The following is a 56,063-nucleotide window of genomic DNA, read 5'->3' as shown; positions in this document are numbered from 1 at the left end:
GTCAGCGCGACCGGCAACAGGTCCCATCTGGCCAGTCCGAGGCCGCCGAGAGACCAGAACAGGACGGAATGCGCGGCACGCTGATCGCCCGCGAACACCAGATAGTTGGTGAAGGCCATGAACAGGAAGGAAACGGACAGCCCGGCCAGGACCAGTCGTGCCGGACCCTGGTCGCCCATGCGCGCAACGAGCATCAGCACGATCACCGAGGCCGCCATGCCGCCGGTGAAGGCGGCGGTCGGCAAGGTCCAGATCCCGAAGAGATCGCCGGTGACGGTGATCACGAAGACCGCGCCCGCGGCGGCGCCCGACGACAGGCCGAAGAGAAACGGATCGGCGAGGTCGTTGCGGGTCGCGGTCTGGAGCAGGCAGCCGACAATGCCCAGGCCCGCCCCCACCATCAGCGCCAGAAGCGCGCGCGGCAGGCGCAGGTCGAGGATGATGCGGGCGCCGGCGTCCGGATCCGCACTGCCCAGAAGCGTCGTCACAACCTTGCCGAACGGCAGCTGTGTGGATCCGGTCGCGATGGCCGTGACCAGAAGCCCGAGGAGCAGCAGCGTGAGCGCGCCGATGGAGAGGGCGAAGCGCACGGTGCTAGAACGCGTCGGGGTGCAGGGCGCGGGCGAGCTTGTCGATCGCCGCAACATTGGCCGGCCCGGGCGTCAGCTCCTCATAGCGAAGCTTGAGGTAGCGGGCGTTTTTCACCGCGGTTGTGTGCTGCATGACCGGATGGGTTTCGAGGAAGCGGAAGAGCCCGTCGCCTCCCGCGCCGTTTTGATAGTCGAGCAGTATCAGAAATTCCGGATCCGCTGCGGCGACGGTTTCCCACGATGTCGTGCCCCAGCTCGTTTCCATGTCGCCGGTGATATTGGAGCCGCCCGCGCTGGAGATCATCGCGGTGGGCATTGCGTATTTTCCGGCGGTAAAGGGCTTGTCCTCTCCGGAATCGTAGAGAAAGACGCGCGGGCGCGCAGTGTCGCCGATGCGTTCGGCCATCGCGGACATATCCGCCTTCCAGCCGTCCACGAGTGCCCGTGCCGCGTCCTCACGGTCGAAGATGCGCCCCAGCCGGATCATGTCGTCGTAGAGAAGGTCGAGGCTGGCCGCCGGACGGTCCTTGTGGAGGTGGACGCAGCTTTCGGTCAGGATCAGCGTCTTGATGCCGTGGGGGGAAAGCGTATCGGGCGTGACCTCGCCGCCCGGTTTCATGCCGTAGTACCAGCCGGCGAAGAACAGATCCGGGTCCGCTGCGACCAGGTTTTCCAGTGTCGGGTACTTGGGGGCAATTTCCGGTATCTCGCCGCGTTTGCGTTCGAACGCCGAGCTTGTCTTGTACCAGCCGCTGATGCCGCTGACCCCGACCATGCGATCCTGGAGTCCGAGCGCAAAGGCCATCTCGCTCATGTTGATGTCCTGGACCACCATGCGCTGCGGTACGCTCTCGAAGGTCAGCGGCGTTCCGCAGTTGTCGACGGTCACGGGGTCGGCGACGGCACTTGCGGCGGTGGCGAGAATGGCGGCGAGAGAAATCAGATAGGGCTTCACAGGACTAGAATCCTTTGACGGTAGGGAGGAAAGGGGCGTTCCCAAGCGAAACGTCGAGAACCGACAGGTGCCGGTCCTCGCTTGGGTGGGGAAGGCGATGGAAGCCGACGTCGAAGACCCGTCGGATGCTTGAAAGACTGAGCACGTCCTGCGGATGGCCATAGGCTTCGAGGCGCCCGCCGCTGACCAGAGCGACGTGGCTGGCGAAGGCGTCGATCAGGGTCAGGTCGTGAAGGGTGGCGACCACGGTGATGCCCAGGCTTGCCACCAGTCCGAGCAGCGCGCCACGGGCATTGGGGTCGAGATGGTTGGTCGGCTCGTCGAGAACGAGCAGTTGCGGACGCTGGCAGATGGCGCGGGCAAGCTTGGCGCGTTGGCGTTCGCCGCCCGAAAGACCGCCGATGCGCCGGTGCGCCAGATCGTCCAGCCCGCACAGCGCAATCACCTCCGCCAGTGAGCGGCCCGGGCCGGTCTTGCCGAGGGGACCGGAGTGGGGGAGAAGCCCGAGGCTGACGTATTGCGAAATCGTGAGGCGCGTGTCCGGTTCTTCCAGTTGCCCGACGTAGGCGATCCTGCGCGCCCGCTCGGCCGCCGGCATGTCGCGCAAGCGCATGCCCCAAAGGTGGATGTCGCCCTCGGTCGGGTCGGAAAGGCCGGCGATCATTCGAACGAGGGTTGTCTTGCCCGCGCCATTGGGACCGACGACCGCCAGGATCTCCCCGGCATGAATGTGAAAGCTCATGCCCTGCACGAGGCTGGGCTTGCCGGGCGGTGCGAAGGCAACGCCGTCCAGCGCCACGGCGACCGGGCTGCCTGTCGTATGGGTCATTGCGCGGGGTCCTCAAGCGGCGACACGGGCGGGAGAGACGTCGGCAGGGCGGGGATGCGTGCCAGTGTCTTTCCGATGAGCCCGGCCGGACGGCTCCCCTGCGAGCTCCATCCGTCTTCCAGACCGGCGTATTGGGCCGCAAAGGCAATCAGCGGGGGGATGTCCGTGTCCGGATCGATCTCGCCGAACAGATAGGACGCCTTGCCCGATGCCTGGAAAGCGACGGTGCATGCGCGCGCGCATCCGGCCATGCACCTGACCCCGGTGACCTCGAATGGCCCGCAGTCGGCAGTCTCGAGCGCGTCTGCCAGACGCGCCAGGAGCCGGTTTCCCATGCGCTGGGCATCGTTCGGACCGCCGCCGCAGGCGGTACAGACCGTAATGCGATGCGTTTTGCCGCGCGCCTGCCGATCGGAGGGGCCGTCAGTTCGGAAATTTGGGTCGCAAGTCATGATGGCCCTGCCGCATGACGGTTTGCGAGCAGGAAAGAAGACGCCATGTCGGATTGTCGGCCGAGGGCCGCGTATCGGTCATATTGTCAAGCCTCCCGGAACGCCCCGTCCGGATAGAAGTGTTGCGTCTGGATGGCAGGTCTCCTGGCTCGCGGGTCGTCGCCGGGCCGCGCCTTCCCACCCCGCAATCGGGGCAGTGGCATATGCGGTCGGCTTTCCGCTCACAGTTGCGGGGGCAGCCACGGTCTCGGTCCCTTCTGGGTACGCCTCACCGTGTTCCCTTTTAATGCCGGCGGAATCGCTACCGCCGGCAACCATCGGTCCGAAACTCGCAGATCCCGCACCGCCGTGCAACAGGCTTGCGGGATCTCGGCTTACTGGGCGGGGGACAGGCAGGTCTTGAAGTCGTTTGCCATTCCCCGCATCAGGTCGAAATAGAGGTCGGGCGTGTCCGCCAGCGTGCTGCCGAGCGGGTCCAGGCTTCCCTTGCGCGTTGCGGTCCCCTCGATTGCCACCGCCACCAGTTTCGCGTCGAATTGCGGTTCGGAGAACACACAGACGGCCCCGGTCTCCTCGATCCTGTGCTGGATCTCCGCAATGCGTGCCGCGCTGGGCCTGGCTTCCGGCGAAATGGTGATCGCACCCGCCGACGAAAGCCCGAAACGTTTTTCGAAATACTGGTAGGCGTCGTGAAAGACGACATACCGAGCGTCCCGGACGGGAGCGAGCGTGTCCGCGATTTCCTGCGACATCAGGTCAATACGGGCGGTCAGGTCTGCGGCATTTTCCAGGTAGCGGTCGGCATTCGCCGGGTCGGCTTGCGCCAGGGTCCTGGCAATGTGCTGGGTCATGGCCTTGGCATTGTCGGGGTCGAGCCACAGATGCGGGTCTGTCGCGCCATGCGCGTGGTCGTGCCCATGATCGTGATCGTGATCCGCTTGCGCCTTTTCCGGATGTCCGTGGTCGTCGTGATCGTGGCCGTCGTGATCATGATCGTCCTCGCCCCCGTGGTCGTGCCCGTCATGCTCCCCGGCTCCGGTATCGCGGAAGGCGAGGCGGGTGATGCCGGGGGCGTTGGAAAGCGAAACCGAAACCCCGTCAGTGGCAATCGTGTCCAGCGGCTTGTCGAGGAATGTTTCCAGGTCGTGCCCGATCCAGAAAACGAATTGCGCATCCTGAAGGGCGGCGGCCTGGGACGGTTTCAGGCTGTAGGCATGAGGAGACGCAGTGCCCTTCACGATGAGGTCCGGCGTGCCGACGCCCTTCATGACACCTGCGACAAGCGCATGAACCGGCTTGATCGACGTGACCACATTCATCTCGGCGCCGATGGCCATGCCGGTCGAAAGACCGAGCAACGAGGCGGAAAGCAGCAGGGTTCGGATAGGGGACATGGAAGCTCCAACGCAGTGTCATGTTATAAGATCACATTATTGCGTTATGCTATAACGTGTGGCATAGAGTGGCGCAACACCCCGGCCGAGAAATTTTCACCGGAGGGTCCGGGCATGAGGTTTTCGTGAGTTTGACCGTCGATATGTCACTTGATCCTGACGAGGGGCGCGCTCTTGTTTCGCTTTCGAACGCGGGTGTGCGCCGCGATGGCGCCTGGCTCGTGCGGGGGGTCGACCTTGCGGTGCGGCCGGGCGAGATCGTCACGCTGATCGGGCCGAACGGCTCCGGCAAATCCACCACCGCCAAGATGGCGCTCGGCATTCTGTCGCCCGACGAGGGGAGGGCGGCTCGCCGGCCGGATGTGCGCGTTGCCTATGTGCCGCAAAAGGTGACGGTGGACTGGACACTGCCCTTGACCGTGGAGCGCTTCCTGTCCCTCACCGCGAAGGCGGATGCGCGGGACGCGGAGGCCGCGCTGGCCGCAACGGGAATTTCCCATCTGCGCTTTTCGGAGGTCCGCAATCTCTCGGGCGGCGAGTTTCAACGCGCGCTGCTTGCGCGGGCAATGTGTCGCAAGCCCGATCTGCTCGTGCTCGACGAACCGGTCCAGGGCGTCGACTACACCGGCGAGATCGCCCTCTACGAGCTGATCAAGCGCATTCGCGACGATCTGGGGTGCGGCGTGCTTCTGATCTCGCACGATCTGCATGTGGTGATGGCGGCGACCGATCACGTTATCTGCCTGAACGGCCATGTCTGCTGCCAGGGCGCACCGGTCGCGGTTGCCTCGAGCGATGAATACCGGCGCCTGTTCGGCGGACGGGCATCCGACACACTCGCCGTTTACGAGCATCATCACGACCATACCCATTTGCCGGACGGGCGGGTGCGCCACGCCGACGGCAGTGTCACCGATCATTGCCATCCGCACGCCCCGGCGCAGGAGCCCGACGCGACCACAGGCGAGGAGAACCGCCATGCTGGATGATTTCTTCGTCCGCGCGCTGGTCGCCGGCATCGGTGTCGCGGCGATCGCCGGTCCGCTTGGCTGTTTTGTCGTCTGGCGCCGGCTTGCGTATTTCGGCGACACGCTCTCCCATGCAGCCCTTCTCGGCGTCGGGCTGGCTTTGTTGCTTCAGGTCAATGTCACGCTGGCCGTCTTTGCGGTCTCCGCTGGCGTTTCGCTGGCGCTTCTGGCGCTGCAACGGCGCGCGTCGCTGTCGTCCGACGCACTGCTTGGACTTCTTTCCCATTCCGCCCTTGCCCTGGGACTGGTGGCGCTTGCCTTCATGACGTGGGTCCGTTTCGACCTGATGGGGCTTCTCTTCGGCGACATTCTTGCGGTCTCCGTCCGCGACATTGCGCTCGTCTACGGCGGCGGCGCGGTGGTTCTGGCGGTCCTCGCGTGGATCTGGCGTCCCTTGTTCGCCGCCACCGTCAATCCGGAACTGGCCGAAGCGGAGGGGCTCAATCCCGAACGCGCGAATATCGTCTTCATGCTCTTGATGGCGGTCGTGATCGCAATCGCCATGAAGATCGTCGGCGTGTTGCTGATCACCGCCATGCTGATCATTCCGGCCGCGACGGCCCGTCGCTTCTCTTCCGGTCCGGAGCAAATGGCCGTGCTCGCGGCGCTTTTCGGGATGGTCTCCGTCGTTGGCGGATTGTTCGCGTCGCTGGAATGGGACACGCCGTCGGGGCCGTCGATTGTCGTCGCGGCGCTGGCGCTGTTTCTTGCCAGTCTCAGTCCGCTGGCTTCCGCGATTACAAACGCCCTGCGTCGCAACGCAGGCCAGAAATCCGAGGTTCCGCAGCAATGAGCGTCAGTGAAGACAACCACTCCGGCTTGACGCGCAATCAGGGCCTCGTGCTCGATGCACTGTCGCGCGCCGATGCGCCGCTCAGTGCCTACACGATCCTCGACCAGTTGCGCGACGCCGGGTTTCGCGCGCCGCCCCAGGTCTATCGGGCGCTGGAAAAGCTGGTGGAGAGCGGGCGGGTGCACCGGCTGGAAAGTCTGAACGCCTTCGTCGCCTGCCAGCATCCGGGATGCGACGGGCATACCACTGTTGCCTTTACGATCTGCGAGCAATGCGGCCGCGTCGCCGAGGTCAGCGACACCGCGCTGGTTGAGCGCATTCGCGAGATCGCCGATGCCAGCGGCTTCCGTGTCTCCAAGTCGACCGTCGAGCTGCGCGGCCTGTGCGCGCAGTGCGTCCCGAGCGCCTGACGGTTCAGTCCGCCTCGGCGGATGCCAGGCTGCGGTGCCCCGGTGTTTGCACGCGGGCTTTTCGCAACGCCTCGGCGACCTCCCGCCGGTCGTCGCGGTTTGAAATCGAATGCGCCGCGTCGGTTGCGATGAGACGAAGGTGCTGATGCAGCACGCCGGCATGTTCGTCTCGCACCACCACCGCCATGCGTCCCACGGCGGCGATGAGATGCAGGAGCACCATGACGTTTCCACGTGCGGCGCGGCGCAGGGGATGCAGGGCTGTGCCGACGATATTCTTCACATTGAGAATGTCCAGCCACACCCGCGGTGTGCCGTCCGCGTCGCGGATCAGGGAGGACGGGGCGCCGCGTTGCAGGACCATCGCAAGCGACGCCGAAAGATGATCGAGCGCGCTGATGGCCGTATAGGGATCGTTGATGCCGGGCGACAGGGCGCGCAAGGCGATCTCGACATTCAGATGAACATTGAACTGAATGTCTCCATCGGGCGAGCGAACGTCTTCGATGTAGATTGCCTCCCGAATGGCCTTCTGGTCGATTGCGTCCTCGTCTCCGTGGAGAAAGGCGACCGGCGTATTCGCAAGCACGAAGAGGCCGGGACGAGCGACCATGCGTACGAACCCGTCATCCGAACCGGCGGCCGAGAGCAGAAGACGCGATTGCACGGCGGTGACATAACCCGACTTGCGGGCAAGGACGGGACGGCCGGGCGTTTCCGGAAGGGCATCGCGGTCGTTGGCCCGTTCATGCGGTTCGTCGTCAAGCAGGCGTTCGATGGCGGCGCGCAGGCGGCGCTGGGTTCGCCCGATCTCGCTGTCGACCATGACCCGCTGCGCGGTGTCGTGGACGAAGTAGACGACGGCGAAAAAGCTGATCGTCGCCAGCGCGATCGAAATGGCCACCGCGAAGCGTGGCACCTCGCTTTCTCCCACGACGTAAAGGACGATCAGCGAATAGAGGAAGGTTCCGCCCAAAAGCCCGATGGTCGTCTGGTTGACCCTGCTGTTGGTGAAGTTTTCCAGAAGGCGCGGTCCGATATTGCCTGCGGCCAGGGTGAAGACGACCAGCGTGAGCGAATAGACGAGGCTGATGACCGTCATCGTCGCGCCGGCGATGGTCCCGAGAACCGCGCGCGCGCCGCTTGCGCTGATTGCCAGGAACGGAACGAGATCGAAAACCGGCCCGAGCACATCTGTCCGGTCGAGCCAGACCGCGGCAGGTGCCAGGATCAGGCCAAGCAAGGCCAGGGATGCCGGGACAAACAGAAAACCGCGCACGGCTCTCCGCACGCGAAGGAGAAGGGAGGATTTTTCCATAAACGGCCTTTGTGTTGACCCTGATTGCATGTCATCGCTCCAGTGCGCGGCGAAGCGGTGACAGCGCGGTCCCTGGTGTCGAGGATACACGGGCAAAGCGTGGTTGCGAAACGCCATGAATGGCGGAAAACGGAGACGTCAGTGATTTCAGGGGTGATGAAACGATGTGCGGCTGCCCGCGGCGTGTGTTCGGGGCGCATGCGGCATGGATCCGCGGTGCTGGTTCGCCTCGCGGTTGTGCTGTCGCTTGGCTGGGCAGGTACAGCATCGGCGCAAGCCGCGGGCGACCCGGCGCCAAGACCGCGCGAAAAGCCGGTCGTCAACCTTCCGCTTTCGACGGCAGCCAGCGGATGCACCGCGCAACTCCTCGAGGCAGGAGCCGTTTTTCGGGCCACCCCGTCGCCCCCGGCGGGCGCGCTCGGGTGCGGGATCGACGATCCGGTGCGGCTGGACAGCGTGGCGGGAACCGTTTTCAGGCCACGGGCGGTGCTGTCCTGCGTAACCGCCCTCAAGCTTGTTCGGTTCTTGCAACGTCCGTTGACGGACGAGGTTCGCGCCACGATGAACACCGACGTAAAAACCGTCCATGTCGCCGCGTCCTACGCGTGCCGTGGCCGTAACCGGCAGGCGGGGGCAAAGCTGAGCGAGCATGGATATGGCCGGGCGGTCGACATTCGCGGGCTGACCTTCGCCGATGGCAGGCGTTGGGACGTGTCCCCGCGCCGCGACAACGACAGATCGCCGGCGGCCCGGTTGCAGCGGCGCGTGCGGGCGCTTGCCTGCGGACCGTTCACCACCGTGCTCGGCCCCGGTTCCGACGCCTATCATGACGATCATTTCCACTTCGACCTGGCGCCGCGCAATGCGGCCTATTGCCGATAGCCGCGCGGGGCTGGTCATTTTTGGCGCAGCGGCGGTCTGTCACATGGTGCAGGTAAGCGCCTACGACGAAATACGTACCCGGGGGCAAAACGCTGGATACTCAGGACGGGTGCAGATGTTGAAATGGATTTATCGGGTGCCGCTCGTCGGCTTTTTCGTGAAGAGCGCGGTCAACGGATCTTACGCCGAGCGGCTGGCCTTCGCGGTCAATATCCTTGCGCTGATTGGCATCTGTGTCGCGGTCTTCGGATACCCGGTGGTAATCGTGGCGGCCCTCGTCATGACCGCCGTCATGTTCACGATCATTGTCGGTGTGACGTCACAGGCCCTGTGGTCGCGATCGGTGGACTGAGCGGATCGCGCCTCATCGTGTGAGGGACAACGCCACGTCGTTTAACGCCTGCATGAGGATGGTCATGCTTTCGGCCGCGGCCTCCTCGTCTTGTCGGGAGATGTCCGACATCACCCGGCGGTGCAGGTCTACCGATGTGGCGAGATCCCGGTCTCTGCTGTAGCGAACCCAGAAGCGGCGGGAATGGGTCTGCAAGGGGGCAAGCACCTTCGACAAGTAGGGATTGGCGCAGGCTGTGTCGAGGATGGCGTCGAACGCCTTGTCCGCCTTGAGAAAAACCGAAACGTCGGACGTCTCGGCCGCTTTCTCCATGATGGTGGCGCACTCTGCCAGACGCGCGCGATGCGAGGCATCCGCGAAGCGCGCGGCCTTGCGGGCGAAGATCGGTTCCAGTGCGAGGCGGGGCTCCATGACCCGCAGATAGTCTTCCGGGCGAATGGCGGAGACGACGATCCCTGATCGGGGGACGATCTCCAGAAGCCCCTCCCAGGACAGGCGCTGGATCGCCTCGCGGACGGGTGTCCGCCCCAGTCCGACCTGCTCGATGATCTGCTTTTCTGTCAGCGCGCTGCCCGGTCGCAGCTCGAGGGAAACGATTCTTTCCTCGAGAAAGAGATAGGCGGCATGCGCCTGGGAGGTGTTCGACGTTTCCACTCTGTCTCTCCATAGGGCACGTTTCCGGCTTGATATATCAGAGCTTGACACTGTGCAATCAGCTGTGAATATCATTGATATATCAGAAACTGGAGGTGGCCTCATGTGGCGTGGTGTTTTCCCGGCGGTAACGACGAAGTTCACGAGCGAAGATGCGCTCGACACGAAGGAGATGGAGCGGTGTTTCGCGCTTCAGATGGAGGCCGGGGTCGACGGCTTGATCGTTTGCGGCTCGCTTGGCGAGGCGATGACGCTGGAGCCTGAGGAAAAGCTCGAGATCCTGGCCGTTGCGAAATCCGTGGCCGGGCGGGCGCCGGTCTTGATGACGATCTGCGAGAGTTCCACGCGCCGTGCCCGGGAAGCGGCAAGGGCTGCGGCGGCAGCCGGCGCGGATGGCTTCATGGTTCTGCCCGGCGTTCCCTATCGTTCGGCACCCGCCGAAACCCTCAACCACACGCTTTCCGTCACCCGTGCCGGCGGAAAGCCGGTAATGGTCTACAACAATCCGGTGGCTTACGGGGTCGATGTCACGGCGGAGATGTTTGAGGAGCTCGCCCGCGAGGAACTGATCGTGGCGATGAAGGAATCCACCGACGACATCCGGCGCGTGACAGAGGTGCTGACGCGTTTCGGTGACCGGTTCGACGTCTTTACCGGTGTCGACAACATCGCCATGGAAAGCCTTGTGATGGGCGCGCATGGCTGGGTGGCGGGTCTCGTCGTGGCATTTCCCAGAGAGACCGTGGCGATTTACAAGCTGGTCCAGGCAGGGCGCCTCGAAGAGGCGCGCGCGATCTACCGTTGGTTCCGCCCGCTTCTCGATCTCGACGTCTCCACGAACCTCGTGCAGAACATCAAGCTCGCCGAGGCTGTTGCGATTGGCTCCAACGACCGGGTTCGCGAACCGCGTCTGCCGCTGTCCGGCGCGCTGCGCGGGCATGTGACATCGGTTGTCGAGGCGGCACTGGCAGTCCGACCGGATGTTGCATCGCTCGGCATTGACGTCGGGTCCTGCTGAGATTGACGGCATCCAGGCCGGCAAGAGCGGGAGACAGGGTTTTGTAAGGCGCTGTTTTGCTTTAGAAATCCTCATGTTTCGCGCAAACGGGCGAGGGGGCATCGCTCCCCGTCCTTCTTTCATTCTGACTACGAGGCAAGCATGATCATCGGCAAGCACCTGATCGCCGGCAAATGGACCGGCGCAGACGCGACGTTTCGCTCCGCACCGGTGTCCGGTGAACCACTGGCGTTTCCGGTGGGAGGTGCCATCGAGGTCGATGCGGCGGTGACTGCGGCCGAAGAGGCGTTCTGGTCGTTCGGTTACTCCGAGCGTGAAACGCGCGCCCGGTTTCTGCGCCGGGTCGCCGATGAGATCGAGGCCCGCGGGGCGGAGATCACCGAGATGGCGACCCGTGAGACCGGACTTCCCGTGCCCAGGATCGAAGGTGAACGCGGCCGCACCACGGGACAGCTGCGCCTGTTCGCCGACCATATCGAGGCCGGCGCCTATCTCGACCGCCGCCATGATGCCGCGCTTCCCGACCGTGCACCGCTTCCGCGTCCGGAGATCCGGCTGGTCCAGCGTCCGGTCGGACCGGTCGCCGTGTTCGGTGCCTCGAATTTCCCGCTGGCCTTTTCGGTCGCCGGTGGCGACACCGCCTCCGCATTGGCCGCCGGCTGCCCGGTGGTGGTCAAGGGGCATCCGGCCCACCCCGGCACCAGTGACCTTGTCGCGCAGGCATTTGCCGCCGCAATCGAGGCGGAAGGCCTTCACCCCGGGGTGTTTTCGCTCCTGCAGGGAAACACCAACGATCTCGGCGCGGCTTTGGTTCAGCATCCGCTGATCAAGGCCGTCGGCTTCACGGGGTCGCTTGGCGGTGGACGGGCCCTTTTCGATCTATGCGCGGCCCGCAGCGAGCCGATCCCGTTTTTCGGCGAGCTCGGGGCGGTCAACCCGGTCTTCATCCTCCCGGCGGCTCTCAACGCACGCGCGGGAGAAATTGCGCGTGGTTGGGCGGCATCGCTCGCCATGGGAGCGGGGCAATTTTGCACCAATCCCGGTGTCGTGATCCTGCCGGAAGGCATGAATGCGGACGCGTTTGTTGCGGAGGCGGTGGAAAGCCTCTCCGCCGTTGCAAGCCAGGTCACGCTGACGGAGGGGATCGCGGCCGCGTTTCAGGCCGGCCGCGAGACGGTTCGCTCGGTTGCCGGTGTCGAAACCCTGTTCGAAGGCGGGTGCGGGGACCGGTCCGTCGAGCCGCAGCTGTATCGTGTCAAAGGGCATGAGCTTCTGGCGAGCGATGGCTTGCTGCATGAGGTTTTCGGGCCGCTCGGGATCGTTGTGACGGCGGCGGATGCCGACGAGATGCTGGCGATTGCCAGGTCGCTGGAGGGGCAGCTGACCTGCACGCTCCAGATGGACGCCGAGGACCGTGAGTTGGCCGCGCGGCTGATGCCGGTGCTTGAGCGCAAGGCCGGCCGGATCCTGGCAAACGGGTTTCCGACCGGTGTCGAGGTGTGCGACGCCATGGTGCATGGCGGGCCATACCCCGCCTCGACGAATTTCGGAGCGACCTCGGTCGGAACCATGGCGATCCGCCGGTTCCTGCGGCCGGTCAGCTATCAAAACCTGCCGACGGATCTGTTGCCGGCCGACGCGCTTTGACGCGAGGGGGGCTTGCCGGTGCGCGGTGGCAAGCCCCCGCCGGTGTTCCGCGACTGCCAGATAGATCGTGCTCGAGACAATGATCGCCATGCCGAGCACCGTGTTCCATGCCGGCGTTTCCGCGAATGCGGTTCATGATCACCAGCGCGGCGGCGCGGGCCGCGCCTGCAATCCCGGGAAGCCCCGCCGGTCCGAAGCAGGCGATCACCACGCCTGCGAACCTGGCCAGCGCCGCGATCCAGCGCGCGGCGCCGATGCGCTCGGCGCGGAAAGGCGTTGCCGTCCAGCGAGGTCGAGAAGATCAGCATCGGGGCAAGCGCCAGATCGAGCAGCGGGAAGCTGACATATTAGAGATACCAGACGCCAAGGCTCGTCAGGCCGCGCGCGATCTTCTGCTGCCCCGGAGGTTTCATCGCGAAGCCGCCGCGGGCGGCGGTTGGCCTGGAGCCGCGCAAGAACCGGGTCGCTCATGAACGGCCTCCGTCGACACCGAAAGTCTGACCGGTGATCCGGGAGGCCGACCGGACGCGAGATAGAGTGTTGCGGCGGCGATGTCCTCCGCCGTGCCGAGGCGTTTGGTGTGGATGGAGCCCAGCAAACGCTCCTGGCCGTCAGCGGCCTTCGCCTACCACTGGCGTTCCGTCGTTGGATTGGAGCGTATGAAGCCGGGCGCGACCGAGTCCGCGGTGATGCCCTGCGGTCCGAGTTGGAGCGAAAGCCGGCGCACGATGTCGACCAGGGCGTCTCGGGCGGCCTGCCACCTGGTCTTGTGACCCCCTCGCGTCCGATCTGGGCGCAGCGCAGCGTCAGTCCGCCATCTCGTTTGTGCGCGAGCCGGGGGGCGCCAGGGATTGGCGCACCACGATATGGGTTTCCAGGGTGGTCTGTTTGGGCGCGGAATTGTCCCGGACCTGGGCGAGCAGAGCCTCGGCGGCAAGCCCGCCCATCTTGCGGTGCGGCACATGCACCGTCGTCAGGGCCGGCGAGATGACGGTTGCCAGTTCAATGTCGTCGAAGCCGGTGATCGAGACGTCGGCGGGAACGTCGAGGCCAAGCTCGTGCGCGGCGCGTACCGCGCCGGCCGCAAGGACGTCGTTGCCGCACATGACAAGCGTCGGTCGCGGGCGGGCATGCATCAGCTCGACGAAGGCATCGCGCCCGCACTGGATGGAATACTTCGTTTCCAGGAGCGGCATGTCGCAGGGATCGAGACCTGCGGTAGCCAGCGCGTGTCGGACACCCGCCACACGGTCGCGCGCGCGGTCGTTGTTTCTCGTATATGCGGAGATGAAGGCGATCCGACGATGGCCCAGGCCGATGGCCTTGGCGGCCAGCTTGCCGGCGGCGTCTTCATTGTCGAAACCGACGCAGGAGAGGGCGGTGACGCCCGTCCCGGTCCAGGCGATGACCACCGGAATATGCCGTTCCTTCAGGAAGTCGTAGATCTCGGGGTCGCGTTGCGTGCCGATCAGCAGGATCCCGTCGGCGCCACGGGCCACCATCGTGCGGATCTGGTCCTCCTCGATTGCCGGATCGTAGGAAGAACTCGCCACCAGCATCGTGGCACCATTGGCGACCAGTACCTTCTGGAACGCTTCCAGCCCGCGCGCGAAGATCGCGTTTTCCATTGTCGGAATGACGGCGCCATATGTGTTGGTGCGCTTGGCGGCCAGCGCCCGTGCTCCGAAGTTCGGCGAGTAGCGCAATGCACGAACGGTTGCCATCACGCGCGAGCGCGTGCCTTCCGAAACCTGATCCGGAGAGTTCAGGGTCCGAGAGACGGTTGCGGTTGATACGCCGGCGGCCCTCGCGACATCTTCCAGTGTCGGCAGATCGGACTTTGGCGATTTCGGCTCCATCGGCGGCTCGGATCCCTTGTTTGCAATCAGATATACTGGGTTTTCTCAGCTTCGCAAACCGCGCGCATTGCTGCCATGTAAGGGCTTGCAATTTGCGATGTAAGCGCTTACAAATGGCAAGTCGGCGTTGGAGGACGTCGTTGGGAGGTTTCGATGTTTTTGATGTTGGCAGCGATTTCGTTCGCCCTGTTTTTTGCGAATGTCTTGTTCGCATCCGCCGGATGGGCGTCACCGCTTGGCAATCTGGGTGAGCTTGGGCTTCTCGTCGTCGCAACGGTTTGTTTCGTTGTCGCCGTGTTGAAGGCCGAAAAGCGCGCTGATCAGAAGTAACTATTCAAAATGCTGACTGGGAGGGAAGCACATGACTGCAGACGATACGATCCAATCGGACGAGCGCCGCAACTTTCTCAAGCTGACCGGCGCGGGCGCCTTTACCGCCGCGTTGGTTGCCGGGGCCGGTGGCATGCTCTGGTCGTCGGAGGCCACGGCCCAGACGGCGAAGGAAGAGCGGGAGCGCGAGGCGGCAGCCGATCACGTGATGACGATCGCCACGGCCTATGTGCTCGGGGCGTCTCGCAGCTATCCGATCCTGCAGCTCGATCTGAAGGAAAACATCCAGAACGCGACCAACGGCAAGGTCTATGTGAAGCTTGCGCCGGGCGGACAGCTGGGTGCCGGCGGCGCGCTCGTCCAGAAGGTTCAGGGCGGGACCATCCAGGCGGCGCAGCATTCGATCTCGAATTTTGCGCCCTTCGCGCCGGCCGCCGACCTGATCAACCTTCCGTATTTTTGCGGGTCCAACCAGCGGTTCGTGAACCTCGTGACCTCCAGGGCCTGGAAGGATCAGGTGCATCCGAAGGTGGAGGCCAAGGGCTTCAAGCCGCTGTTCTACGTGGTGATCGATCCGCGCGTTGTCGCCATTCGCAAGGGTGGCAATGTCGTGATGACGCCGGGCGACCTGTCGGGCGTCAAGTTCCGCGTGCCGGGCTCCGAGATGCTGCAGCAGTATTACCGGTTGGTCGGGGCAAATCCGACGCCGGTCGCCTGGGGCGAAACGCCTTCGGCCATCAAGCAGGGTGTGGCCGATGCGCTCGATCCCTCGGTCGGCGCGCTCTATGTCTTCGGCTTCAAGGATATCCTGAGCCATGTGACCTTCACGCAGGCGGTCCCCGACAGCCAGATCTATTCGTGCAACCTGGAATGGTTCAACAGCCTGCCGGTCGACGTTCAGGAAGGCATCGAGTTTGCCTCCGAGATCACCGCGCAGCAGAATCTGGCGAAGGTCCCCGCCGCCCGCAATTACGCGATGGCGGAACTTCGCAAGTCGGGTGTCGAATTCCATTCGCTGAGCGACGACCAGCTGGCGGAATGGAAAGAGGCCGGCGGCTACCAGCGCAGTGAATGGGATGGGTTCAAGGCCGATCTGGCCGGCTCCATGGACACCTTCGCCCAGTTTGACGAAGCGGCCGGCACCATGGGTCGCTATTACGTCCACGACGCCTGACGCCGTGGATGATCTGGCCGGCGCCCTCTCGGGCGCCGGCTCCAGCTCCAGACGCACATCGCCTGCGGATCATCTCCGCCAACGGCACCTTTGTGCCTGAAACCGGGTGCAGCGACCATGTTGAAAACCCTGAACAAAAACGCGGAGCGATGGGCGCTCCTCGGCTTCTACGTCATGCTCGTACTGACGATGGCCATCGAGGTCGTGCGGCGGGAGGTCTTTGCCTATTCGTCCATCTGGGGCGAGGAGATTGTGCGCTACTCGTTCATTTACCTCGCCTGGATCGGTGCAGCCGCGGCGGTTCGCGAGCGTGCCCACATCCGCATCGACGTGATCCTTCATTACCTCGGGCCGCGTGGCAAAGCCTTCATCTACATCCTCGGCGATGTCGTGATGTTCGCGGTCGCGCTCGTCGCGCTCTACTGGTCGTTCGAAACCGTCCTCGTGTCCTGGAAGTTCGGCTCCGTCACCGACGGCCTGCGGGTGTCCAAGGTCTGGTTCCTGATGGCGGTGCCAATCGGCTTTTCGCTGATGATCGTCCGGCTCATTCAGTCATTCGCCCACGATCTCAACTCGCTTCGAACCGGTGCGCCGGTCTTCGAAGGCAACAAGATGTTTGATTGAGGGCGCGCGATGCTGTGGCAACAACAACTCAACACGGTCGAGCTCGGGTGGGACTTCTACCTGCCGGTCCTGATCTTCGTCGCGATGTGCGCGCTTGCGATCCCGGTGTGGGCCGCGATTGGCGCGGCTGCAATCGCCATGCTTTATCTGTCGGGCGCGCTTCCGCTCTCCCTTTTGGGTGAATCCCTGTTCGACGGCATCGACGCCTTCGCTCTGACGGCGATCCCGCTTTTCATCCTCACCGGCGACGTGCTTGTGCGCACCGGTCTCAGTCGCAAGTTCCTCGATGTCGCCGAGGCGCTGACCTGCTGGACCAAGGGCGGTTTCGGTTCCGCGACGGTCCTGGTCTGCGGCATGTTCGCGGCGATCTCCGGCTCGGATGCCGCCGGTGCGGCGGCCGTCGGGCGCATGACGATCTCGCGCCTGGTGGAGAGCGGCTATCCGCGCCCCTACGCCTGCGCCCTGGTCGCCGCCGGCGCCTGTACGGGCATCCTGATCCCGCCGTCCATCGCCTATATCATCATCGGCCTCGTGCTCGGGATTTCGGCCTCGACGCTGTTTCTCGCCGCTGTCATTCCCGGTGTCGCGATCCTGCTCTCCATCCTGATCACCAACATCGTGATGAACCGGATCTACTCCTTCGAGGGCGGCGCGCCGATGACCTTCGGTGAGTGGGGCGCGCGTCTGGGGACCACGTTGAAGTCCGGCTGGTATGCATTCCTCGTGCCGGGGATCATCTTTTACGGGATCTTTTCCGGCCGGCTGACGCCGACCGAGGCGGGCGCCACGGCGGTAATCGTGACGATCATTCTCGGCTTCATCCTGAAGACGCTGAAGCTCTCCGACTTTCCCTCGATGCTGATCAGTTCGGCAAAGGTCAACGGCGTCATCCTGCCGATCATCGCCTTCTCGCTGCCGCTGGCGCAGGCGCTTGCCATCATGGGCGTGCCGCAGGGCTTCGTGGCGGCCGCCACCGGCGTCTCGGAAGACCCCACCGTGCTGATCGTCATGATGATCCTGATCCTGGTCGCGGCCGGCTGCGTGATGGAGACAACACCGAACATCGTGATCCTGGCGCCGATCCTGAAGCCGCTCGCCGACAACATCGGCATGAACGAGATCCAGTTCTGCATCATGATGATCACGGCTCTGGGCGTCGGCTTCATCACGCCGCCCCTTGGACTGAACCTCTTCGTCGTTTCGGGCCTCACCGGTGAATCGATCCTCAAGATCGCCGTCTACGCCGTGCCCTTCGTCCTTTGCATGCTGATCGTGGTTTTGCTGATCGCCTTCGTGCCGGCGATCTCCACGACGCTGCTTCCAGCCATTTACCAGTAGGAGCCGTTTCGGATGTCCCGCAAATACCTCAAGAAAGCCGATCTCACGCCGACCAGCGGTGCCTCCGACGTACGTGACACCGTGCAGTCCATCCTCGATGACATCGAGACCCGGGGCGAGGCGGCGGCCCGCGAGTATGCAGCGAAGTTCGACCGCTACGACGGGGCGATCAAGCTTTCGCGCGCGGAGATCGATGCAGCGGTCGCCAAGGTGCCGGAAAAGCTGAAGACGGACATCCGGTTCGCCCATGACAATGTCCGCCGTTTCGCCGAGGCCCAGAAAGCCACGCTGAAGGACATCGAGGTCGAGGTGGTGCCGGGGCTTGTCGCGGGGCAGAAGAGCATCCCGGTGCGTGCCGCCGGCTGTTACATCCCGGGCGGTCGCTACAGCCACATCGCGTCTGCGATCATGACGGTGACGACGGCCAAGGTCGCCGGTTGCGGCAGCATCACCGCCTGCTCGCCGCCGCGCCCCGATATCGGCATCGCGCCCGCGATCATCTATGCCGCCGACCTGTGCGGCGCCGACACCATTCTTGCCATGGGCGGCGTGCAGGGCGTGGCCTCCATGGCCTTCGGTCTGTTCGACCTGCCGAAGGCGGACATTCTTGTCGGTCCCGGAAACCAGTTCGTCGCGGAAGCCAAGCGCATCCTCTTCGGGCGTGTCGGCATCGACATGTTCGCGGGGCCGACCGACAGTCTCATCCTGGCCGACGGAACGGCCGATGCGGAAATCGTTGCGGCCGATCTCGTGGGCCAGGCGGAGCACGGCTACAACTCGCCGGTGTGGCTCGTGACCGACAACGAGCCGCTCGCGCACAAGGTCATGGAGATCGTCCCGCGCCTGATCGCCGATCTTCCGGAGATGAACGGCAAGAACGCGGAAGCCGCCTGGCGCGACTATGCCGAGGTGATCGTCTGCGACGACCGGGAAGAGATGGCGGCAACCTCCGACGACTATGCGCCGGAGCATCTCACGGTGCAGGCGCAGGACCTCGACTGGTGGCTGGAGCGCCTGCAGTGCTACGGATCGCTGTTCCTCGGCGAGGAGACGACGGTTGCCTTCGGCGACAAGGCCTCTGGCACCAACCACGTGCTGCCGACCTCGGGGGCTGCAAATTACACCGGCGGCCTTTCGGTTCACAAATACATGAAGATCGTGACCTGGCAGCGCGCCACCCGCGACGGCGCAAAGCCGGTCGCCGAGGCGACGGCGCGCATTTCGCGGCTTGAGGGAATGGAAGGCCACGCCCGCACCGCGGACATCCGGCTGAAGAAATACTTCCCCGACGAGACCTTCGACCTGACCTCGGGGATGTGAGAGCAGCCATGTCCGTTCCGTCTCCCTCCGCATTGTTCGAGCTGACCGGCAGAACCGCCTGCGTCACCGGAGCGAGTGCCGGACTTGGCCGGCGCGCTGCCGACGTGTTGCTCGCCGCCGGGGCAAAGGTTGTCGGTGTCGCGCGCCGGGCCGACGCTCTCGAGGGCTGGGCGCGTGATGCCGGGGACAGGGCGGCTTATGTTGTCGGCGATCTGTCGCAGCGCGATGCGGTCGCTGGGATCGCGGCGGGCGTGTCCGATGTCTTCGGCGCACCGGACATTCTGGTCAATGCGGCCGGCATCAACACCCGCGAACCGGCGGACGAGATTACCCGGGAGGGCTGGGACGTCACGCTCGACCTCAATCTGGCCGCGCCCTTTTTTCTGGCGCAGGCGTTTGTGCCGGGGATGAGGGAACGGAACTGGGGGCGTATCCTCAACTTTGCCTCGCTGCAAAGCCACCGGGCGTTTCCGGGCGGTCTGGCCTATGGCGCGACCAAGGCCGGGGTCGTGCAGATGACGCGCGCCATGGCGCAGGCCTGGTCTTCCGATGGCATCACGGCGAATGCCATCGGTCCGGGCTTCTTTCGCACCGAACTGACGGCCGCCGTCTTCGCCGATCCGGAGCGCGCCGCGCGCAATGCGGCAGCGACGTGCATCGGCCGCAATGGCGAACCGAGCGACATCGACGGGCCCGTGTTGTTCCTGTGTTCCGATGCAGGCGGATACGTCACCGGCCAGACGCTGATGGTCGACGGGGGGTTCACCGCAAAATGAAGGCACTTGTCTATACCGGCGAGAAGACGCTGGAATTCCGGGACGCCGAGCGACCGGTCCCGGCCGAGGGCGACGCGCTCGTGCGTGTCGAGAGCGTCGGTATCTGCGGCTCCGACATGCATGCCTACCTGGGTCATGACGAGCGCCGCCCCGCGCCCTTGATTCTCGGTCACGAGGCCGCGGGGACCATCGTCTCCGGCCCGGACACCGGACGGCGCGTGACCGTCAATCCGCTGGTGACCTGCATGACGTGCGATGCGTGCCGCTCGGGCCGCGAAAACCTTTGCAGCCATCGGCAGATCATTTCCATGCCGCCGCGCGAAGGCGCGTTCGCGCAATTCCTGACCATCCCCGAGCGCAATCTCGTGACGGTTCCCGATCACGTGTCTTTCGATCACGCGGCGCTTGCGGAACCGATTGCCTGCGGCTGGCACGCGGCGAGGATGGCGGCACGGACGCTGTTCAAGCCGCTTCAAGAGGCCCGCGTTCTGGTGATCGGCGGTGGCGCCATCGGGGTCGGCGCGGCGTTGTCTCTCAGGGCGCAAGGGGCGGGGGATGTCACCGTGGTGGAACCGAATGGCGCGCGCTGTGCCTGTCTCGTCGACCAGGTGAAGCTCGACGCCCGCGACCCGGCAGCCGTCGATGCGGATCGCATGTTCGACCTGATTGTCGATGCGGTGGGCTATTCGGCAACACGCGAGGAGGCGTCCCGGCGTGCGGCGCCGGGCGGCGTGATCGTTCACATCGGGCTGGGGCAGGCCAGCGACGGCCTCGATATCCGCCGCATGACGCTGCAGGAAATCACCTTCATCGGCACCTACACCTACACTGCAAACGACTTCCGCGAGACAGCGGCCGCCATTTTCGACGGTCGCCTGGGCGCGCTCGACTGGGTGCGTCAGCGCCCGCTGGAGGAGGGCGCGGCGGCATTCGCCGATCTTCTCTCCGGCTCGGTCGACGCGCCGAAGATCATCCTGAAACCACATCTGACCTGAAAGGAAAGCCGGATGGCCGAAATTCCTCAATTGCTCGTCCACCAAGCGGAGGACAACGTCGGTGTCGTCGTCGTCGAGGGGCTCAAGGCGGGCACCGACATGCTGTGCTGCGTCACGCATGACAATTCGACGTTTCGCCTGACATCGAAGGCGGATGTGCCCATCGGCCACAAGATTGCGCTGAGCGATCTGAAGTCGGGCGACACCGCGATCAAATACGGTGAGGACATCGGCAAGTTCGTCGCCGACATCGAGAAGGGCGCTCACGTCCACACCCACAATTGCAAGACCAAGCGCTGGTAAGGACGGATCCCATGGCTTCGAAATATTCAAACATCACCATCAACGCCTACCGTCGCGAGAACGGCCGCGTGGGCGTGCGCAACCATGTGGTCATTCTGCCGCTGGACGATATTTCCAACGCGGCCTGCGAGGCGGTTGCCAACAACATCAAGGGCACGCTGGCCATCCCGCATGCCTATGGGCGCCTGCAGTTCGGCGAGGATCTCGATCTGCATTTCCGCACCATCATCGGCACCGGCGCCAACCCCAATGTCGCGGCCTGCGTGGTGATCGGCATCGAGCCGGGCTGGACGCAGAAGGTCGTCGACGGCATCGCCGCCACCGGCAAACCGGTGAAGGGCTTTTCCATCGAGCAGAACGGCGATCTGAAGACGATCATGGACGCTTCGCGCACGGCCAAGGCGTTCGTGCATTTCGCCTCGGAGCTTCAGCGCGAGGAATGCGCGATCTCCGAGCTCTGGGTTTCCACCAAATGCGGCGAGAGCGACACGACGACCGGTCTCGGGTCGTGCCCGACGGTCGGCAACATGTACGACAAGCTCCTGCCCGAAGGCATCTACGGCTGCTTCGGCGAGACCTCGGAAATCACCGGCGCGGAGCACATCTGCCAGAAGCGGGCGATCAACGAGGAAGTCGGCGAGCGCTGGTACAAGATGTGGAAGGCCTATCAGGACGATGTCATCTTCGCCCATCAGACGGACGATCTCTCCGACAGCCAGCCGACCAAGGGCAACATCGAGGGCGGTCTGACGACCATCGAGGAAAAGGCGCTCGGCAATCTGGAAAAGATCGGCCGCACGTCCGAGTTCATCGACATTCTGGAACCGGCCGAGGCGCCGAAGTCCGGCAAGGGCCTCTACTTCATGGACAGTTCCTCGGCGGCGGCCGAATGCGTGACCCTGATGGCGGCGGGCGGCTACGTCGTGCACACCTTCCCGACGGGGCAGGGCAATGTGATCGGCAATCCGATCGTGCCGGTCATCAAGATCACGGCGAACCCGCGCACGGTGCGCACGATGAGCGAGCACGTCGACGTCGATGTGTCCGGGATCCTGCGCCGCGAGATGACCATCGACGAGGCGGGCGACGAGCTGATCGAGATGATCCGTCGCACCTCCAATGGGCGCGCAACAGCCGCTGAGGCACTCGGCCATCGGGAATTTTCGATGACAAAGCTCTACCGCAGCGCCTAAACCTCTGTATCGACATACAACGCTGCCCGGACCCATTGTCCGGGCAGCCGCACAGGTGCATTGTGGTTTCAGCTTCGCTTGCAAAAATAAAATCCGGATGGGGCCCCTTGTTCCCGGGTCTCCTGCTCGCCGCCACGGTCGCGACGGCCGCGAAGTTCCTTGGCGAGCATTACGGCGCGCCGGTCATGCTGTTCGCGCTGTTAATCGGCATGGCCTTCAATTTCCTGGAGAGTGACGAGCGCTTTGCCAAGGGCATCGAGTTTGCCTCCAAGGTGTTGCTTCGCGGCGGCATCGTGTTGCTCGGCATGCGCATCACGGGGGCGGATATCGCTTCGCTCGGCCTGTCCACCTTCCTGACAATCATCGGTCTGATGGCGCTCACCATCGGCTGCGGCTTCGTCTGCGGCCGGATCTTCGGCAAGGGCTGGCGCTTTTCGCTGCTGACCGGTGGGTCGGTTGCGATCTGCGGCGCCTCGGCGGCGCTCGCCATCGCCTCGATCATCCCGCACAACGACAAGACGGAACGCAACACGCTGTTCACCGTCGTGTCCGTGACCACGGTCTCGACCATCGCGATGATCATCTATCCGATCCTGTTCTCGCTGCTCGGATTGACGGACGGGCAAAGCGGGTTCCTGGTCGGCGCGACGATCCACGATGTCGCGCAGGCTGTTGGTGCCGGCTATTCCATTTCCGCCGAGGCGGGCGATGTCTCGACAATCATCAAGCTCTTGCGGGTGGCCATGCTTCCCGTGGTGCTGATCATCGTTGTCCTGGCGCTTGCCCGCTCCGGTGCCAGCGGTAGCGGAAAGGTCCGCCTGCCGCTCTTCGTCGTCGGCTTTGCGGCGTTGACCACGCTGAACAGCTTCGTCGCCATCCCCGAGGTCGTCACGTCGATCAGCGTGAATGCCTCGTCCTGGATGCTGGTGATCGCGATCTCCGCGCTTGGCGTGCGCACCAACATGAAGGACATGCTTCAACTCGGTTGGCAGCACGTCGCCGTGATCCTCGTGGAAACCCTGTTCCTGCTGACCATGGCGCTGATCGCGGTGGAGATCGGCCTCGTCGGCACCGTTGCCTTCTGAATACGGACGGCTGCCGCCAGACCGCAATTCGCAAAGATCCGGGCCGGAATTCGGTGAGGCCCTCCACCCGGACCACGCGCGTGACATGTCGCCGCAGAATGCGTCGCGGCCATCAATTGGTATTTGAAATGCCGATTTAAAGGGGTACAGATCGGGCCACCTCTTGATTGTGGAGTTGGCGATGCGACTGACAGCCTTTACGGATTTCGGATTGCGCGCGCTCATGCGCATGGCCGGTGAGCCGGGGCGGGCCTTGTCCACGGCAGAGCTCGCCGGCGAATTCGGGATTTCGCGCAATCATCTTGCAAAGGCTGTTGCCGCGCTTTCCGCCGCCGGCTTCGTCGAAACACGGCGGGGCGGGGGCGGCGGTGCGGTTCTTGCCCGCAGTGCCGCGCAAATGCGGCTCGGCGACATCGTCGCCGTGCTCGAGCAGCGCAGCGCTCTGGTCGAATGTTTCCAGGCCGATGGCGGGGCCTGTGTTGTTGCGCCCGCGTGCCGGCTGAAAGGGATCCTCGCCGGCGGTCGCCAGCGGTTCATCGAAGAGTTGAACCTCTACACCCTCGCGGACTGCCCCCTTCCGGCACCGCGGGAGGCTGTTCGATGACCTCCACGGCCGCACAGATGCGCGCCTGGCGGGGAAGCGCGCTCCTGAGTTACGGATTTCGCCCGTTTTTCCTGGGCGCGGCGGTTTGGGCCGCACTCGCCATGGGCCTCTGGCTGGCAATGCTGACCGGTCGCACCGTCCTGCCGACCGCCTTCGATCCGGTGTCATGGCATGCACATGCGTTTCTCTACGGGTATCTGGGAGCAGTCATCGCCGGTTTCATGCTCACGGCCGTGCCGAACTGGACCGGACGTTTGCCGATCGTCGGCTGGCGGCTCGCCATCCTCGCGCTGATCTGGCTTGCGGGGCGCGCGGCCGTTGCCTTTTCCGCCGGGCTTCCGCCACTTCTTGTCGCCGTCGTCGACCTGGCTTTCCCGGTCGTCTTCGCATTGGCAGTCGGGCGGGAAATTGTCGCGGGAAAGAACTGGCGCAATCTGATCGTGCTCGCCATGTTGACCGTCTTCATCGTCGGAAATGCCGTGTTCCATTGGGAGGCCGCACGCGGGGACTATGCCGCCGGCGGGGCCGGATTGCGGATCGGCCTTGGCGCCGCGCTGATGATGATCGCGGTGATCGGCGGGCGCATCGTTCCTTCATTCACGCGCAACTGGCTGGCGAAACGCAAGTCAGGACGCTTGCCGGTTCCGCCCATGCAGCGCTTCGACAAGCTGGCGCTCGGGGTGCTGCTTGTGTCGTTGCTCCTGTGGATCGCGACGCCGCTCAGCCCTTGGGCCGGAGCAGCCCTGGTCGTGGCCGGCGTGTTGCATCTTGGCCGTCTCGCGCGATGGGCCGGCGAGCGGACGTTCGCCGAACCTTTGGTGACGGTGCTGCACGTGGGCTATGCTTTCTTGCCCTTTGGCGCGCTGCTGCTGGGTTGGGCGATCCTGGTCGGGAATGAGCCGGGACGGACAGCCGCGCAACATCTGTGGATGGGCGGTGCGATCGGGCTGATGACACTGGCGGTGATGACGCGGGCAACCCTCGGCCATACCGGGCGCTCCTTGCACGCCGGAGCGGCAACGCTTGCGATCTATGCAGCTCTTGTAACGTCGGTGCTTGCACGCGTCGCGACGGTGCCCTGGCCCGGAGAGGCAATGCTTCTCTACGCGGTGTCCGCCGGCCTGTGGTTCGCGGCCTTCGCCGGTTTTGCAGCCGCCTATGGTCCCTCTCTGTTCCGGCGTCCGCCGGGCAAGGCCGGGTGAGGGACGCGCATGACCGGATGGGGCGAATTCGCGCTCGCCTTCGCGGCGTTTCTGCTCACGCATTCCGTGCCGATCCGACCGCCAATGCGGCCCGTCCTGGTTGCCTGGTTCGGCCCGCGCGGCTTCACGTTCGTTTACTCGGTGCTCTCATTGGGAGTTCTCGCATGGCTCATCGGCGCAGCCGGTCGTGCGCCTCATGTCGCCCTGTGGTTTTGGGCGCCCTGGCAGAACCGGCTGACGCTGGTGTTGATGCTGGGCGCTTGCCTGATCCTGGCTCTGTCCATCGGGCGTCCCAACCCCTTTTCCTTCGGTGGCGCCGGTGACGGGCGCTTCGATCCGGCCCGTCCCGGTATCGTGCGGCTTGTGCGCCATCCGCTGCTGCTGGCGCTTGCCCTTTGGGCTGGCGCGCATCTCGTCCCGAACGGCGATCTGGCGCATGTGCTCCTGTTCGGCGTTTTCGCGACCTTCGCCCTGATGGGCGGACGGCTGGTCGACCGGCGCAAGCAGCGGGAAATGGGCACGCGGTGGATCGAATTGCGCAAGGCCGTCGCGGCGCAGCCGGTGATGTCCAAACCGGCGTCCTGGCGGGAGCTGTGCCTGCGCATCGGCGCCGGGGTTGCGCTTTATGCGGCGCTTCTCCAGGCGCATCCGTGGCTTTTCGGCGTGAACCCGCTGTCCTAGGGTTGGCTGCCGACAATTGCCCGCTTGCGGTCAAGTCGAATGGTCGTCGATCAGCGGGCTGGGTTTTGCGAATGTCTCCAGATCGCTCTGCTCCTTGATGGTGATCCGGGTGCCGTTCACGCTGACGCCATAGGGCTGAAGCCCCTTGAACGCGCGGCTCAGATTCTCGGGCGTCATGCCGAGAAAGGACGCCAGTCTGCGCTTCTCGAAAGGCAGATCGAACCCGGCCCCTCCGTCCGCGCGTTTTTGCTGGCGCAGGATGAAGTTCGCCAGGCGCTCCAACGAGGTTCTGAGTTTCAGGTCTTTCTGCGTCTTGATGACAGACCGGTAGCATTGCGCCAGTTCGGTCACGATCGCCCGCGCGAAATCACTGTCGGCATTGAAGGCGGCGCGGACATCCTGGCTCGGGATCAGGGCGATACGGCTCTTCTCGAGCGTTCGCGCCGACATGAGATTGGGCGCATCCCTTATCGTCGCGGCGAGGATGAATGTGGAGATCGGGCGGACGGTCGCCATGCTGGTCTCGCGCCCGTTCCAGCTACAGAAAAGATCCACCGAACCGGTCAGCACGACATGCAGGAAATCGCTGGGGTCGCCCTCGGTGATCATTTCGATCTGGGGCGGAAAGGCCTGCACATAGGCCCCGCGCATGAGCGACATGAAGTTCTCATGGGCCATGTCGGAAAACAAATGGAGCTCCCGGATGTCCGGATAATCCGACTCGGGCATCTCTTTGCGCACGTGTACCCACCTCATTGCCAGTGTTCGATTGCTTGACAATTATCAAGCAATGAATTGATCCGCATTTCAACCTGCCTTGATCGCCAATCGTCCGTGACGTGACATTTTTCTATAAGTCATTTATTTATAACGACTTTTCGGGAAGAATTGATCTGGATCAACCTTTCGGGGCCGTTTGTCCCGCAGTTCTCTCTCCATGCCTGTCGCGGGTCAATGCGCGGGTACACAGGTTTGGAGAGACAGCTCATGCACACACTCGACGGCGTGTCGCGTTCGGATCAGTACCGGGCCCTGGGACTCAGCACCTTCGCCTTCACGGTCTGCTTTGCGGTCTGGACGATCTTTTCGATCATCGGCGTCCAGATCAAGCAGGACTTGGGGCTGAATGACACCCAGTTCGGTCTGCTGGTCGCAACCCCGATTCTCACCGGCTCCGTGAGCCGGATTTTCCTGGGGGTCTGGACCGAGCAGTTCGGGGGCCGGATCATGTTCCCGTTGCAGATGCTGGTGACGGCGGTCGCGGTCTGGCTGCTGACCAGCGTGCAGACCTATGAGATCTTCCTTCTCGCAGCCCTCGGGCTCGGGCTGGCCGGCGGGTCCTTCATCGTTGGCGTGGCCTATACCTCGCGCTGGTTCGACAAGGAGCACCAGGGCACCGCGCTCGGCATCTTCGGGGCCGGCAATGTGGGTGCTGCCGTGACGAATTTCGCAGCGCCGTTTCTGGTGGTCGCCCTTGGCTGGGAAGGGACCGCGCGGGTTTACGCCATCGTTCTCGCGGTTGTCGCGGTTCTCTTCTACCTGCTGGCCAAGACGGACCCGGTCCAGCAAGAGCGCCGACGCACGGGCGCCGGTCCGGTGTCTGCCGGATCGATGCTCGAGCCGCTGAAGGACATCCAGGTCTGGCGCTTCGCCACCTATTACTTCTTCGTCTTCGGCGCCTTCGTCGCGCTCGCCAGTTTCCTGCCGCGTTACTATGTCGGTGCCTACGGGATGGCGTTGACCTCCGCGGGTGTCCTTGCGGGCCTCTACTCGCTTCCCGGCTCGGTCTTTCGCGCGCTTGGCGGATGGATGTCCGACAAATGGGGCGCGCGCTTCGTGATGTATCTGACGTTCATCGGCTCGCTCGCGATCCTCTTCATCATGAGCTACCCGCAGACGAGCTACGTCGTGCAGGGCATCACCGGGCCGATCGAGTTCAGTTTCGGACTGTCGGTTGGGGTGTTCGTCGCGATGACGGTCATCCTCGGCTTCCTGATGAGCCTCGGCAAGGCGGCCGTCTACAAGCACATCCCGGTCTACTACCCGCACCACGTCGGCTCGGTCGGCGGTCTGGTGGGCATGATCGGTGGTCTCGGCGGCTTCTTTCTGCCGATCACCTTCGGCGTGCTGCTCGATCTGACCGGGGTCTGGACCGCTCCCTTCATGCTGCTCTTCGTCATCGTCGCGATCTCGACCGTGTGGATGCATGTCGCCATCCGGCGCATGGAGCGCGCCCGCCATCCGGCTCTGGCCGGTGAGACGTTCCTCTCCGACGTGCCGCAAGAACCGCATCCCGCCCCGGCCTCGCTGCCGTCCCGTTCAGCCACCCGGCCGGCGGTCTGAGTTGATAGGTCGGCGGCCGGCGAGAACAGGTTCGGCCGCCCTCGCAATCCGCGTCTGAAAGGACCGTTTTCATGCTGACTAAAAACACGAGCCTCGGCCGGCAGGGGGCGACCCTGACCGAATGGCAACCCGAGAGTGAGGCCTTCTGGAAGGACAGGGGCTATGCCATCGCGGCCCGCAATCTCTGGATTTCGATCCCCAACCTGCTGCTGGCATTCTCGGTATGGATGGTGTGGTCGGTCGTGGTCGCCAAGCTCCCGGCAATCGGCTTCGACTATTCGACCGGGCAGTTGTTCTGGCTGGCCGCGCTTCCGGGTCTTTCGGGAGCGACGCTCAGGATCTTCTACAGCTTCATGATCCCGATCTTCGGCGGCCGGAAATGGACCGCGATCTCGACGGCGACGTTGCTGCTGCCGGCGCTCGGCATCGGTTTTGCCGTACAGGACCCGGACACGCCCTATTCGGTGTTTCTCCTGCTTGCGCTGATGTGCGGCTTCGGTGGCGGCAACTTCGCCTCGTCGATGGCCAACATCGCCTATTTCTACCCGAAAAAGACCAAGGGCAACGCCCTGGCGCTGAATGCCGGTCTCGGCAACCTCGGCGTCTCGGTGATGCAGTTCGTCGTGCCGATGGTGATCACCGCCGGGGTTTTCGGCGCGCTCGGCGGCGCACCCGTCACGCTCGAGGACGGCAGCCAACTCTGGATCCAGAACGCCGGCTTCATCTGGGTGCCGTTCATCGTGCTCAGCGCCGTCGCCGCCTGGTTCGGCATGAACGACATCGCCGACGCCAAGGCCTCCTTCCGTGACCAGGCGGTGATCTTCAAGCGCTTCCACAACTGGGTGATGTGCATCCTCTACACCGGCACCTTCGGCAGCTTCATCGGCTATGCCGCAGGCTTTCCGCTGCTGATGAAGACGCAGTTTCCGGATGTGAACGTGCTGCAATACGCCTTCCTCGGGCCGCTGGTCGGGGCACTGAGCCGTGCTGCCACGGGATGGGTCTCCGACCGCTTCGGCGGCGGGCGCGTCACCTTCTGGACGTTCCTCGGCATGATCGTGGCGGTCTGGGGCGTGCTGCAGTTTCTGCCGTCCGCGGCAAGCCCTGCCGGTAACTTCTGGGGCTTCTTCGCCTGCTTCATGGCGCTGTTCTTCCTGACCGGGGTCGGCAATGCCTCCACCTTCCAGATGATCCCGACGATCATGCGCCGGGAGGTGCCGCGGCTGATGCCGGAGCTGGACGAGGCGGCGACGCTGAAACAGTCCGAACGCGAAAGCGCTGCGATCATCGCCTTCACCTCGGCCATCGCCGCCTATGGCGCCTTCTTCATTCCCAAGGCCTACGGCACGTCGATTTCCATGACGGGTGCTCCCAACGGCGCGCTCTGGGGCTTCCTGGCCTTTTACGTGGTCTGCATCGCGATCACCTGGATTTTCTACAGCCGCAAGAACGCACCGGTGCCGTGCTGACCCATCCACGCACCCGGTCGCGCGGCCCGCGCGCGACGGGGAGCCACAGGAGATGACGACATGAGCCACTTGCTCGACAGACTGAACTTCCTGACGCCCAAGACGCTTGAAACCTTCTCGAACGGTCACGGCGAGGTCACCCGCGAAAACCGCGACTGGGAGGACACCTACCGGAACCGCTGGCGGCACGACAAGATCGTGCGCTCGACCCATGGCGTGAACTGCACGGGGTCCTGTTCGTGGAAGATCTACGTGAAGTCCGGCATCGTGACCTGGGAAACCCAGCAGACGGATTATCCGCGCACGCGGCCGGACCTGCCGAACCACGAACCGCGCGGCTGCGCCCGTGGCGCGTCCTATTCCTGGTACCTCTACAGCGCGAACCGGGTGAAGAACCCTCTGGTGCGTGGCCGGCTGATGAAGGTCTGGCGTGAACTGCGCGAAAGACTGAGCCCGATCGAAGCCTGGACCAGGCTCCAGAGCGATCCGGTGTTGCGCGCCTCCTATGTCGAAACCCGCGGGAAGGGCGGGTTCGTCCGCGCGACATGGGACGAGGCGACGGAAATCGTCGCCGCCGCCAATGCCTATACCGCCAAGACCTACGGACCGGACCGGGTCTTCGGGTTTTCGCCGATCCCCGCCATGTCGATGGTCAGCTATGCGGCCGGGTCGCGGTACCTGAGCCTGCTCGGCGGCGTCTGCATGAGCTTTTATGACTGGTACTGCGACCTGCCGCCGGCAAGTCCGATGACCTGGGGCGAGCAGACGGACGTTCCCGAAAGCGCCGACTGGTACAACGCCGGCTACCTGTTGCTCTGGGGATCGAATGTGCCCCAGACGCGCACGCCGGACGCGCATTTCTATACCGAGGTTCGCTACAAGGGCACCAAATCCGCGGTCATCTGTCCCGATTACTCCGAGGCCGCGAAGTTCGGCGACGTCTGGCTGAATGCCAAGCAGGGCACGGATGCAGCTCTTGCCATGGCCTTCGGCCACGTGATCCTGCGCGAGTTCCATCTCGACCGGCAGACGGAGTATTTCGAGGACTATTGCCGCAGGTATTCCGACTTCCCGATGCTGGTCCGGCTCGACGAGACGGACGGCAGGGTGGTCCCCGGCCGCTTCCTGCGCGCCGACGACCTCGACGGCAAGCTCGGCGAAGCCAACAATCCGGAATGGAAGACCGTCGCTTACGACGAGGTGTCGCGCGGCTTCGTCGCACCGAACGGGTCCATCGGATACCGCTGGGGCGAAGATGGCGAGTGGAATCTCGAGGAACGCGCCGGCAAGGCCGACACGAAGCTGAAGATGAGCCTCGTGCTTGAGGAAGATCACGACGACGTTGTCGGGGTGGACTTTCCCTATTTCGGCGGCGAGGCCATCGGCCAGTTCCAGACCGACGCCACCCATCCCAATGTTCTCACGCGGAACATCCCGGTCAAACGCGTTCGCACGCCGGACGGCGAGATCCTGGTTGCGACCGTGTTCGACCTGTTTTGCGCCAACTACGGCCTGGATCGCGGGCTCGGCGGCGACTGGGTGACGAGCGATTTTGCCGACGAGATGCCCGGTACACCCGCCTGGGCGCAAAAGATCACGGGCGTTTCCGCCGACAAGATCATCCATGTCGCGCGTGAGTTCGCCAGAAACGCGGAAAAGACCAACGGCAAATCGATGATCATCATCGGTGCTGCGATGAACCACTGGTTCCACATGGACATGAACTATCGTGGCGTCATCAACATGCTGGTGATGTGCGGTTGCGTGGGTCAGTCCGGTGGGGGCTGGGCGCATTACGTCGGACAGGAGAAGCTTCGTCCGCAGACGGGTTGGCAGCCGCTCGCCTTCGCGCTCGACTGGAACCGTCCGCCACGGCACATGAACTCGACCAGCGCCTGGTACGCGCATTCCGACCAGTGGCGCTACGAAACGCTGGCCGCGTCCGAGATCCTCTCGCCGACCGCGCCGGCGGGCGATTGGGATGCAAGCCTGATCGACTACAACATTCGCGCCGAGCGGATGGGCTGGCTGCCGTCCGCTCCGCAGCTCAAGACCAATCCGCTGGAGGTCGCCAAGGCCGCCAAGGCGGCGGGCAAGGACATTCCCGCCTATGTCGCCGAGCAGCTCAAGTCCGGCGATCTGGAGATGTCGTGCCAGGATCCGGACGACCCGGCCAACTGGCCGCGCAACCTGTTCGTCTGGCGCTCCAACCTCCTGGGATCCTCCGGCAAGGGGCACGAGTATTTCCTCAAGCACCTGCTCGGCACCGATCACGGCGTGATGGGCAAGGATCTGGGCGAGGAGGGACGTCAGCTCCCAAGGGAAGCGAAATGGCACGAGGAAGGACCGCGCGGAAAGCTCGACCTTCTGGTGACCATCGATTTCCGCATGTCCACCACCTGCGTCTATTCCGACATCGTCCTGCCCACGGCCAGCTGGTACGAGAAGGACGACATGAACACCTCGGACATGCACCCGTTCATCCATCCGCTGCAGGCGGCGGTGGATCCGGCCTACGAGAGCAAGTCCGACTGGGAGATCTTCAAGTCCATCGCCCGCAAGGTGCAGGACGTCGCGCCGGAAATCCTCGGCAAGGAAACCGACATCGTCGCGCTTCCGATCCTGCACGACACGCCCGCCGAGATCGCGCAGGACCAGGTCAAGGACTGGAAGAAGGGTGAATGCGACCTGATCCCGGGCAAGACGGCGCCGAATTTCATTGCCGTCGAACGCGACTACACGGCGATCTACGACCGTTTCGTCGCGCTCGGTCCGCTCATGGACACGCTCGGAAACGGCGGCAAGGGCATCAGCTGGAACACCCAGAGCGAGATCGACAATCTCTCCGCCCTGAACGGGGTGCACACGAAAGGGACGGCCGCCGGCCGGCCGAAGATCGAAACGGCCATCGACGCCTGCGAGGTGATCCTCATGCTGGCGCCGGAAACCAACGGCGAGGTTGCGGTCAAGGCATGGCAGGCGCTGGAAAAGGCGACCGGACGCGGGCACACGCATCTGGCGGATGGCGAACATCACAACAAGATCCGCTTCAACGACATCGCAGCCCAGCCGCGAAAGATCATCTCGTCGCCGACCTGGTCGGGCATCGAAAGCGAGAAGGTCAGCTACAACGCCGGCTACACCAACGTGCACGAGCTCATTCCCTGGCGCACGCTGACGGGGCGTCAGCAGCTTTACCAGGACCATCTGTGGATGCGCGCGTTCGGGGAGGGCTTCATGTCCTACCGCCCGCCTGTCGACCTGAAGACGGTCGGCGCGGAGATCAACGCCGAAGCGCGCGACGGCGTTCCGCATGTGGTGCTGAACTTCATCACGCCGCATCAGAAGTGGGGGATCCACTCCACATACACCGACAACCTGTTGATGCTCACGCTTAACCGCGGCGGTCCGGTGATCTGGATTTCCGAGAACGACGCGAAGATCGCGGGGATCGTCGATAACGACTGGGTGGAACTCTACAACGTCAACGGGGCGCTGACCGCCCGGGCCGTCGTGTCCCAGCGGATCAAGGACGGCACCACGTTCATGTATCACGCCCAGGAAAAGATCGTGAACACGCCCGGGTCCGAGAAGACCGGCAAGCGCGGCGGGATCCACAATTCCGTCACGCGCACCGTGCTCAAGCCGACGCACATGATCGGCGGCTACGCCCAGCAGTCCTACGGGTTCAACTACTACGGGACCGTCGGATCGAACCGGGATGAATTCGTCATCGTCCGCAAGATGCAGAAAGTCGACTGGCTCGACGGCGAAGCGACCGCGAAGGAGGCCGCAGAATGAGAATCCGTGCGCAAATCGGTATGGTGCTGAACCTCGACAAATGCATCGGCTGCCACACCTGCTCCGTCACCTGCAAGAACGTCTGGACCAGCCGCGACGGCGTCGAATACGCCTGGTTCAACAACGTGGAAACCAAGCCCGGCACCGGCTATCCGACCGACTGGGAAAACCAGGCACGCTGGAAGGGCGGTTGGGAGCGGACGAAATCCGGCAAGCTCCAGCCCAAGCAGGGCGCCAAGTGGCGGATTCTGGCGAACATCTTCGCCAATCCGAACATGCCGGAGATCGACGACTACTACGAGCCCTTCGACTTCGATTACGACCACCTGAAATCGGCTCCGGAGATGGAGGCGTTTCCGACCGCGCGGCCCCGTTCGAAGATCACCGGCGAGCGGATCGAAAAGATCGAGAAGGGGCCGAACTGGGAGGAAATCCTGGGCGGCGAGTTCTCCAAGCGCTCGCAGGACTACAACTTCGAGGGCATCCAGAAGGAGATCTACGGGGAGTACGAGAACACCTTTATGATGTATCTCCCCCGTCTGTGCGAGCACTGCCTCAATCCGACCTGCGTTTCGTCATGTCCCTCGGGTGCGATCTACAAGCGCGAGGAAGACGGGATCGTCCTGATCGATCAGGAGAAATGCCGCGGTTGGCGCATGTGCGTCTCCGGCTGTCCCTACAAGAAGGTCTATTACAACTGGTCCACCGGCAAATCGGAGAAGTGCACGCTGTGCTATCCGCGCATCGAGAGCGGAAATCCCACGGTTTGTTCTGAAACTTGCGTCGGGCGGATCCGCTATCTCGGCGTGATGCTCTATGACGCCGACAAGATCGAGGAAGCGGCAAACGCGCCGGAGACGACGGATCTCTACGATGCCCAGCTCGGCGTCTTTCTCGACCCGAACGATCCGGCGATCATCGAGGCCGCGCGCGCCGACGGCATTCCCGAGGACTGGATCAAGGCCGCGCAGGAAAGCCCGGTCTGGAAGATGGCAATGGAGTGGAAGGTCGCCTTTCCGCTGCATCCCGAATACCGGACGCTGCCGATGGTCTGGTACGTGCCCCCGCTCAGTCCCATCCAGAATGCCGCGGAAGCGGGATCCATCGGCATGGACGGCGACATGCCGGACGTCCGCAATCTTCGCATCCCCTTGCGCTATCTCGCCAACATGCTGACGGCAGGCGACGAGGCACCGGTGGCAACCGCTCTGGAACGCATGCTTGCGATGCGCTCCTACATGCGCGCCAAGACGGTGGACGGCGTCAACGACGAGGCCGTTGCCGCACGGGTCGGCCTGACCGGCGCCATGATCGAGGACATGTACAAGATCATGGCCCTGGCCGATTACGAAGATCGTTTTGTGATCCCGACCACGCACCGCGAACAGGTCGAGGACGCCTACGACCTCAAGGGCGGATGCGGCTTCACCGACGGCAACGGTTGTTCCTCGGGCACGTCCGGCGGGTCACTGTTCGGCGGCTCCAAGAAACCCCTGAAAATGCCCAAGGAGGTGATGTGATGGATCGCACCCTGAAAGCGATATCGCTGATCCTCAGCTATCCAACACGGGCCCTGCAGCACGACATGCCGGAGGTCGGTGCCATTCTGGCGGCGGATTCACGTCTGACGGCAGCCGCCCGTCGCGCCCTGCGCCCGCTGGTGGAGGAGATAGGCAGAGGCGACATTTACGACCTCGAGGAGCGCTACGTGACGCTCTTCGATCGCTCGCGCACCCTGTCGCTCAACCTTTTCGAGCATGTGCACGGCGAGAGCCGCGACCGGGGCGGGGCAATGGTCAGCCTGCTGGAGACCTACAGGGACGGGGGCTTTGAACCGGCCACCTGTGAGCTTCCGGATCATCTGCCCGTCCTTTTGGAATTCCTGGCGACGCAGCCGTTCGCGGACACGCAAACCATCCTGGCCGATGCGGCTCACATCCTGGAGGCCCTGAATGCCCGTCTCTCGCGGCGCGAAAGCGCCTATGCCGCGGTTTTCGCTGCGCTGCTTCAACTGAGCGGCAACCGGGCGGATCGGGCCACGGTGGCCGAACTGTTGGAACAACCCGAAGTCGATCCCGACGATCTGGAAGCGCTGGACGAGGTCTGGGAGGAAAGCGAAGTGCGTTTCGGCCCCGACCCGAACGCCGGATGTCCGCAGGTGCGCGACATGCTTTCGCGCATGGATGCGCCGGTCGCAGACGCGTCGCGGCACGCAGGCGAATAGGGAGATCACGGACATGTTTGGAAATTTCGACATCGACTACTTCATCTTCGGGATCATGCCCTATGTCGCGCTGACCGTGCTGATCGTCGGCTCGATCGCGCGCTATGAACGCGATCCCTTCACCTGGAAGTCTTCGTCAAGCCAGCTCCTGCGACACAAGCAGCTGTTCTGGGGCTCGGTGCTGTTTCACGTCGGCATCATCGTCGTCTTCTTCGGTCATCTCGTCGGGCTGTTCACGCCGATCTGGGTGCTGGACGCGCTGGGCGTTCCCTATGCGCTCAAGCAATGGCTGGCGGTGCTGATCGGCGGGATCGCCGGGGTGTTCGCGCTGATCGGCGCATCGATGCTGATCCACCGCCGGGTCACCGATCCGCGTATCTGGCAAACCACCAGTTTGGCCGACATCGGCATTCTGGCCCTGATCTGGCTTCAGCTCTTCATCGGTCTGGGAACGATCTTCCTGACGCTCCAGCACATGGACGGCGCGGAGATGGTGCGCTTCATGACCTGGTCCCAGAGCGTCGTGATGCTCAACCTGAACGCCTGGGCGATGGTCGTCGACGTACACTGGCTCTACAAGACCCACATCTTCCTGGGTCTCCTGATCACCATCCTGTTTCCGTTCACGCGACTGGTTCACATCTTCTCCGGCTTCGCGGCGCCGGTTCGCTATCTGCTGGCCCGGCCGGGCTACCAGATCGTCCGCTCCCGCCGGCAGACACCATTGCCGACGCGGTCGTCCGGGCAGGCCCCCCGTTCCACACCCACGACGCCAGCGGAGTGAGACCAATGAGTGCCAATCCAAGAACGGTGTTTTCCGTCAACGGACAGACGGTTGCCGGCCAGGACACGACGCCCGCGGCCATCGAGACCACGGTCAGCGTCAATGGGCATGTGATCGACAGCCGGACCATCGCTGCGGAGGCTCAAAACCACGAGGCGCCCAGGGGCAAGCCCGGCCTGGCGTGGAAGGCTGCGGCCAATGCCGTTGTCCTGCGCACGCTTCTGCTGGAGGACGCGCGGGGCCGTGGCCTTGAACCCGACCCCGTGGAAGTCGGCCCCAACCGGTACGAGACCGAAGAGGAAGCGCTCATCCGGGCGCTTCTGGAAATCGCCGTCGAAATCGATCCGCCGACGGAAGCGGAAATCAACGCTGAATGGGCGCGCGACCCCGACCGGTTTCGCGCGCCGCCGCTCTGGGAGGTCTCGCATCTTCTTGTCGCTTGCGATCCCGCCGACAAGGCGCAGGCCGAAGCGGCCAGGGTAAGAGCGGTCGGCCTGGCGCAACGTGCGCTTGACGATCCGGCCGGGTTTTCGCGCCTGGCGTCGGAACACAGCGACTGCGGATCCAAGTCGTCCGGGGGGGCGCTGGGCCAGCTTGGACCCGGCGATACCGTCCCGGAGTTCGAAGCCGTCCTGCGCCGCCTTGCAGAGGGCGAAATCACGCCCGACCCGGTCCCGACCCGCCATGGATGGCACCTCATCCGGATGGATGCGGCGGCGCCCGGCGCCGTCCTGCCGTTCGAGGCGGTACGCGACAAGATCGCAGCGGCGATGGAAAAGGCCGCCTGGGCCCGTGAAGCGCGATCGTTCGTCAACCGTCTGGTCGCCTCCGCGGAAATCATCGGCGCCGACATGCGATCGGTCTAGTCGGGAAGGGGAAACCCATGCGCAGCGATGCAGACCAGGGACGGCGGGGCGATTGCCTGCGACCAACCGATCCGAGCCTGCTGAGCGATCCGCTGACCTTCTTTCACGAGGATCACCTGCGCGAACGGGAAATCTGCGCCATGCTCGAAAGGATCGCCACCGCGGAAACGCCGAAGACGTGTGCGGTGACCCATGTTCTCGGGTTCTTGAGGGAAGAACTTCCTCTTCATCTGGAAGACGAGGAGCAGGATCTGTTTCCCCTGCTCAGGCGCCGATGCGAACCGTCGGATGAGATCGGGAAGGCCATTGACCGGCTCGCGGGCGACCACCGGCTGAGCGATGCGCAGACGCCGCCCGTCGTGGCCGCGCTCGCGCGGCTGGAGCGCGGAGGGGAAAGCCTGTCCGCGGACGAGCGCGAGCGTTTGGTCATCTATGTCGGTCATGCCAGGAGCCACCTGATTTTCGAAAACGCGATCATTCTTCCGTTTGCCCGCTTGCGCCTGACCGAAAGCGATCTGCAAACCCTGACCCTGCGGATGAGGCAGCGCCGCGGACTTGGCCGATAGACGGAGACGAAACATGCTGGCTGATCTGCTGGAGCGAAACATCGCGTGGTCACAGGCCCGCAGCTCCGAGGACCCGGGATACTTCCTGCGGCTTGCCTCGCAGCAAACGCCTGAATTCTTCTGGATCGGCTGCTCCGACAGCCGGGTGCCGGCAAATGTCGTTGCCGGTCTCGATCCGGGCGAGGTTTTCGTTCATCGCAACGTGGCGAATGTGGTTCATTCCTCGGACATGAACCTCCTGTCGGCGCTCGAGTTCGCGGTCGATGCGCTGAAGGTGCGTGAGATTATCGTCTGCGGTCACTACGGATGCGGCGGCGTGAAAGCCGCGACGGAAGACATGCCGCACGGATTGGCCGACCACTGGCTGGAGCCGATACGACGGCTTGCACGGGCCTATGCGCTGGATCTGGCCAAATGCGCGGACACGGACGAACGGCGCGACAAGCTGGCGGAACTGAATGTGATCGAGGGCGTTCGCCGCGTCGCGGAAACGCCCATCGTTCAAAAGGCCTGGACCCGTCGGGCGGAGTTGCGCGTGCACGGCCTGATCTACGGGCTCAAGAACGGGCGACTGCGCAATCTCGATTGCTCGGTCGGCCCCGGGCACTTCCTGAAGGAGGCGGTGAGATGACGGTCCTGCTGAAGAGTATTCCGGCCGGTTGCGGATGCGATGCGCCGGAACATGCCAAGACACTTGTCAGCATCGATGAAGCGCTGCGCCGGATCTGTGAGACGGCGTCTCCCGTGAAGGAGACGGAGCGCCTTGCGCTTGGCGGTGCCATTGGACGCATTCTGGCCGAGCCTGTGTACAGCCGTGGCGCCATGCCGCCGTTCGACAATGCGGCGATGGATGGCTATGCGATCGATGCCGGCGCCTTGAGCGGCGACGGGCCCTGGGTGTTGTCCGTTTGCTCGAGACTGGCGGCCGGGCAACCGGTCGAGACGCCCCTTGCAAACGGGGGCGCGGCCCGGATCTTCACCGGCGCTCCGGTTCCCGAAGGCGCGGACACGGTCGTGATGCAGGAACACGTTCGCCGGCTCGCGGACACGATCCATCTCGAGCGCAGGCCGGAGGCGGGCGCAAACATCCGCCGCGCCGGTAGCGAGATGACCGCAGGCGAGACCGTGCTCGATGCCGGGCGCACTCTCGGCCCCCGCGAGATCGCCGCCTGCGCGGCTGCCGGCGCCTCCGAAGTCCGGGTGCGCCGGCGCGTGCGCGTCGCGCTGCTCGTGACGGGGGATGAAGTGCGCCAGGCGGGGGCGGCTCGCGCGGCCGCGCAGATTTGGGATACCAACACGCCGATGCTGTGCGGCGAACTCGCCGGGGCAGCCGTCGCCCTCATTGTCGTGGAGAAGGCTATCGACAGTCGCGCAGGCCTCCGGGACAGGTTGGCGGAGAGTGCCCGCGGCGCGGATCTCGTGATTACCACCGGCGGACTTTCGGTCGGTGAGGAAGACCACGTCAGATCGGCGCTTGGCGATCTTGATGCGGATATCCGTTTTGCCGGCGTCGCGATCAAGCCGGGAAAGCCGGTCGCCTTCGCTCGTCTGGGGTCGGCGGTCTGGCTTGGCCTGCCGGGAAATCCGCTCGCTGCCTTTGTCACCTGGCACCTGTTCGGCACCGCCGTGCTGCGTCGGCTGCACGGTCAATCGATCTCCTCCTTGCCAAGGCGCAATGTCGTCACCGCCCACGGCATCCGCCGCAAGACCGGGCGGTGCGAGGTGCGCCCGGTCACCATCGTCGGTTTCGACGCTTTGGGCCGCGAGGTCGTGACCTTTCAAAACGCGACACATTCCGAGCGGGTCGGCCGGTTACCGGACGCCCACGGCCTGATGTTCCTGCCGGCCGAGACGGACAGTCTGCCGGAGGGTGCACTGGTCGAATTCCAGCAGTTTCCCGGACACTGAGGAGAAACCATCATGAAGATCGCCTATACGATGGCGCCCGGACGCGGCGATACCGATCTGCTGCTTTTCGATCTTTCGCGTCGCCTTCTGGAAAAGGGCATTCGCGCAACGGGGGTGGTGCAGATCAACGCGGAGCGCGACGATGCCGGGCCGTGCGACATGGATGTGCAGGTCCTGCCCGAAGGACCGGTCATCCGGATTTCGCAAAGCCTGGGCCGGGAGGCCAGGGGATGCCGGCTGGATCCCGCCGCCCTGGAACGCGCTGTGGGGCTTGTCGAAGCGCGGCTCGCCTCCGGTGCTGATTGTCTGATCGTCAACAAGTTCGGCAAGCACGAAGCGGAGGGACGCGGGTTTCGAACCGCCATTGCCGAGGCCCTGTCGGCGGACATGCCGGTTCTGGTCGGGCTCAACGCCCTCAATGCGGAGGCGTTCCACCAGTTCTCCGGGGGGCCGGCCACGGAGTTGCCGGCAAATGTGGAAGATCTCGTCCACTGGATGTTTTCGGTGACCGCGGCGACGTCGACGGCGGCGTGAATGTGAGGCCCGAAGAGGGGGGCGACATGCCTCAAGACATCCCCGACGACGGCCGCACCCTGTCTATGCGACGACACTTTTAGTTCATGTGATCTTGAAATTCTGGTCATATGAGCTTATTTTGTCGTCTATCAAGCAGGGATGTGTCCGATGGAAAATCTCGTGATGGAGCGGGCCGCTCCCGAGCGGCAGGCGGTGGCGCTCAAGGCTTTCGCGCGGATTGCCGACGCCTGGTCGTTGACCTTGCGCGAGGCCGCTGCATTGGCCGACATGTCCGACTCGACCTGGAAGCGTGCGAAGAAACCCGGCTATGCGGGGGATCTGACGCGGGACCAGATGCTGCGGCTGAGCGCGCTGGTTGGTCTGTACAAGTCGCTGGAGCTGTATTTCAGCGCGTCCCTCGCGCGCGACTGGGTCAAGCTCGCCAACACGGGACCCGAATTCGACGGTGGTCGCCCGGTGGATGCGATGATCGCCGGCGGATTGCCCAAGATCCTGCGCGTGCGAAACTATGTCGACGCGTTGCGGGGTGGCGCGTGAGGGTCGTTTCGGTCAAGGACCGGGCGCTGGTTCGCCTGATTTCCCAGACGCATCACAAGCCACCGGTATTGCGCGGGCTCGTCGACACCGACGCGGAAGCGGCGATTCTCGCGGAGCTGGAAGGCGAGACAAGTGCACGGCTGATCGCAGAACGGGAGGGAAGTCCCGGCATCGACCGTCGGGAACTGGCCTTCGCCAGGCGCGCGCAGGATCTCAAACTTTACGGCCAGAGCCACATCAATGCGGCCTTCACCTACACGCGGCCGACCGGAAATCGCTTCAACGGCGGCGACCGGGGCGCCTGGTATTGTTCGTGGGACGTCTTGACCAGCGTTCAGGAGGTCGGCTTTCACCGCACGCGGGAACTGGGCTTCATCGGACGCTACGAGGACGAGGCCTTTTATGTCGAACTGCTTGCCGATTTCATCGGTGACTTCCCCGATCTGCACGCAACGGCGCATCCCGCGCTCGCCCGCGATCCGGATGTCGGCTATCCGGCGGGCCAGGCTCTTGCCGACGAGCTGCGCCGGGCCGGACACCGGGGCCTCGTCTATCCGTCCGTGCGGCATGCGGGCGGGCGCTGTTTCGTCGCCTTCGATCCCGGCATCATTCAAAATGTCCGCCCGGGGGCGAGCTGGAAACTCGTCTGGAGCGGGGCGCCCGACTTTGCGGTCGAAGGCATGTGACGGCGGTTGCGTGCCGCGCAGGGGAACTTGTCCTGCGTCCTGGCAATGCCGCTGGCGTGCCGGGTGGCTGCGATGGTATTGCGATACCGACCTGGAAGTCCTGTGCCCGCAGGCTTGCCGATCGTGACGAACAGTCCTGCGCGTCCTTGCGCAGCGATGCAGTGTGTTTCCCGAAGCGGATTTGGCAGGCCGTCCGGATGCCGAGTGACGCGCCCGTTTTTCGAAGGCCGCATGTATGACCACGCCCCAATTGCTGATCTTCTGCATTCTGGCTGCGACAATGGGGCTGTTTCTCTGGGGGCGGTTTCGTCATGACGTGGTTGCGCTGGCGGCGCTGATGGCCAGCGTGGTCGCGGGCCTTGTGCCGGCGGAGGAGGCCTTTGCCGGTTTCGGTCACCCGGCGGTGATCACCGTTGCCTGTGTGCTGGTGCTCAGCCAGGGCCTGAAGAACACGGGTGGGGTGGACTGGCTCGCGCGCAGCATCCTGCCGCGCAACGCGGGCCGGCTGACCAGCATGATCGCACTCATGGGGCTCGGTGCGGCGCTGTCCGGTTTCATGAACAATGTCGGAGCCATGGCGCTCCTGATGCCGATCGCGGTGCAACTCTCCGGCCGTCTGGACCTGGCGCCCGGACAGATGCTCATGCCGCTGGCCTTTGGCACCATCCTGGGCGGCATGACGACGCTTATCGGAACCCCGCCGAACCTGATCGTTTCCGGCTTTCGGGCCGAGGTTGGACCGGGCCATTTCGCCATTTTCGATTTCGCCCCCGTTGGGCTTGCCGTTGCGGTTGCCGGCGTGATTTTCGTCGCCTTCGTCGGTTGGCGCCTGGTGCCGGTGCGAAAGTCGGCGGCCGGCCAGGGGTTCGAAACCGGCGCCTATTTTACGGAGCTGCATGTCCCGGAAAACAGCAAGGCCGTCGGCCTGACCCTGCGCGGCTTCGAGCGGAAAATCGAGGACAGCGACGCCCAGATCATCGGCCTTGTCCGCAACGAGGTGCGCCTGACCGCGCCGCATGGCGGACGGTACATCCGTGCAAATGACATTCTCGTGCTCGAGGCCGATGTGGACGCACTGGCCGAGGCCGTGTCCGTTTTCGACATGAAACTCGATCGGGAAACAGAGGAGGCGCCGGACGACGCTCCCGACACCGAGGAGGCGACCGAAAGCTCAACAGCCGTCACCGCCAAAGACGACAAGGCGGCGGATGAGGAGGAGGACAGGGACCGGGACCGCAACGATGAGATCGTCTTGCGCGAACTCGCCGTTCTGCCCGGCTCGACAATCGTCGGGCAGTCCGCGCGAGACCTCTATCTTCGGACCCGCTACGGCATCAACCTGCTGGCGGTCTCGCGAGAGGGGCATCCGCCACGCGCGAGGCTGCGCACGGTGAAGCTTCAGTCCGGCGATCTGCTGCTGGTGCAGGGGGCTGCGGATGCCGTGACCGGTTTTGTCAATGAAACGGGCTGCGTGCCGCTCGGTGCGCGCGAGTTGCGCATACCCGACAAGCGTCAGGCCATCATTGCGGGCGCCATCATGGTGGGCGCGATCGGCATGGTCACCCTTGGCGTGCTTCCCGCGGCGGTTGCCTTCGCGCTTGGCGTGCTTGCCTCAATGGTGCTGCGCACGGTCCCGCTGCACCAGGTCTATACCGCGATTGACTGGCCGGTGATTGTCCTGCTGGCCGCCTTGCTTCCGGTCGCCGGCGCGATGCAAGACACCGGTGCCGCGGATTCCCTGGCGCGCTTCCTGGTTGACACGATTGCCCAGGGCAATCCGGTTGCCGCGCTGACCGTGGTGTTGATCACGACCATGTTCCTGTCGGATGTCATGAACAATGCAGCCACGGCCGCCGTGCTTTGCCCTATCGCGCTTGGCATCGCCGCCACATTGGGCGTCAGTCCCGACAGTTTCCTTATGGCGGTCGCGATCGGTGCGTCCTGTGCCTTCCTGACGCCGATCGGTCATCAGAACAACACGCTGATTCTCGGGCCGGGCGGTTTTCGTTTTGGCGATTACTGGAAGATGGGCCTGCCGCTCGAGGCGCTTGTCGTCGTGGTCAGCGTGCCCTTGCTGCTGGTCTTCTGGCCCTTGTGAGGGGGCGCCGACCTGCTCGGTGAACCGAGCGCCTTACCAGGAAACCGCAATCAGAACGACGATCAGAAGAACAATCGCCAAAGCGGCGGCCAATGCCGTGCGCGGGGCGAGGCGGGCACCCTGCAGTTCTTCCGGTCCGCGTTTCCGGTCGGCCTCCGGCGCACGGGGGTTCTCCCCGTCGATGGCCACCGCTGCCTCTTGTGGGGTCGGCGGATGGCCGGCAGCCTCCGCATCGGTGCCCAGCGGCACCGCGGCCGGATCGGCGCCACCGGTTTGTCTGCCGGCGGCGGCGTGGTCGCGTTGCTCATGCTGCCGGGTGACCTGTGCGGCGGCCGAACGGTGAAGCCCGGGCGCCGCCTCCGGTTCCGGCTGATCCGCTTCCGTCCCGTTCCTTGCGTCCTTTGCCATGGTGTGTGCCTTCCCGCGCGTTGGTTCTCCCTCCCGAAACAGGTCCCGCCTTCGAATGTTCCAGGAGGCGGCCGACAGTCGACGGAATCTGGCTGTTTGCGTGGGGGCAACAATTGTTGCGGACACCGGACAAATTCCCATTCACCATCGAAAGCAATCCACATCCAGAACTAAAGAGGTGACTTGAATGGATTTCCAGAACACCGAAACGGCGCCTGTTCATGTCGCCGAGATACGGCACAGAATGACCAACGGATTCCAGCTCCTTCAGTCCTATGCGATGCTGCAATTGTCCGAATGCGAGAACGAAGAAGCGCGCCGGCGCGTGGAAAATGTGCTGGAGCAGATTCTCGCTGTTGCAAGCCAGCAATCGGCGTTGGCGGAAGCCGATTCCGGCGATCTGGGCGCATTCCTCGACTTGATCGAGGAGAACTGGACGGTGCTTGGAGCCGCAAACAATGTCGACCTGATCGTCCGCCGCGGTCTGCTCGACCCCATGCTGCCTCATGTTTCGAGGAATGCGGCACGCATTCTGCTGGAGGCGGTTGCCAACAGCCTTGAACATGCTTTCCCCGGCCGGAGCGGCGGGCGGATTGAAGTGAGTGTCGACCTTGTGGACGAGCAGCATTGTCGGCTCACGGTTGCGGATGACGGTGTCGGCCTTCAGCAAGACGCATTAAACGGCGCGGGCGGGCAGGGAACAGGCATCGTGCGTGCCCTTGCCGGCGAGATTGCCGGTACGGTTGCATGGGAGAGGAAAAGTCCGGAAGGGACTGTTCTCACGGTTGAATTTCCTGTTAATCTGCCGGAGTCGGTTGTGACGATCAAAGATGCAAATGCCTGACGGGTGTGCGGATGCCGAATGTCCTCGCGCGAAAGCTGCAAAATTCCGGTCCACTGGATCCCGATGACCTGGAACGACTGGACCAGGTGGTCGCCACGCCTTACGACTGCAACGCGCGCGATGACCTGATAAGGCAGGGAGAAGATCCCGAAAACGTTCACCTCGTGGTGAGTGGCATGGTCTGCCGCTACAAGATTCTGCCCGAGGGCCGGCGCGCGATTGTCGCGCTTATGCTTCCCGGCGATATCTGTGACCTCCATGTCGCGATTCTGGGGCGAATGGATCACAGCCTGGGCGCGCTTACGAACTGTCGCATTGTGAGGATCCCGCGACGCACGATCGAGGATCTTCTCGACAATCACCCGCGAATCCGACGTGCGCTTTTCTGGTCAACGTTGGTGGATGAAGCCATTCTGCGCGAATGGTTGGTGAACATGGGACGGCGACGCGCGGACCAGCAGATGGCGCATCTTTTTTGCGAGCTGCACACCCGGCTCGAAGCCGTTGACGAGATGTATGATGCGCTGATGCCGCTGACCCAGGAGGAGCTCGGCGATATTCTTGGAATTTCATCCGTTCATGCGCAGCGCGTTCTTTCCAAGCTGCGCAACAAGGGACTGGTGACCGTTCAGGACAGTCGCGTCGCTTTGCCGGATATCGATGCCTTGCGGGAGTTCGCTCAATTCGAGAGCGATTATCTGCACCTGGAAGATCGTTGGGGGCATCACATGTCTCGTGACTCAATTCCTATCCAGGAGGACGCGACCCGATGACGCTCTTTTACTTTGACGTCAACAATGGCGTCGACACCCCGGACGATACGGGAACGCACCTCGCCGATCGCGCGACCGCGCGCGCCGAGGCGCTCGCCGTTCTGGCGCCGATTGTCGCCGAGTTGATGCCGGATGACGTGCGATGCTCGGTATCCGTGACCGTGCGCGACGAGGAAAAGCGCCCGATTTTCCATGCAAGCCTCGCCCTCGTCGAGGACTGGATCGGTTAGTCACCTGCCGACGCCCGGAGCGTAACGGCGGTGCGGGCGACCGTTTGACGAAGCCCTGCGTCTCAGACCGTTGACGGATGGTCTCGGTCGGGTGTTCACACGTCCTCTCCCTGCGCCACTTCGAGCTTGACCTGTCCCCATGCCAGCAAGGTGAAGACGACGGTGCCGCCGACAATGTTTCCGGCAAGCACCGGGAGAAGGAAATCCCAAAAGCCGTCGATTGCACCGACGTCGCCGTTCAGGACCAACAGGCTCAGTTCGACCGAGCCCGCCACGATATGCGCCAGGCCTGCAGCCGCCATCAGCCAGGTAAGCGAAAAGATCACAAAGAAGGAGTTCCCTCCTGCGGACGGCATGATCCAGACGATTGCGGCAACGAGCACCCCTGCCGGGATCGAGCGCTTGAAGTTCGTCCAGGCATCTCCTTCCACCGCATGCTGCGCCACTTCGATGAGGCTGGCGGTAAGTCCGTCGGCCATGACGCCCGGGAGCGAGAGGAACCCGGCCGCCGCGGCCGTCCCCAGAAGGTTCGCTGTCAGCACAATGATCCACAGCCGGGACGTTCGCTTCAGGCACCACATGGATCTGCGTGAAATGACGGGCAGGACGGTGGTAATCGTGTTTTCGGTGAAAAGCTGCATTCGCCCCAGGATGACGATCAGGAACCCGATGGAATAGCCGGCGCTCTCGATGATCGGCGCCCAGGTGACATCGGGCAGATGAAGGTGGAGAACGGCCTGCGCAACCACCGACAGGCTCATCAGGATCCCGGCGGCAAGCCCGGACCAAACGAGCGACAGCGCCGGTCGCGACAGTTCTTCATCCCCGTCGCGACGGATGACCTCGTAAATCAGCCGGGCCGACAGGCGCGTCGCTTGCGAGACCGACACTTCTTCGGCTTCTTCGTGGATCGTCTCGGGTTCGTGGCTGTTTTCTTCGATCCCGGCGGGGCGCTCGTCGCTGTCGTGCATCCCGGTTAAACCGTTTCAAGGCGGGTGAAGTTCCAGGCTCTGAAGATTTTTTTTCCAAAAAAGACGGCGAGGCGCCGAATATCACACGTCCACGGGCTTTTCCGACCAGTAGCCGGGAAGGCCCCCGCAATAACTGGGTACATTCAGGCTGTCCTCCACGGCCGCATACATCAGTGCATCCGTGTAGGCGAGCCGGACGGGCGCGGTGTCTTCGGAGCCATCCGTTCCGGTGTAGAGCATCTTGAGGATCTGCTTGCACGTGGCCGCGCTCGCCTGCCCGGCGATGAGATCCGATTGGGCCTTGTCGCCGACTGCCGTCGCCACTTGCTGGAGGGGCGCGCGCGGTATTGCCGTGAAGCCGGACAGGTCACGGCACACGGCGGCGAAATCCGGGAAGGCTTGCGCCCTTGCAACGTCGGCCCACCCCAGCTGCACCAGCGCTGAGGCAGACGCGCCGAGCAGAAAGACGCGACGGGAAAATTCGGGTTTATCGGAGCGCATTGTCGTCCTCCTGCCGGGAGGCATAGGCGCGCATCCGTCCCATGGTTGCGTTTCCCTCTTTCTCATGTGTGAACAGAGGTGGTTCGACTTTGTTCCCGCCCGTTGGTCGCAGGCCACGGCCTGCCATCGCGCGCCCGTTCAGCCCGGGTCTGCGGCGTGGGAGGCGCGTGTGGCGCCGTCATTTTCCGTTCGGCCGACATCGAGAATGCGGTCGCGTGGCAACCAGTCGGGGTGATCGTCGCGGATAAACGCCAGGAGCTTTTCGCGCAGGCGGCTCTGGGCCGCCCAGCCGGTGGAGGGGTCCGGCATCATCGCATAGAAGCTGAGCTTCAGTCCGTCCGTGGTCTGGTCGGTGACATAGGTGTAGGCGTTGTCCGGTTCGGTGACATCGGTATCCTCCTGGAGCAGTTCGCCGAACTTGCTTCGGAGAACATCCACGTCGGCGCGCGGGTCGAGCCAGAGATCGATGACCCATATCATTCGTGCTTCGGAGACCGACCAGTTCTCGAAAGGCCGGGCGATGAAATAGGTCACCGGAACGACAATGCGCCTGTGGTCCCAGGTCCGAAGTCGCAAAAACGTATAGAAGATCGCCTCCACATAGGCCCACTTGCCCTCGTAGAGGATTGCGTCGCCGATCCGCACCGGTTTGGCGAGTGCGATCTGGAGAGAGGCCAGGATGTTGCCCAGCACGGCTTGGCCGGCGATACCGAAAACAACCGTCAGCACGCCGGCGGATGCAAGGAGCGTCATCCCGATGTTGTCGAACAGATTGAGCCGGTCGAGAACGAGAAGCGCGGCAATGGTCACCATGACGAGCAGGATCAGCCGCCGCAGCGCATAGATCGAGGTATAGAACTCCCGCTCGTCCCGGCCGCGCCTGTCATCGATCTCGCCGACGTATCGAAGGGTCACACGGTGCAACAAGGCATCGATCAGGCGCAGAAGGGTCATGCCGACACCCCAGACCATCAGGATGATCAACGTCGGATGCAGCAGGGCCTGCGTCGGCCCGGAAAAGGAAAACACCAGACTGAGCAACACCTGCCCCGCACCGGCCATGACCAGGATGGAAAGCGGCTGGGCACTCTTGTCCAGACCGGATTTCAGCCAGCCGCGCTTGGCTCGCATCGCAAGTCGCGACACAAGGCTTCTTATTCCCCAGCCGAGAAGCAGTATTCCGATCGCCAGGAGCGGCAGCGCGATCCACTCCCAAAGCCACAAACCGGCGAACTCCTTTTTGAGAACTGCCGGTACGTAGGCTTCATACGGTCGCGGTCCGAACGCCTTGTACAGGGGAGCGATGTTCTCGACAGTCTGCGGCGTGAACAGCCACGCCGCGGGTTCCCCCGGCGCCTTGAAACGCGCGATCCGCAGGTCGAAGGCCAATCCGTCGGTCTGCAGCGTCGCCAGATGGATGTCGCGGCGCGGGTCGCCTGCGCGCGACCCGGCCTTTCCCGTTTGCTCGATCCTTGCGTCGGGCCGGGCGGACAGGCTCGACCAGTCGATCCAGACCTGGCGGGCGATGATTTCCGAAAGTTTTCGTGCGGCCTCCGGCCCCAGTCGCGACTGGCGATCCGGGTCGAGACGCGAGAGGTTCAGGCAATGGGCTGCGGTGGCGAAGTCGCCCCGGTCCGTTGCCGCCAGAAAGCTCCGCAAGGTCTGGCGCGGCGTTGACCGCCTTACACGCTCTTCGCTGCGATCGGAAAGCCCCGAATTCAGCCTGTCCGCCTCATACCAGAATGTGTTGCCGTCTTGCGCAAAGCCCGGAAGGGTCGAGATCAGGATGAGCGCGAGTGTTATTCGCAAACGGCGCAGGACGCCGGCGGGAAGCGCGTTCGAAATTCGGTCCGGAATGTGCATTGCAGGTCTCGTCAGGTCGCGATCGTGGCGATCGATCCGCCATCCACGCGGTAATTCGCCCCGACCACGAAGCTGGCGTGCTCGGAGCAGAGAAACCCGATCGTCGCGGCCACTTCCTCGGGTCTGCCACGGCGTTTGAGCGCAAGATAAGGGCGGTCCTGCTCCAGGAATTCCTTCACTGCCTCCTTGCGGTCCACGCCTTTCGCGGCCGCCTTCTGGTCCATCATCTCGTCGGTCATCGGTGTTTCGATGAACGCTGGCGAAACGCAATTGACGAGGACGCCTCTCTCGGCGGCAATGCCGCTGATGCCTTTGGCAAAATTGAGCAACCCGGCCTTGGCGACATTGTAGACCGCCTCGTTGGCATAGGGCTGGGACGCGTTTTCGGAACACAGGATGACGACGCGTCCCCATCCGCGTTTTTCCATTGTCGGCACGAACACGCGAAGGGTCCGGATCACCGACATGAAATCGTTTTGCCAGGCGTCCTGCCAGTCGGCGTCGCTCATTTCCAGCGGATGCCCCTTCGCGCCGGTAACGCCGGCAGCGCAAACCACGATGTCGGGAAGCGCAAAGCGTTCCTCCGTCGACACCGCCAGGCCCTTCACCTGGTTCGGCTCCCTGAGGTCCGCCTGAAGCGCATGGGCGCGGTCGCCCAGTTCGCTGGCGGCACGGGCGACGTCATCGCCCTTGATGTCCACGAGGATGACCTGGGCGCCTTCCTCCAGCAGGAGCTTCGCCGTGGCCTTTCCGATGCCGGAAGCGCCGCCGGTGATCAGGGCTGTCTTTCCGTCTAGTCCGTAATCCATGTCCGCGATCCTTTCGATTTGGGGTTTTGCGGGGGAACGGGCTCAGTTCAGGCGCAGGCCAAGCCGATCCAGAAGCGTGTTGACGCGCGCGGCGTCGGCCGGGGGAACGAGGCCTGCTCGTTCCGTGCCGTGGAGCGCCGCGAGATAGGGGAGGATGCCCGTCCCGGCATCCAGTTTTGCAAGATCATGCCGCTCCGCGGCGCTGTCGGCCGAGCGCGGCGTCAGCGCCATTTGGCCGTCGTGCAGGGATATCGCGGCCGTCTCGCCCACGATGTCCAGTTCCAGCCGCATTCGCGCATCCGTCCAGCCGGCCTCGACCACACCCGTCGCGCCGTTGCAAAACCGCAGGACGGCGGAGCCGTGATCGTCCACCGGCCAGCCCAATGCGTTGGCGGTCACCGCATGGCCGTCGACGGCAGCGCCGAGCATCCATTGCAGCGCGTCGATCGCGTGGACGGCTTCGTCGACGAACCCGCCGTAGCAGGCGAGCGTCGGGTCGGTCATCCAGCAGTCGAGGTCCAGCCAGTCGGCGTATCCGCCGTCGTGGGCAAAGCGCATTCTGGCTGCTGTGATCCGGCCCAGTCGCCCGTCGCGGATCCAGCCGCGCGCCTTGCGAAGCGCGGGGATCGTGCGAAAGAAATACCCGGTGTGAAGCAGCACGCCGCTCTCTTCCGCTTGCTGCGCGAGGCGCAGTGCCGCGCCTCCGCTGCCGGCCAGGGGTTTTTCGGAAAAGACCGGAAGCCCGGCCGCCAGCGCGGCAGAAATGTCCGCCTCGTGATGGGAGGTTTCGCTGCAGACCACGGCCCCCGCCGCGCCCGTCTGTGCCACGTCCTGGAGCGCGGCAAGGGGGCGCGCGCCGAGGTCGGCGCACAGCCGGTCGCGTCGCTCCGCGTCGCGGTCGTGAACATGCGCGATCCGCGATCCGCTTTCGGCGATGCGCTCCAGGTGGTCGGGCAGATGCACATGCGCTCCGCCAAGCAGGACGAGGGGTGTGTGTGTCATGGGGGTGTCCACTGCAAGTCTCCTGCGTGTACGTCGGCTGCTTCCCCTTCTGCGGGCGCGACGGCACGCCCGGACGCGGGCAAGGTGAGCTCGCCCCGAAGCCTCGGCAGGGCTTCGGGGTGTGTTTCCTGCAGCCAGACGATGAGTTTTTCGCGAACTTCGCAGCGCAGGTCCCAGGCCTGGGGCGAGGTCCGTGCGCTCATCAGGCCGCGCAGCGCGATGGTATCCTTGTCGGTGTCGGTCACCTGGAGGTTGATCACCTTGCCGTCCCAGTAGGGAGACTCCTTGACGATCTCCTCCAGCTTGTCGCGCACCTTGGCCACCGGAACGGTGTAATCGAGGTACCAGTGAACCGCCCCGATGATCGATGCGGTTTCGCGCGTCCAGTTCTGAAAGGGTTTCTCGATGAAATAGCTGAGGGGCACGACCATGCGTCGCCAGTCCCAGATCCGCACCACGACATAGGTGGCGAAAATCTCTTCAACCCATCCCCATTCGCCGTCGACGATGACGACATCCTCAAGCCGGATCGGCTGCGTGATGGCGATCTGTATCCCGGCGATCAGGTTCGCCAACACCGGCCGTGCCGCCAGACCGAGGATAAGCCCGGCAGCGCCGGCGGAAGCGAAAAGGCTGAGGCCGTATTCCTGAACCGTTTCGAAGGTGAGCAGCACCGCGGAGGTCGTGAGAATGATCAGGAGGATCGTTGCGGTACGGCGCAGGACGCGGATCTGCGTCACGAACTTTCGCGCCGCCAAATTGTCGTCCGTGTCCAGCCGGTGCTTGCGGATCGCACGGTCGGTGAAGTGGCTTGTCAGCAAAATGGCCGTCCATCCGACAAGCACGATCAAAAGGATGACGAAGAGGTGGCCAAGCCAGTCCTGCCAGCGGTACGGCAGGTCGAGGCGCGGCACTGCAATCGCAAGGGCTGCCAGGACAAAGGCGATCCGCGTCGGCCTGCGGGCCCGGCGGAGCATGGAGCCGGTCAGGCCCGTGTTGGTGTCGGCGAAGCGGCGGGTCGCATAGAAAAGTGCTCCGTGCAACAGAACGGCGATGGCAAGAGCCGCCGCAAGCACTGCGGCCGGCCCGATCCAGTCGGGCCGGCCGGCGATCGCTCTCGCCAGGGTTTCAAGAATGTCGTTCAACCGGTCCATTGTCTCAAGCGAACCAGATGACGAAACCGGCCGTCGCGACGATGAGCAACCCCGCCCACAGCGTGCGGTTCGTCCACAGCGGCGTTTCCCATTGCGTGAAGACCTTCCGGGTCTCCGCGCCGGACCAGACGAGGTTTTGCGTGTCCTCCGACACGTCCTGTCGTGTCACCGCAGACAGGCCCAAATGGACGACGATGCCGATGCACATCATGATTGACGACATGACGGTGTAGTGGATCGCGGGCAGGCCCCAGTCCGCCCACAGGCCGGTTACCTCCTTCAGGATGAACAGCGGGATGCCGATCACAAGGCCGATGATAATCGTCCAGAAGGCACCGTTGCCGTTCAGCCAGGGCACGAACAGGCCAAGGATGAAGACCACGACAATCGTCGGGATGATGTAGGACAGGGACGACTGGAAATAGCTGAACAGGCTCTCGAAGCTCGCAATCATCGGAGCGTAGATCGCGCCGAAGGCCATCACGATCCCGGTCACCACGCGGCCCAGCCAGACCTGACGCTCCTCGCTGATCTTCCAGATCGGTTCGATGAAATCCTTCACGACGAGGGTCGAGGCCGAATTGAGCGCGGAATCGAGCGAGGACATGATCGCCGCGATCAACGCTGCCAGGATGAGACCGCGAATACCGATGGGCATCAGGTCGAAGGCCAGGGTCGGAAAGGCGAGGTCGGGGGTCTCCAGATCCGGGTAGAGCTTGAGCGCGATCAGCCCCGGCAGGATCATGAGAAAGAGGTTGGGCAGTTTCAGGAAACCGGCGAAGAGCGCGCCGACCTGTCCTTCCTTGAGGTCCTTTGCGCCCAGCGTGCGCTGCACCACGAACTGGTTGATCGACCAGTAGTAGAACCCGAGAAGCACCACCCCCCAGAGCCCGGTCCAGGGAAGGAAGTCGTCGTCCGCCGGGAGGATCAGCTTGGTCTTGTCCTCCGGAATGTCGACGAAGAGCTGTTCCCAGCCGCCAATCTCGTCCAGTCCGATCCAGAACAGCACGGCGGCGGCAATGATAAGCAGGACTGCCTGGACGGTATCCGTCACGACAACGGCGGAGAGGCCGCCGAGGATCGTGTAGATACCAGCCACCAGCGCAAGCACCGCCACCGCGGACCAGAGGTTCAACATGCCGGTGACGTTCGAAATCACCAGTCCGCCGGCATAAAGCGCACCGGCCGTGTCGATGAACATGATGGCGAGGATGGTGAACACGGAAAAGGCGCGTCGTGAGCGAACGTCATAGCGTTCCTCGAGAAACATCGGGACGGTCGAGATCCTGGCGCGCAGAAAGGAGGGAAGTATGAAGATGGCAAACAGGATCAGGACGAAAGCCGCGGTCCATTCGTAGTTGAAGATGACCACGCCGTTGTCATAAGCGCCCCCCATGAGGCCGACGAAGCTCGAGCCCGACATGTTCGAGGCGAACAGTGAAAAGCCGATCAGGTACCAGGGAAGGGTACGCCCGGCGAGGAAGTAGTCTTCGGACCCGCCCTTGATCTTGCGGGATATATACACACCATGCGCCACGATACCGATGAAGTAGACAGCCACGATGGTGTAATCAATCCAGCTTAAGTAAAAGTTGGAATTTTCCAAGGTGTTTCCTCCTTCTCGCGTGACATTGCTCACCGGTGACGGCAAAAGCCGTCGTCTCTTTCGAAACTGAAAATTCGTATCGGATCCTGAACAGGAAACGTCCGCCAAGGTTTCAGAAATTATTCGGAAAATTCGAATGGAACCTTTTGGCACTTCGATGCTTCGTGATCGTGTCCGTCGTCAGAACATTTGGCACACGTCCAGCACGGGGAAGTTCGTCACGAAGGATGCTGCCGCCGCATGGGCGATTCCGCGATTGTCTGGCTCAGATGCTATGACACTCGATCATGCACGACGGGCTTATCTCGGCGAGGTTACGGACGATTGGAGCAGCCAGGATGATGCAGTCCGAGAGTTGGCGAGGCGCATGAGCGAGAACGTCACCAACTCAATGTAGCGAGGATAGGCTTCCTTCCCGGTTATGTGCAGCGGGTCGCTACAAATGTCGTGAAAAGGTTCGATGCCGTCGTTTTCGCGGCGCACTGCCTGCATGGCAGGGGTCAGGCAGGACCATGCAGTCAAAAACGAAGGGTTTTGGCTGTGATAGACACATCTGGATTCTACTTGCCGAAAGCTGGATTGACAGATTTAGACCGGCAGTCTAAACCGATGGCGATCGTAGACTGGTGGTCTAAATGAGTTGTGAATCCGAAACCCGAAAACGGTTTTCCGCACTGAGTGATACGGACCGTGCCCATTGGCTCGATGCCGCCGAGGCAGAGTTTTGTGTCCATGGTTTCGAGAAGGCTTCGTTCAACCGCATTCTTGTGGCAGCCAAGGAAAGCAAGGGACGCACGTATCACTATTTTTCTGGCAAAGACGAGATGTTCCGCGCGACTCTTGAGCGACGCGCCGCGCTGGCCGGAGCCATTGACGAAACGGCTGCGTTGAATGCCGGGGACGAGGCTGGATTCTGGACAGAAGTTGCAAGGATTTGCGAGAGCCTCACTGCTGCCTTTCTAGCCGACGCTGCGTTCGCCGATCTGATCCGCATCTTACACCGCGAAGCGGCGGCGCGACGTTCTTTTGCTGTACCACTAAATGCACTCGAACGCAGAACGGGTGCGCTGGTCCGCGCCGGACAGTCTCTGGGTGCGGTGCGCGACGACCTGCCGTTAGGGCTTCTGGTGACGGTCACGCTGGATCTTGCCGTCTCCATCGACCGCTGGTTCGCGGATAACACGGACAAGGTGCCAGAAGCGGAAGCCGCTGTCCTGTCGTCGCGGGCCTTTGGCTTGCTAGCGGCTCCTTTACTGCCCCATTCGGAGTTTCCTGTATGACCCTACATTTTCCTTCACCACGCCCCGGTCTGGCCGGCCTGTGGGACCGGTTCGTCGGACCGGGAATGAGCCGCGGCGAAAATGTTCTGATGATCGCGGCATCGCTCGGCGGTGCGGTGGTTGCGGGATGGCAGGTTGCCGCGACGGGGCATTCATGGTCGCTCATCTTACTGGGCGCCTTTATCGGCGTGGATGTGATCGGCGGGGTCGTCTGCAACATGACCGCGACGACTAAGCGCTGGTATCACCGCGAGGGCCAAGGCTTTCGCGAGCATTTCGGTTTCATCGCGCTGCATCTTGTGCACGTCGCGCTCGTTGCATGGGTGTTTCGGGGCGCGGGGTTCGATGTGATCTACGCACTGACAATCGGGGGCTGGCTGATCGCATCGGCAGTCGGCGTACTTTGTGCCCCGGCGAACCTGCGCTCTCCGCTCGCAGCAACGGGGTTGATCGTCGCTGTGTTCCTGTCGTTCTATGTTCTATCTCCGACCCTCGGCTTGGAATGGTTTGTGACATTGCTCTATGTGAAGCTCTTGATCGGCCACGCCGTCCCGCCAACCTCGCGATATCTTTTCTGAGTAATTTGTTCCCAGGAAAAAGATCGGCTGTTAGCTCCGGCGGCAGTAACGGTCGTTTTTGGCCGCCCGCCCTACCCGACCGAACTGTCCGTCGTCAGAACATTTGGCACAACTTGCGGCGTAAGTTTGCGGAGTGTGGGCCTCGTCTCGGTTTGATGTTTAGGCGGCGAGCTTGCGGTGTTGCAAGCGCCGATGTTCGAGTGTCTTTCGCTTGATCCTTTCTCTTCGCTTGATGATGGCTGCTGCCCTGCCGAAGTAGGCATCGGCGGGTGTGACGTTGTCGAGGCTCTCGTGGTAACGCTGATGGTTGTAGTGTTCGACGAACGCTTCGATTTGCTGTTCGAGATCGCCTGGCAGGAAGTAGTTCTGCAACAGCACACGGTTCTTGAGCGTCTGATGCCAGCGTTCGATCTTGCCTT

56 protein-coding genes, 1 pseudogene and 1 riboswitch (1 of these 58 running past the window's edge) are annotated in these 56,063 nt (G+C 63.6%); of the genes and pseudogenes, 39 read left to right on the top strand and 18 right to left on the bottom strand.

Features of this window, described 5'->3' with window-relative positions; all coding sequences use genetic code 11:
* From G572_RS0117465 to znuA, 5 genes are all read right to left on the bottom strand, one after another.
* Positions 1 to 590: the 5' portion of a FecCD family ABC transporter permease gene (locus tag G572_RS0117465; RefSeq protein ID WP_029059574.1), read on the bottom strand. 394 nt of this gene lie to the left of the window's left edge; the window shows 590 of its 984 coding nt (coding positions 1-590); the start codon lies at positions 588 to 590; the stop codon falls past the left edge of the window.
* Between the two features lie 4 nt (positions 591 to 594).
* Entirely contained in the window at positions 595 to 1,545 is a 951-nt protein-coding gene (locus G572_RS0117460; protein WP_029059573.1) for an ABC transporter substrate-binding protein, read from the bottom strand.
* A 4-nt stretch (positions 1,546 to 1,549) separates the two neighbouring features.
* Complete coding sequence (locus G572_RS24515) at positions 1,550 to 2,374, bottom strand: ABC transporter ATP-binding protein (RefSeq protein ID WP_084650308.1); 825 nt, start codon at positions 2,372 to 2,374, stop codon at positions 1,550 to 1,552.
* The gene (locus G572_RS24510; protein WP_051242678.1) at positions 2,371 to 2,826 is read right to left on the bottom strand and encodes a DUF1636 family protein; all 456 of its coding nucleotides are present in this window, start codon (positions 2,824 to 2,826) and stop codon (positions 2,371 to 2,373) included. The genes G572_RS24515 and G572_RS24510 overlap by 4 nt, the downstream gene beginning before the upstream one ends.
* A 117-nt stretch (positions 2,827 to 2,943) precedes the next feature.
* A riboswitch (cobalamin riboswitch) is annotated at positions 2,944 to 3,160 on the bottom strand.
* Between the two features lie 40 nt (positions 3,161 to 3,200).
* Positions 3,201 to 4,220, bottom strand: a complete 1,020-nt coding sequence (znuA, locus tag G572_RS0117445) for a zinc ABC transporter substrate-binding protein ZnuA (RefSeq protein ID WP_029059572.1) — start codon at positions 4,218 to 4,220, stop codon at positions 3,201 to 3,203.
* Between the two features lie 143 nt (positions 4,221 to 4,363).
* On the opposite strand from znuA, the gene G572_RS24505 reads away from it, so the two are divergent.
* Genes G572_RS24505 through G572_RS0117430 form a run of 3 tightly spaced genes read left to right on the top strand, consistent with a single transcriptional unit; the run spans position 4,364 to position 6,451 of the window.
* On the top strand, positions 4,364 to 5,209 hold the full coding sequence (locus G572_RS24505) for an ATP-binding cassette domain-containing protein (protein ID WP_051242677.1): 846 nt from the start codon (positions 4,364 to 4,366) through the stop codon (positions 5,207 to 5,209).
* Positions 5,199 to 6,041 carry a metal ABC transporter permease gene (locus G572_RS0117435; protein WP_029059571.1) on the top strand — a complete coding sequence of 281 codons (843 nt, stop codon included), beginning with the start codon at positions 5,199 to 5,201 and terminating at the stop codon, positions 6,039 to 6,041. Before G572_RS24505 ends, G572_RS0117435 begins: the two co-directional genes overlap by 11 nt.
* Positions 6,038 to 6,451, top strand: coding sequence for a Fur family transcriptional regulator (locus tag G572_RS0117430; RefSeq protein WP_029059570.1), 414 nt, complete (start codon positions 6,038 to 6,040; stop codon positions 6,449 to 6,451). The genes G572_RS0117435 and G572_RS0117430 overlap by 4 nt, the downstream gene beginning before the upstream one ends.
* A 4-nt stretch (positions 6,452 to 6,455) precedes the next feature.
* Here G572_RS0117430 and G572_RS0117425 read toward each other — a convergent pair whose 3' ends face one another.
* Positions 6,456 to 7,730 (bottom strand): DUF2254 domain-containing protein, encoded by a 1,275-nt coding sequence (locus G572_RS0117425; protein WP_208979144.1) that lies wholly within the window; start codon positions 7,728 to 7,730, stop codon positions 6,456 to 6,458.
* A 237-nt stretch (positions 7,731 to 7,967) separates the two neighbouring features.
* Between G572_RS0117425 and G572_RS24500 the strand changes: the two genes are divergently transcribed.
* Both G572_RS24500 and G572_RS26320 read left to right on the top strand, forming a co-directional pair.
* A complete protein-coding gene (locus tag G572_RS24500) occupies positions 7,968 to 8,651 on the top strand; it encodes an extensin-like domain-containing protein (protein WP_051242675.1) in 684 nt (227 codons plus the stop codon).
* A complete protein-coding gene (locus G572_RS26320; protein ID WP_156884708.1) occupies positions 8,596 to 9,003 on the top strand; it encodes a hypothetical protein in 408 nt (135 codons plus the stop codon). Before G572_RS24500 ends, G572_RS26320 begins: the two co-directional genes overlap by 56 nt.
* A 12-nt stretch (positions 9,004 to 9,015) precedes the next feature.
* Here G572_RS26320 and G572_RS24495 read toward each other — a convergent pair whose 3' ends face one another.
* Complete coding sequence (locus tag G572_RS24495; RefSeq protein WP_037547394.1) at positions 9,016 to 9,657, bottom strand: GntR family transcriptional regulator; 642 nt, start codon at positions 9,655 to 9,657, stop codon at positions 9,016 to 9,018.
* Between the two features lie 103 nt (positions 9,658 to 9,760).
* Here G572_RS24495 and G572_RS0117405 point away from each other — a divergent pair, with 103 nt between their 5' ends.
* The 3 genes from G572_RS0117405 to G572_RS0117395 all read left to right on the top strand — a co-directional run bounded on the left by G572_RS0117405 (position 9,761) and on the right by G572_RS0117395 (position 12,795).
* Positions 9,761 to 10,675 (top strand): dihydrodipicolinate synthase family protein, encoded by a 915-nt coding sequence (locus tag G572_RS0117405; RefSeq protein ID WP_029059567.1) that lies wholly within the window; start codon positions 9,761 to 9,763, stop codon positions 10,673 to 10,675.
* 141 nt (positions 10,676 to 10,816) lie between these two features.
* The gene (locus G572_RS0117400; RefSeq protein ID WP_029059566.1) at positions 10,817 to 12,322 is read left to right on the top strand and encodes an aldehyde dehydrogenase (NADP(+)); all 1,506 of its coding nucleotides are present in this window, start codon (positions 10,817 to 10,819) and stop codon (positions 12,320 to 12,322) included.
* Positions 12,323 to 12,456: 134 nt separating this feature from the next.
* A complete protein-coding gene (locus tag G572_RS0117395; protein WP_156884706.1) occupies positions 12,457 to 12,795 on the top strand; it encodes a hypothetical protein in 339 nt (112 codons plus the stop codon).
* A 333-nt stretch (positions 12,796 to 13,128) separates the two neighbouring features.
* On the opposite strand, the gene G572_RS0117390 is transcribed toward G572_RS0117395, so the two are convergent.
* Complete coding sequence (locus tag G572_RS0117390; protein ID WP_029059564.1) at positions 13,129 to 14,181, bottom strand: LacI family DNA-binding transcriptional regulator; 1,053 nt, start codon at positions 14,179 to 14,181, stop codon at positions 13,129 to 13,131.
* Between the two features lie 361 nt (positions 14,182 to 14,542).
* Here G572_RS0117390 and G572_RS0117380 point away from each other — a divergent pair, with 361 nt between their 5' ends.
* From G572_RS0117380 to G572_RS0117325, 12 genes are all read left to right on the top strand, one after another.
* Positions 14,543 to 15,685: a TRAP transporter substrate-binding protein gene (locus tag G572_RS0117380; protein WP_029059563.1), complete on the top strand. Its 1,143-nt coding sequence runs from the start codon at positions 14,543 to 14,545 to the stop codon at positions 15,683 to 15,685.
* Positions 15,686 to 15,802: 117 nt separating this feature from the next.
* Entirely contained in the window at positions 15,803 to 16,309 is a 507-nt protein-coding gene (locus G572_RS0117375) for a TRAP transporter small permease (protein ID WP_029059562.1), read from the top strand.
* A gap of 9 nt (positions 16,310 to 16,318) precedes the next feature.
* On the top strand, positions 16,319 to 17,647 hold the full coding sequence (locus tag G572_RS0117370; RefSeq protein ID WP_029059561.1) for a TRAP transporter large permease: 1,329 nt from the start codon (positions 16,319 to 16,321) through the stop codon (positions 17,645 to 17,647).
* A gap of 12 nt (positions 17,648 to 17,659) precedes the next feature.
* Positions 17,660 to 18,967, top strand: coding sequence for a histidinol dehydrogenase (hisD, locus tag G572_RS0117365; protein ID WP_029059560.1), 1,308 nt, complete (start codon positions 17,660 to 17,662; stop codon positions 18,965 to 18,967).
* A gap of 8 nt (positions 18,968 to 18,975) precedes the next feature.
* Complete coding sequence (locus G572_RS0117360; RefSeq protein WP_029059559.1) at positions 18,976 to 19,743, top strand: SDR family NAD(P)-dependent oxidoreductase; 768 nt, start codon at positions 18,976 to 18,978, stop codon at positions 19,741 to 19,743.
* Complete coding sequence (locus tag G572_RS0117355; protein ID WP_029059558.1) at positions 19,740 to 20,738, top strand: zinc-dependent alcohol dehydrogenase; 999 nt, start codon at positions 19,740 to 19,742, stop codon at positions 20,736 to 20,738. Before G572_RS0117360 ends, G572_RS0117355 begins: the two co-directional genes overlap by 4 nt.
* A gap of 12 nt (positions 20,739 to 20,750) precedes the next feature.
* Positions 20,751 to 21,041, top strand: a complete 291-nt coding sequence (locus G572_RS0117350) for a UxaA family hydrolase (protein ID WP_029059557.1) — start codon at positions 20,751 to 20,753, stop codon at positions 21,039 to 21,041.
* An 11-nt stretch (positions 21,042 to 21,052) separates the two neighbouring features.
* Positions 21,053 to 22,234 carry a UxaA family hydrolase gene (locus G572_RS0117345; protein ID WP_029059556.1) on the top strand — a complete coding sequence of 394 codons (1,182 nt, stop codon included), beginning with the start codon at positions 21,053 to 21,055 and terminating at the stop codon, positions 22,232 to 22,234.
* A 107-nt stretch (positions 22,235 to 22,341) separates the two neighbouring features.
* Positions 22,342 to 23,319 (top strand): YeiH family protein, encoded by a 978-nt coding sequence (locus G572_RS0117340; RefSeq protein ID WP_245566252.1) that lies wholly within the window; start codon positions 22,342 to 22,344, stop codon positions 23,317 to 23,319.
* Positions 23,320 to 23,500: 181 nt separating this feature from the next.
* Complete coding sequence (locus G572_RS0117335; RefSeq protein ID WP_029059554.1) at positions 23,501 to 23,923, top strand: Rrf2 family transcriptional regulator; 423 nt, start codon at positions 23,501 to 23,503, stop codon at positions 23,921 to 23,923.
* Complete coding sequence (locus tag G572_RS0117330) at positions 23,920 to 25,125, top strand: NnrS family protein (RefSeq protein WP_029059553.1); 1,206 nt, start codon at positions 23,920 to 23,922, stop codon at positions 25,123 to 25,125. The genes G572_RS0117335 and G572_RS0117330 overlap by 4 nt, the downstream gene beginning before the upstream one ends.
* A 9-nt stretch (positions 25,126 to 25,134) precedes the next feature.
* Complete coding sequence (locus G572_RS0117325) at positions 25,135 to 25,806, top strand: NnrU family protein (protein WP_029059552.1); 672 nt, start codon at positions 25,135 to 25,137, stop codon at positions 25,804 to 25,806.
* Positions 25,807 to 25,836: 30 nt separating this feature from the next.
* On the opposite strand, the gene G572_RS0117320 is transcribed toward G572_RS0117325, so the two are convergent.
* Positions 25,837 to 26,547, bottom strand: coding sequence for a helix-turn-helix domain-containing protein (locus G572_RS0117320; RefSeq protein WP_245566251.1), 711 nt, complete (start codon positions 26,545 to 26,547; stop codon positions 25,837 to 25,839).
* 246 nt (positions 26,548 to 26,793) lie between these two features.
* Between G572_RS0117320 and G572_RS26845 the strand changes: the two are divergent.
* The 13 genes and pseudogenes from G572_RS26845 (at position 26,794) to G572_RS0117250 (ending at position 43,625) form a co-directional block, all read left to right on the top strand.
* Positions 26,794 to 29,618: pseudogene (locus G572_RS26845) on the top strand (nitrate/nitrite transporter).
* Positions 29,619 to 29,678: 60 nt separating this feature from the next.
* A complete protein-coding gene (locus G572_RS0117305; RefSeq protein ID WP_029059549.1) occupies positions 29,679 to 33,419 on the top strand; it encodes a nitrate reductase subunit alpha in 3,741 nt (1,246 codons plus the stop codon).
* Positions 33,416 to 34,939, top strand: coding sequence for a nitrate reductase subunit beta (gene narH / locus G572_RS0117300; protein ID WP_029059548.1), 1,524 nt, complete (start codon positions 33,416 to 33,418; stop codon positions 34,937 to 34,939). The genes G572_RS0117305 and narH overlap by 4 nt, the downstream gene beginning before the upstream one ends.
* Positions 34,939 to 35,643, top strand: a complete 705-nt coding sequence (gene narJ, locus G572_RS0117295) for a nitrate reductase molybdenum cofactor assembly chaperone (RefSeq protein WP_029059547.1) — start codon at positions 34,939 to 34,941, stop codon at positions 35,641 to 35,643. The genes narH and narJ overlap by 1 nt, the downstream gene beginning before the upstream one ends.
* 13 nt (positions 35,644 to 35,656) lie before the next feature.
* Positions 35,657 to 36,427 carry a respiratory nitrate reductase subunit gamma gene (narI, locus tag G572_RS0117290; protein ID WP_029059546.1) on the top strand — a complete coding sequence of 257 codons (771 nt, stop codon included), beginning with the start codon at positions 35,657 to 35,659 and terminating at the stop codon, positions 36,425 to 36,427.
* A gap of 5 nt (positions 36,428 to 36,432) precedes the next feature.
* Positions 36,433 to 37,293 (top strand): peptidylprolyl isomerase, encoded by an 861-nt coding sequence (locus G572_RS0117285; RefSeq protein ID WP_084650297.1) that lies wholly within the window; start codon positions 36,433 to 36,435, stop codon positions 37,291 to 37,293.
* Positions 37,294 to 37,310: 17 nt separating this feature from the next.
* A complete protein-coding gene (locus G572_RS0117280) occupies positions 37,311 to 37,859 on the top strand; it encodes a hemerythrin domain-containing protein (RefSeq protein WP_051242670.1) in 549 nt (182 codons plus the stop codon).
* Positions 37,860 to 37,872: 13 nt separating this feature from the next.
* Positions 37,873 to 38,490: a carbonic anhydrase gene (locus G572_RS24485; RefSeq protein WP_037547389.1), complete on the top strand. Its 618-nt coding sequence runs from the start codon at positions 37,873 to 37,875 to the stop codon at positions 38,488 to 38,490.
* Complete coding sequence (locus tag G572_RS24480; protein WP_037547387.1) at positions 38,487 to 39,767, top strand: molybdopterin molybdotransferase MoeA; 1,281 nt, start codon at positions 38,487 to 38,489, stop codon at positions 39,765 to 39,767. Before G572_RS24485 ends, G572_RS24480 begins: the two co-directional genes overlap by 4 nt.
* 12 nt (positions 39,768 to 39,779) lie before the next feature.
* Positions 39,780 to 40,301: a DUF2478 domain-containing protein gene (locus G572_RS0117265; protein WP_029059543.1), complete on the top strand. Its 522-nt coding sequence runs from the start codon at positions 39,780 to 39,782 to the stop codon at positions 40,299 to 40,301.
* A 150-nt stretch (positions 40,302 to 40,451) separates the two neighbouring features.
* Positions 40,452 to 40,841: an antitoxin Xre-like helix-turn-helix domain-containing protein gene (locus G572_RS0117260; RefSeq protein ID WP_029059542.1), complete on the top strand. Its 390-nt coding sequence runs from the start codon at positions 40,452 to 40,454 to the stop codon at positions 40,839 to 40,841.
* Complete coding sequence (locus G572_RS0117255; protein WP_029059541.1) at positions 40,838 to 41,527, top strand: RES family NAD+ phosphorylase; 690 nt, start codon at positions 40,838 to 40,840, stop codon at positions 41,525 to 41,527. The genes G572_RS0117260 and G572_RS0117255 overlap by 4 nt, the downstream gene beginning before the upstream one ends.
* A gap of 235 nt (positions 41,528 to 41,762) precedes the next feature.
* Entirely contained in the window at positions 41,763 to 43,625 is a 1,863-nt protein-coding gene (locus G572_RS0117250; RefSeq protein ID WP_029059540.1) for an SLC13 family permease, read from the top strand.
* Between the two features lie 33 nt (positions 43,626 to 43,658).
* Here the strand turns inward: G572_RS0117250 and G572_RS25620 are convergent, their stop codons facing one another.
* Positions 43,659 to 44,033, bottom strand: a complete 375-nt coding sequence (locus G572_RS25620; protein WP_051242668.1) for a hypothetical protein — start codon at positions 44,031 to 44,033, stop codon at positions 43,659 to 43,661.
* Positions 44,034 to 44,220: 187 nt separating this feature from the next.
* Here G572_RS25620 and G572_RS0117240 point away from each other — a divergent pair, with 187 nt between their 5' ends.
* The 3 genes from G572_RS0117240 to G572_RS0117230 are packed head-to-tail and all read left to right on the top strand — an operon-like array spanning position 44,221 to position 45,880.
* Positions 44,221 to 44,877, top strand: a complete 657-nt coding sequence (locus G572_RS0117240; RefSeq protein WP_029059539.1) for an ATP-binding protein — start codon at positions 44,221 to 44,223, stop codon at positions 44,875 to 44,877.
* Between the two features lie 11 nt (positions 44,878 to 44,888).
* Complete coding sequence (locus tag G572_RS24470) at positions 44,889 to 45,650, top strand: Crp/Fnr family transcriptional regulator (protein ID WP_051242666.1); 762 nt, start codon at positions 44,889 to 44,891, stop codon at positions 45,648 to 45,650.
* Positions 45,647 to 45,880: a DUF6894 family protein gene (locus tag G572_RS0117230; RefSeq protein WP_029059538.1), complete on the top strand. Its 234-nt coding sequence runs from the start codon at positions 45,647 to 45,649 to the stop codon at positions 45,878 to 45,880. Before G572_RS24470 ends, G572_RS0117230 begins: the two co-directional genes overlap by 4 nt.
* Positions 45,881 to 45,975: 95 nt before the next feature.
* On the opposite strand, the gene G572_RS0117225 is transcribed toward G572_RS0117230, so the two are convergent.
* From G572_RS0117225 to G572_RS24460, 7 genes are all read right to left on the bottom strand, one after another.
* Positions 45,976 to 46,851: a formate/nitrite transporter family protein gene (locus G572_RS0117225; protein WP_037547384.1), complete on the bottom strand. Its 876-nt coding sequence runs from the start codon at positions 46,849 to 46,851 to the stop codon at positions 45,976 to 45,978.
* 81 nt (positions 46,852 to 46,932) lie between these two features.
* Positions 46,933 to 47,352, bottom strand: coding sequence for a sugar dehydrogenase complex small subunit (locus tag G572_RS0117220; protein ID WP_029059536.1), 420 nt, complete (start codon positions 47,350 to 47,352; stop codon positions 46,933 to 46,935).
* Between the two features lie 138 nt (positions 47,353 to 47,490).
* Positions 47,491 to 49,215, bottom strand: coding sequence for a mechanosensitive ion channel family protein (locus G572_RS0117215; protein WP_051242664.1), 1,725 nt, complete (start codon positions 49,213 to 49,215; stop codon positions 47,491 to 47,493).
* Between the two features lie 11 nt (positions 49,216 to 49,226).
* On the bottom strand, positions 49,227 to 50,024 hold the full coding sequence (locus tag G572_RS0117210; protein ID WP_029059534.1) for an SDR family NAD(P)-dependent oxidoreductase: 798 nt from the start codon (positions 50,022 to 50,024) through the stop codon (positions 49,227 to 49,229).
* A gap of 42 nt (positions 50,025 to 50,066) precedes the next feature.
* Positions 50,067 to 51,026: a Gfo/Idh/MocA family protein gene (locus tag G572_RS0117205; protein ID WP_029059533.1), complete on the bottom strand. Its 960-nt coding sequence runs from the start codon at positions 51,024 to 51,026 to the stop codon at positions 50,067 to 50,069.
* Positions 51,023 to 52,180, bottom strand: coding sequence for a mechanosensitive ion channel family protein (locus G572_RS24465; RefSeq protein WP_051242662.1), 1,158 nt, complete (start codon positions 52,178 to 52,180; stop codon positions 51,023 to 51,025). The genes G572_RS0117205 and G572_RS24465 overlap by 4 nt, the downstream gene beginning before the upstream one ends.
* Before the next feature lie 4 nt (positions 52,181 to 52,184).
* Entirely contained in the window at positions 52,185 to 53,786 is a 1,602-nt protein-coding gene (locus tag G572_RS24460) for a sodium:solute symporter (protein ID WP_037547566.1), read from the bottom strand.
* Positions 53,787 to 53,922: 136 nt separating this feature from the next.
* Here G572_RS24460 and G572_RS26040 point away from each other — a divergent pair, with 136 nt between their 5' ends.
* From G572_RS26040 to G572_RS24450, 3 genes are all read left to right on the top strand, one after another.
* Positions 53,923 to 54,183 (top strand): aminoglycoside adenylyltransferase domain-containing protein, encoded by a 261-nt coding sequence (locus G572_RS26040; protein WP_029059532.1) that lies wholly within the window; start codon positions 53,923 to 53,925, stop codon positions 54,181 to 54,183.
* A 238-nt stretch (positions 54,184 to 54,421) separates the two neighbouring features.
* Entirely contained in the window at positions 54,422 to 55,066 is a 645-nt protein-coding gene (locus tag G572_RS0117185; RefSeq protein ID WP_029059531.1) for a TetR/AcrR family transcriptional regulator, read from the top strand.
* Positions 55,063 to 55,644 (top strand): hypothetical protein, encoded by a 582-nt coding sequence (locus G572_RS24450; RefSeq protein WP_037547380.1) that lies wholly within the window; start codon positions 55,063 to 55,065, stop codon positions 55,642 to 55,644. The genes G572_RS0117185 and G572_RS24450 overlap by 4 nt, the downstream gene beginning before the upstream one ends.
* Before the next feature lie 159 nt (positions 55,645 to 55,803).
* Here G572_RS24450 and G572_RS0117175 read toward each other — a convergent pair.
* On the bottom strand, positions 55,804 to 56,063 hold a 260-nt coding region (locus tag G572_RS0117175), incomplete at its 5' end, for an integrase core domain-containing protein (protein WP_029058677.1).

The organism is Stappia stellulata DSM 5886 (genome assembly GCF_000423705.1).
GTDB lineage: Bacteria > Pseudomonadota > Alphaproteobacteria > Rhizobiales > Stappiaceae > Stappia > Stappia stellulata.
Note: the sequence above shows the minus strand (reverse complement) of the source record. Positions and strands in the feature narration are given on the sequence as shown.

Bases quoted from the DNA above. Each gene is read 5' to 3' on its own strand.
- G572_RS0117325 (WP_029059552.1), top strand. From the start codon at position 25,135: ATGACCGGATGGGGCGAATTCGCGCTCGCCTTCGCGGCGTTTCTGCTC.
- G572_RS0117265 (WP_029059543.1), top strand. From the start codon at position 39,780: ATGAAGATCGCCTATACGATGGCGCCCGGACGCGGCGATACCGATCTG.
- G572_RS0117380 (WP_029059563.1), top strand. From the start codon at position 14,543: ATGACTGCAGACGATACGATCCAATCGGACGAGCGCCGCAACTTTCTC.
- narI (WP_029059546.1), top strand. From the start codon at position 35,657: ATGTTTGGAAATTTCGACATCGACTACTTCATCTTCGGGATCATGCCC.
- G572_RS0117375 (WP_029059562.1), top strand. From the start codon at position 15,803: ATGTTGAAAACCCTGAACAAAAACGCGGAGCGATGGGCGCTCCTCGGC.
- G572_RS0117350 (WP_029059557.1), top strand. From the start codon at position 20,751: ATGGCCGAAATTCCTCAATTGCTCGTCCACCAAGCGGAGGACAACGTC.
- G572_RS0117260 (WP_029059542.1), top strand. From the start codon at position 40,452: ATGGAAAATCTCGTGATGGAGCGGGCCGCTCCCGAGCGGCAGGCGGTG.
- G572_RS25620 (WP_051242668.1), bottom strand. From the start codon at position 44,033: ATGGCAAAGGACGCAAGGAACGGGACGGAAGCGGATCAGCCGGAACCG.
- G572_RS24470 (WP_051242666.1), top strand. From the start codon at position 44,889: ATGCCGAATGTCCTCGCGCGAAAGCTGCAAAATTCCGGTCCACTGGAT.
- G572_RS0117360 (WP_029059559.1), top strand. From the start codon at position 18,976: ATGTCCGTTCCGTCTCCCTCCGCATTGTTCGAGCTGACCGGCAGAACC.
- G572_RS0117400 (WP_029059566.1), top strand. From the start codon at position 10,817: ATGATCATCGGCAAGCACCTGATCGCCGGCAAATGGACCGGCGCAGAC.
- G572_RS24510 (WP_051242678.1), bottom strand. From the start codon at position 2,826: ATGACTTGCGACCCAAATTTCCGAACTGACGGCCCCTCCGATCGGCAG.
- G572_RS0117370 (WP_029059561.1), top strand. From the start codon at position 16,319: ATGCTGTGGCAACAACAACTCAACACGGTCGAGCTCGGGTGGGACTTC.
- G572_RS0117215 (WP_051242664.1), bottom strand. From the start codon at position 49,215: ATGCACATTCCGGACCGAATTTCGAACGCGCTTCCCGCCGGCGTCCTG.
- G572_RS0117435 (WP_029059571.1), top strand. From the start codon at position 5,199: ATGCTGGATGATTTCTTCGTCCGCGCGCTGGTCGCCGGCATCGGTGTC.
- G572_RS0117210 (WP_029059534.1), bottom strand. From the start codon at position 50,024: ATGGATTACGGACTAGACGGAAAGACAGCCCTGATCACCGGCGGCGCT.
- G572_RS24485 (WP_037547389.1), top strand. From the start codon at position 37,873: ATGCTGGCTGATCTGCTGGAGCGAAACATCGCGTGGTCACAGGCCCGC.
- G572_RS0117395 (WP_156884706.1), top strand. From the start codon at position 12,457: ATGATCACCAGCGCGGCGGCGCGGGCCGCGCCTGCAATCCCGGGAAGC.
- G572_RS0117240 (WP_029059539.1), top strand. From the start codon at position 44,221: ATGGATTTCCAGAACACCGAAACGGCGCCTGTTCATGTCGCCGAGATA.
- G572_RS0117250 (WP_029059540.1), top strand. From the start codon at position 41,763: ATGACCACGCCCCAATTGCTGATCTTCTGCATTCTGGCTGCGACAATG.
- G572_RS26320 (WP_156884708.1), top strand. From the start codon at position 8,596: ATGACGATCATTTCCACTTCGACCTGGCGCCGCGCAATGCGGCCTATT.
- G572_RS0117335 (WP_029059554.1), top strand. From the start codon at position 23,501: ATGCGACTGACAGCCTTTACGGATTTCGGATTGCGCGCGCTCATGCGC.
- G572_RS0117330 (WP_029059553.1), top strand. From the start codon at position 23,920: ATGACCTCCACGGCCGCACAGATGCGCGCCTGGCGGGGAAGCGCGCTC.
- G572_RS0117405 (WP_029059567.1), top strand. From the start codon at position 9,761: ATGTGGCGTGGTGTTTTCCCGGCGGTAACGACGAAGTTCACGAGCGAA.
- G572_RS24505 (WP_051242677.1), top strand. From the start codon at position 4,364: ATGTCACTTGATCCTGACGAGGGGCGCGCTCTTGTTTCGCTTTCGAAC.
- G572_RS0117345 (WP_029059556.1), top strand. From the start codon at position 21,053: ATGGCTTCGAAATATTCAAACATCACCATCAACGCCTACCGTCGCGAG.
- G572_RS0117185 (WP_029059531.1), top strand. From the start codon at position 54,422: ATGAGTTGTGAATCCGAAACCCGAAAACGGTTTTCCGCACTGAGTGAT.
- G572_RS0117280 (WP_051242670.1), top strand. From the start codon at position 37,311: ATGCGCAGCGATGCAGACCAGGGACGGCGGGGCGATTGCCTGCGACCA.
- G572_RS0117285 (WP_084650297.1), top strand. From the start codon at position 36,433: ATGAGTGCCAATCCAAGAACGGTGTTTTCCGTCAACGGACAGACGGTT.
- G572_RS0117230 (WP_029059538.1), top strand. From the start codon at position 45,647: ATGACGCTCTTTTACTTTGACGTCAACAATGGCGTCGACACCCCGGAC.
- G572_RS24465 (WP_051242662.1), bottom strand. From the start codon at position 52,180: ATGGACCGGTTGAACGACATTCTTGAAACCCTGGCGAGAGCGATCGCC.
- G572_RS24500 (WP_051242675.1), top strand. From the start codon at position 7,968: ATGCGGCATGGATCCGCGGTGCTGGTTCGCCTCGCGGTTGTGCTGTCG.
- G572_RS24450 (WP_037547380.1), top strand. From the start codon at position 55,063: ATGACCCTACATTTTCCTTCACCACGCCCCGGTCTGGCCGGCCTGTGG.
- G572_RS26040 (WP_029059532.1), top strand. From the start codon at position 53,923: ATGGAACCTTTTGGCACTTCGATGCTTCGTGATCGTGTCCGTCGTCAG.
- znuA (WP_029059572.1), bottom strand. From the start codon at position 4,220: ATGTCCCCTATCCGAACCCTGCTGCTTTCCGCCTCGTTGCTCGGTCTT.
- narJ (WP_029059547.1), top strand. From the start codon at position 34,939: ATGGATCGCACCCTGAAAGCGATATCGCTGATCCTCAGCTATCCAACA.
- hisD (WP_029059560.1), top strand. From the start codon at position 17,660: ATGTCCCGCAAATACCTCAAGAAAGCCGATCTCACGCCGACCAGCGGT.
- G572_RS24480 (WP_037547387.1), top strand. From the start codon at position 38,487: ATGACGGTCCTGCTGAAGAGTATTCCGGCCGGTTGCGGATGCGATGCG.
- G572_RS0117225 (WP_037547384.1), bottom strand. From the start codon at position 46,851: ATGCACGACAGCGACGAGCGCCCCGCCGGGATCGAAGAAAACAGCCAC.
- G572_RS0117355 (WP_029059558.1), top strand. From the start codon at position 19,740: ATGAAGGCACTTGTCTATACCGGCGAGAAGACGCTGGAATTCCGGGAC.
- G572_RS0117205 (WP_029059533.1), bottom strand. From the start codon at position 51,026: ATGACACACACACCCCTCGTCCTGCTTGGCGGAGCGCATGTGCATCTG.
- narH (WP_029059548.1), top strand. From the start codon at position 33,416: ATGAGAATCCGTGCGCAAATCGGTATGGTGCTGAACCTCGACAAATGC.
- G572_RS0117220 (WP_029059536.1), bottom strand. From the start codon at position 47,352: ATGCGCTCCGATAAACCCGAATTTTCCCGTCGCGTCTTTCTGCTCGGC.
- G572_RS24515 (WP_084650308.1), bottom strand. From the start codon at position 2,374: ATGACCCATACGACAGGCAGCCCGGTCGCCGTGGCGCTGGACGGCGTT.
- G572_RS0117305 (WP_029059549.1), top strand. From the start codon at position 29,679: ATGAGCCACTTGCTCGACAGACTGAACTTCCTGACGCCCAAGACGCTT.
- G572_RS0117430 (WP_029059570.1), top strand. From the start codon at position 6,038: ATGAGCGTCAGTGAAGACAACCACTCCGGCTTGACGCGCAATCAGGGC.
- G572_RS0117390 (WP_029059564.1), bottom strand. From the start codon at position 14,181: ATGGAGCCGAAATCGCCAAAGTCCGATCTGCCGACACTGGAAGATGTC.